Here is a 55956-nt window from a genome sequence, read left to right on the forward strand (position 1 = left end):
GGGCGGCGCGGCGGGCGGGCGGCGCGGCCGCGGCGGGGTAGCGGCGCGGCGGGCGGTGAGGGGCCGCCGGGATAGCGGCGCGGTGGTAGAACTTTTCCAGTGGGGCGTGCCGCGGGGCGGCTGCGGTGACGTGCACTGCAGCTGCGGCGGCCGCGGCCGCGTACCAACCCTCCACAACGCTCGTCATGTGGCGCGCATAGGGGTTGTTTTCCCCATTGTCGCCCACTACTGGTCTACGGCTTGGGGCCGGTTCATAGCCTGTGACCATGTTGGAAATGGAAGCGACACCCTCAGTGCGGCACCCGGCAACGTCCCGTCCGTTGCCGGGACGGTCTGCGATTGCGGCGGACCGGTTCCGCCACCCTGGCGGGGCGGACGGTTCCGCAACGGAAGGCCATCGTCTCCTCCGCGAGCACCCAAAGTACCTATCCCTCGGGTCCGGTCTGCTGGCCACAATAAGGGCGTGGCTGCAGAGCCTTCAGGACCCGGCCAGCTGGGAAGACCTTGCAGAGAACTCGCCCGACTATGAGCTGGTGGATTTGTTGCGGGTGCTGGAGGAACTGAAGTCATCGGCCGCGGCGGTGCAGGCCTGTGCTGCGGCCGTGCTCGACGCGTCCCAGCGCCGGGCCCAGTCCCGTGCCGGTGTCCCGGCAGCCCACCTGGGGCGTGGTGTCGGAGCGCAGATCGCCCTGGCCCGCAGGGATTCCCCGCACCGCGGCAGCCGGCACCTGGGACTCGGCAAAGCACTGGTCCACGAAATGCCCCACACCCTCGCCGCACTGGCATCCGGGGTGCTCAGTGAATGGCGGGCAACCCTGATTGTCCGGGAAACCGCCTGCCTGGACCTGGAAGACCGGCACCGGGTAGACGAACTGATCTGCAAGGACGCGGACTCCCTCGACGGGCTCGGCGACCGGAAACTGATCGCCCGGATCCGTTCCATCACCCAGGCCATCGATCCCGCCTCCCAGGTCCGGCGTCACGCGAAGGCCGTCTCCGACCGGTATGTTTCCTGCCGCCCGGCACCGGACACCATGTGTTTTGTCACCGGGCTGCTGCCAGTCGCGCAGGGAGTGGCCGTCTACGCCGCACTGTCCCGGGCTGCGGATTCGTTGCGTGCCTCAGGGGATGCGCGGGGCCGGGGCCAGATCATGGCCGATACCCTCGTTGAACGCGTGACCGGGCAGGCAGCAGCAGACCGGGTTCCGGTGGAAGTGCAGCTGGTCATCACCGACCGGACCCTGTTCACCGGCCGGACTCCGTTTCCCGACCGGACCCTGTTCACCGGCCGGCACGGGGAAACCGTACCCGGCGGGGACGCTTCGCCAGGAAGGACGGGAGCGCCGGTAGCGCCTGTAGCGCCTGGCAGGGACGCGCCCGCCTACTTCCCCGGGTACGGGATCGTCCCCGGAGCATGGGCCCGGGACCTGATCCGCTCCGCCCTCGGACTTGGGAACAACCAGCAACCTCGCCCGGCGGCGGCCGGCCGGCAGGAATCTCCACCAGGTGCAGGAGACGGCGCCGGTGCCGGTGCAGGTGCCGGCGCCCCAGCTTCATCTCCACCTGACGAACAGCGAACCCGGGTGACCCTGCGGCGCCTCTACCTGGACCCGGTATCCGGGGAACTGACAGCGATGGAGTCCAAGGCCCGGGCCTTCCCGGCCGGTCTGGCACGCATGATCCGCACCCGGGACCAAACCTGCCGGACACCCTGGTGCGACGCTCCGATCCGGCACATCGACCACATCGAACCCCATGCGGAAGGCGGACGCACCAGCTACACCAACGGACAAGGACTCTGCGAGGCCTGCAACCAGGCCAAGGAAGCACCAGGGTGGAGCGCAGTGACTGTCAGGACAACAGCGCCGGATTCTCCGGCGCGGATTGAGGCAGTGGAAACTGAGGCAGCGCGCCCGGCCACAGTCGGTCCCGCCGGTTCTCGGCGAGCAACACCCAAGCCGACAGGACCCCGAATGGCCGCAGCCCCGCCCGCACCACACGGCGCTTCACCCCGGCACACCGTCCGAACAACGACGCCCACCGGGCACACCTACATCTCGACCGCGCCACCCCTGCCGGGAAACCCGGCGGTGACCTGAACGCGGTCCCGGCCGATGTCATCCCGCCAGAGGATGATGACAACGGCCGGGAAGCCCGTGTCAGTCGCCGAAACGCAGAAGAACCTTGCTGCTGACCGACGCGTTCCTGGCAACCTCAAACGCTTCCAGCGCATCCTCCACGGCGAACTCGTGGGTGATCACCGGATCCGCCTGCAGGGTTCCGTCGGCCAGTGCCGCAATAACCTCATCGATTTCGTCGTTGAACCGGAAGGAGCCCACCAGTTCGAGCTCCCGCGTGATCGCCAGGGAAATCAGCGCCGGCTGCTCCCCCGACGGCAGCAAGCCGACCATCACAACGCGTCCGCCGCGGGTCGCACCCTGCACGGCAGACATCAGTCCGCGGTAACTGCCGGACGATTCGAAGCAAATGTCGGCATCCACCGCGGCAATACCCTCGGCATCAGTGGCCAGCAGACTGCGGTCAGCACCAACGGCACGCGCGGTTTCCAGCGGGAACTCGTGCATGTCCGTCGTGATGATCTCACCCGCGCCGCGTGCCCGAAGCACCGCAGTGATCAGCGCACCGATCGGGCCCGAGCCAGTGACCAGCACCCGCTTGCCCCGGACATCGCCGGCCCGCGAAACCGCGTGCCAGGCCACAGCCGCAGGCTCCACGAGCGCGGCCCGCCGCAGCGGCAGGGTCTCCGGAAGGACGCGGAGCATCCGCGCCGGCAGGTTCACGAACCGGGCAAAGGCACCCTCGGTATGCGGGAACCGGGCAGCACTGCCCAGATACGTGCAGCCCGGTGACAGGTTGGGCCGGTCCTCAGGGTACCGGGACCCGTCTCCGGGACCGGGCGTCGCCGGATGAACGGCCACGGCAGTACCTTCGGCCGGTCCGGTACCATCGGCAGCAGCGCGGGCAACCCGGCCCACCACCTCGTGGCCCAGCAGCATCGGCGCCTTCAGGATTGATTCCCCGGCAGCTCCGTGCTGCCAGTAGTGCAGGTCGGACCCGCACACCCCGCCGTAGACGATCTCGACAACAGCCTCATCGGCCGCCGGAGTTCCAGGCTCCACGGGTTCAACCCGCAGGTCACCGGCTCCGTGGGCTACTACTCCTAGAGTTTCCATGGTTTTCCTCCTCAGACCACAGTGGTCATGCCGCCGTCAATGAAGACGACCTGCCCGTTGACGAACTTAGATGCATCCGACGCCAGCCAAATTGCCGGACCGACGATGTCCTCCACGCTGCCCCACCGGTGCGCCGGGGTGCGCCCGAGGATCCAGGAGTTGAACGCCTCGTCATCGACCAGGTTCTGGGTCATCTCGGTGTGGATGTAGCCCGGAGCAATGGCATTGATCTGCAGGCCCTCGGCGGCCCACTCAGCCGTCATGGCGCGGGTCAGGTTGCGGATGCCGCCCTTGGACGCGGTGTACGGCGCGATCGTCGGCCGCGCCAGGTCCGTCTGCACGGAGGCAATGTTGATGATCTTGCCCCGGCCGCGGGGAATCATGTGCCGCGCCGCTTCACGGCCCACCAGGAAAGCACTGGTCAGGTTGGTGCGCAGCACGCGTTCCCAGTCCTCGACGTCGAGCTCCAGCATCGGCACCCGGTGCTGCACACCGGCGTTGTTCACCAGGATCTCCAGCGGACCGACTTCGCGCTCAACCCAGGCAACGCCGTCGGCCGCTTCAGCAGCGTCCGTGACGTCGAAGCGGCGGGCGAAGATGCGGTCCTCACCGAACTCGGCGGCCAGGGCGGCGCGAGCGTCCTCCAGCCGGTCCGCATCCAGGCCGTTCAGGACAACGACGGCGCCGGCAGCTGCCAGCCCGCGGGCAATCGCGTTGCCGATCCCCCGGCTGGAACCGGTGACCAGGGCAACCCGCCCGGAAATATCAAACATGTCTGCAGCCATCGCTGCCGCTCCTCTCCGGCACCCGGGAGTCCGGGTACCAAAACGGCCGGGAGCAAGGCTGCTCCCGGCCGGATGGATGTACTAGAACCCTGAGGCGACCAGGTAGATCGCGAGGGCCAGGATGAAGCCGACGACGCCGATCAGCGCCTGGCCAACGGTCCAGGTCTTTAGCGTGGTCTTGGTGTCCATCTGGAAGAACCGGCTGACCAGCCAGAAGCCGGAGTCGTTGACGTGGCCGGCGAAGACCGAGCCGGCCGCCAGCGCCAGCACAATCGCCACGGTCTGCACCGCGTTGAAGTCCGGGTTGTCCAGGACCACGGGCTGCACGAGGGCGGCGGCGGTCGTGAGGGCAACGGTGGCCGAACCCTGTGCGACACGCACGATTGCAGCGATCACGAAACCGGCCACGATGACCGGCAGGCCAATGGCGTCGAGTGAATCAGCAATGGCGTTGCCGATTCCGCTGGCACGCAGGACACCGCCGAACATTCCACCCGCACCGGTGATCAGGATGATGGAGCAGACCGGGCCGAGCGCGGAGTCCACGACGGTCTCGATCAGGGTGCCCTTCTTGCCCTGGCGGCGGCCGAGCAGCCACATGGCCAGGAAGACGGTGATCAGCAGGGCAACCGGCGTTTCGCCGAGCATGCGCAGGATCTGGACCCAGGTGTCTTCCTTGTTGACCAGTTCCGCAGTGGCGGCCATGTTCAGGCCGGTGTTGAGGAAGATCAGGACGAACGGGAGCAGCAGCAGCGTGATGATCGTGCCCAGGCTCGGTGCGGAACGAAATTCGGACTCGGCCGATCCCTTCGGGGCATCAAGGATGGAGGGCACAGGGATGTTGAACTTGCGGCCCAGGAAGTGGCCGAACAGGTAACCGGTCAGGTACCAGGTGGGGATGGCGACGAGCAGGCCGAAGATCAGGACCAGCCCGACGTCGGCGCCCAGCAGTCCGGTGGCGGCCACGGGGCCGGGGTGCGGCGGCACGAAGATGTGCATCGCGGAGAAGGCGGCGGCTGCCGGGAACGCGTAGGTCAGCAGCGAACCGCCCATGCGGCGGGCAACCGTGAAGATAATCGGCAGCATGACCACAAGGCCCGCGTCGAAGAAGATCGGGAACCCGAACAGCAGCGAGGCCACAGAGAGCGCAAGAGAGGCACGCTTCTGGCCGAACTTGTTGATCAGCGCGTTGGTGAGCACTTCGGCTCCGCCGGAGACCTCCAGCATGCGGCCCAGCATGGCACCCAGACCGACCAGCAGGGCCACGCTGCCAAGGGTGGTACCGAATCCGCTGAGCAGCGTCGGCACAATATCCACCGCCTGGATACCGGTCGCGACTGCGGTCAGCAGGCTGACCACGATCAGCGCCAGGAAGGCGTGGATACGGAATTTCATGATCATCACGAGCAGCAGGGCAATTGCTGCAACGGCGATCAGCAGGAGGCCGGGAGTACCCAGCGTCCAGTTGAGCTCAAGATCGGTCATCGTTGTCCTATCAGGATGGGATTCAGTGCCGGGATCAGGATCCGGCAGGGGTGAACGCAGCTGCAGTGGCCGCCGCGATTTCATCTAGGCTCAGCGTGATGCTCAGCCGGATCCCGGCCTCATCCTCGCCGAGGGGTTCAAGGGTGGCAAACTGCGAGTCCAGCAGGGTTGGCGGCATGTACTCGTGGTCGCGCCGGCTCAGCCGATCCGCAATCAGTTCGCGGGAGCCTTCCAGGTGGATGAACCGGGTGCCCGGCGCGTAGGAGCGGATCAGGTCACGGTACTGGCGCTTCAGCGACGAACAGGCCACCACGGTAGCGGTCCCGTTTTCGAGTCCGGCGGCCAGCTCACGGCCGATTGCGCGCAGCCAGGGCTCGCGGTCTTCGTCCGTCAGTGGATGCCCTGAGGCCATCTTTGCCTTGTTGCTGGCCGGGTGGAGGTCATCACCGTCCAGGAACGGAAGCCCCAGCCGGGCAGCTACTGCCTGTCCGGCGGTGGACTTGCCGCAGCCCTGTACACCCATCACCACAAGCGGGGGATATTGCTCGTTCGCCAACGACATGGCAAAACTCCTCAGACGCGCCATTACATCTGATTTGGTCGTGGCCATGCCAGTAATAAATCAGATTTATCAGGACCAAGATAGCACCAACCTCGACGGCGGCAAATCCTACGGACACCCGGATACCCCTAGAGGTATTTTGATTTATACCCCTGGGGGTATTACCGTTGAAGTACCCCGATCCCCCAAAGGAGTACCCATGCTTATCGAACGCATCTATGACGAGGACCTGGCGCAGGCCAGCTACTTCATCGGCTGCCAGCGCCTGGGCGAGGCGATCGTCGTCGACGCCCGCCGCGACGTCGCCCCCTACCTTGACCTCGCTGCTGCGAACGGCATGAAAATCACCGCGGTGACCGAGACCCACATCCACGCCGACTATCTCTCCGGCACCCGTGAACTGGCCGCCGCCACCGGTGCGCAGATCTACATTTCCGGGGAAGGCGGAGCGGACTGGCAGTACGGTTTCGAAGGCACCCGGATGTACGACGGCGATGCCATCACGATCGGCAACCTCACCGTCAAGGCCCTCCACACCCCGGGCCACACCCCCGAACACCTCTCCTACCTGGTGACCGACGGCGCCTTCACCGACCAGGCGGGCTACCTGCTCTCCGGCGACTTTGTCTTCGCCGGAGACCTCGGCCGCCCGGACCTGCTCGACGAAGCAGCCGGCGGCGTCGACACCCGCTTCGAGGGTGCCAGGCAGATGTTCGCCAGTCTGCGGGACAAGTTCCTCACCCTGCCCGACTACGTCCAGGTGCACCCCGGCCACGGTGCCGGCAGTGCCTGCGGCAAGGCGCTGGGCGCCATCCCCTCCTCCACGGTGGGCTACGAGCGCCTCTACGCGTGGTGGGGCAAGTACCTGGCCGCCAATGACGAGCAGGGCTTCATTCACGAACTCCTCGACGGCCAGCCCGAGGCCCACGCCTACTTCGCCCGCATGAAGAAGCAGAATAAGCAGGGCCCGGCAGTGATGGGTCCGCGGAAGCCGCTCGAGGAAATCCCGGCCGCCGACCTCGTCTCCCGGCTCGAATCCCGGGAAGCCACCTTCGTGGACACCCGCAGCGTCCCCGAGCTCCACGCGGGCACCGTCCCGGGCGCCCTGCACATTCCCGCGGCCGGCAAGACCGCCAGCTTCGGCGCCTGGGCCGTTGACCCGGAGTCAGAGCGCACCCGCCCGCTGGTCCTGCTCACCGCGAACCAGGACCAGGCCCACGCCGTCCGGGATTCCCTGGCGCGCGTTGGCATTGACGACGTCGCCGGTTTCGTCACCAGCCTGGAAGGCCTCCCGCAGGCCGCACCGGCCACCATTTCCGCCACAGAGCTGGATTCCTTCGACGCCGCCATGGTGCTGGACGTCCGTGCCCGCACCGAGCATGCGGGCGGCAACATCCCCGGATCACACCAGCTGCACGGCGGCCGTGCCTTGTGGAACCTGGACGAGCTGCCCTCTGCCGGCACGATCGTGGCGTACTGCGCGTCCGGCATGCGCAGCTCGATCGTCGGCAATGCCCTGCGCAACGCCGGGTACGACGTCGTCGAACTCGAAGGCGCCTACCCCGCCTGGGCAGCCGCCCACGCTTCCTAGCAGCAGCGAAAAACCCCGGCCCGCCTGTGCGGGCCGGGGTTCTCGCTGTCCGGGGGATTTTGCTGTCCGGGGTTTATGGTCGCTGGGTCCTGAGGCGCACCAGCCGCAGCACAACGCCCGCAGCGAAAACCGCCAGCCCGCCGAACACCGAGGACAGGGGCAGCGTCAGCGCCAGTACGGTGCAGGAAAACGCACCCAGAACCTGGAGGGCGCGGGGATAGCGGCGGTCGGACGCCGGCTGCGTCAGGGCCGCCAGATTGGCCACGAGGTAGTAGACCAGCACGCTGAAGGATGAAAAACCGATGGCTCCGCGCAGGTCGGCAGCAAGAATCACGCAGCAGACCACGACGGCGAGCGCCACTTCTGCGCGGTGCGGCACCTGGTACTTCGGATGGATTCCGGCCAGCCAGCCGGGCAGGTCTCCCCCGCGGGCCATGGCCAGGGTTGTGCGGCCAAGCCCTGCGATGAGCGCCAGCAAGGCCCCGAGGGACGCCGCGGCAGCACCGATCCGCACCACCGGCCCGGCCCAGGCCAGCGGACCGGATTCGACGGCGGCGGCCAGCGGCGCAGGCGTGGCGGCAACGCCGTCGGGCCCCAGGGCGGCCAGCAGTGTCACGGCGACCACCGCGTATACCGCCAGGGCCAGGCCGAGCGCCAGGGTGACGGCGCGCGGAATCGTACGCCGGGGGTCGCGGACCTCTTCTCCCATGGTGGCGATCCGGGCGTACCCGGCGAAGGCAAAAAAGAGCAGGCCGGCGGACTGCAGGATCCCGTACCATCCGCCGGCCAGGAGCCCGTCGGAGAGGAAAGTCCCCGCCCCGGGGCCGGTACCCGCCCAGGCGGCAACCACCCCCAGGACCAGTGCAGCGAGCACCACGGCAACAATGATCCGCGTCAGCAGGGCCGTGCGGGTGATGCCGCGGTAGTTGACGGCGGCCAGGAGGACGACGGCGGCCACCGCCACGGGCCGTTCCCAGCCGGCGGGTGCCGCATAGGCTGCGAAGGTCATGGCCATGGCCGCCGCACTGGCGGTCTTGCCGATAACGAAGCCCCAGCCGGCGAGGAAACCGGGCCAGGGCCCCAGGCGTTTCCGCCCGTACACGTAGGTCCCGCCGGAAGCGGGATAGGCCGCGGCCAGCTGGGCCGAGGAGGTGGCGTTGCAGAAGGCCACCAGTCCGGCCACGGCGAGCCCGATCAGCAGGCCGGATCCGGCGGCGGCTGCAGCGGGAGTAAAGGCGGCAAAAACCCCTGCTCCGACCATGGAGCCGAGGCCGATGAGTGTGGCGTCCGCCGTGCCGAGCCGGCGGGCCAGTGCCGGTGAACCGGAAGGTCCGGAAGGTCCGGAACTGACGATTGGCGGCCGGGGTTCGTTGCCCATACGGCAAGTATGCCCCGGCCGCCGCAGTGTTACATGCCCAGGATTTCCTGGACCAGCACGAACCCGCCCATGGCGAGCACGAACCAGCCGAAGGCCTTCCGCAGCGCCGCCTCCGGAATCCGGCCCACCAGCCTGGCCCCGATGAGCGAGCCGATGATCGCCAGGGCGGTGACGGCCAGCGTCATGCTCCAGTCGATCTGGACGGTGGTCAAATAGCCGGCCAGTCCGGCGAAGGACTTCATGGCGATGACCACGAGCGAGGTACCCACCGCCAGGGCCATGGGCATGCCGCCGAGCAGCGCCAGGGCAGGCACCACCAGGAACCCGCCGCCGGCGCCCACCAGGCCGGTCACGAGGCCAACCACGGCGCCGTCCGCCAGGATGCGCAGGAGCGGCAGGTCTGAATAGGCCTTGTCCGGATCAACGTTGCGCCGCCCGCGAAGCATGGCAATCGACGTCGCGATCATCATCAGGGCGAACGCGATCATCAGCACCACGGACGGAATCCGGCTGCCCAGCAGGCCGCCGCCAAACGCGCCGGCCATTCCGGCGGCGCCGAAGATGAGTCCGGTCTTCCAGCGCACGCGGCCGTTGCGGGCGTGGCCGATCACGCTGACCGCCGACGTCACACCGACCACGAACAGCGAGGAGGCGATGGCTTCCTTGGCACCGAACCCGGCCACGTAGACCAGGATCGGCACGGTCAGAATCGAGCCGCCGCCGCCCAGCAGGCCGAGCGACAGCCCGATCAGCAGGGACAGGCTGAGCACCAGCACAAGGGTGCCCGTCATGAGGCCGCGGGTCCATCCTGGCTGGGCCGGACCTTGGGCAGTGACTGGATCGCGGATTCACGGGTGGGCTCGGACGCCGTCTTGTTCCACGGCATTTTGGCCAGTGCCGCGCCCATGGCGCAGGAGTTGGTGGCTGCGGAGAAGGTCAGCCCGGCGCCGATGCCACCGGCCAGCATGCGCAGCTTCGGGGACACGAGGCGTCCGCCGGCAAGTCCCAGCACGACGGCGGAACCGGCCACCATGCGGACCTGGCGTTCAAGGTCCCAGCGCTTCTGGCCGCGGACGACGTCCCCGCCGGCCGACGCAAAGGCAGGGACGCCGCCGGTCAGGACGTGGGCTGATCCGATGCCTGCACCGCCGAGGCGGGTGCGGGCCTGCTCGGCACGGGTGCCGGACTGGCACACGAGGACAACCCGTTTGCCCAGCCGTTCGGCCAGCTCGTCGGTGTGCTCGGAGAGCAGTGGAAGCGGCACGTTGTAGGAGCCGCGGATGTGCATGGCTTCGAACTCGGCCGCGAATCGAACGTCGATGATGATCAGGTCATCCGGATCCTTCATCCAGGTCCGGAGGGTCTCGGCGTCGATGGAAGTTACGGCCGCCGGGGTATTGGCAGTCATGGAGGTCCTTTCGCAGGGAGGGGGAACCTCCACGATCCCATATACCCATGGGGGTATGCAAAACACCCCCGGGGGTATCTAGCTAAGGCCTCTGTTCCCCGCCGCTCCAATCTGCGAGGGTGGCCCCATGGAAACGGTGCTGCTCGGCCTGGCCGTGGGGCTGGCAGTGGGCGCTGTCGTCGGGTTGGTCGGAGCCGGCGGCGCGATCATCGCCGTGCCTGCACTGGTTTACGTGGTGGGGCTGGAACCCGATGAGGCTGTGCCAACCTCCCTGATCGTCGTCGGACTGGCGTCGGTGGCCGGCGCACTGCCGCGGCTACGCCGGGACGTAAGCTGGCCGCTGGTACCTTTCATTGCCATCCCGGGCATCCCCGCGTCCTGGGCCGGGACCGCCGTGGGAGAGCTGCTCGATCCGGACTGGCTCATGCTGTGCTTCGCCCTGGTCATGATCCTCGCCGGAGCGCGGATGCTGGCCAGCGCCGGGAACGGCAGGCCAGGTGCGCGGTCGGCGGAGCAGGGCGGCTGGGGCGGGCTGGCCCTGCGCGGCATTCCCGTGGGGCTGCTGGTCGGCTTCCTCACCGGCATGCTCGGGGTAGGCGGCGGTTTCCTCATCATTCCCGCACTGACCCTGCTGCTGCGGGTACCAATGCCCCGCGCCATCGGCACGTCGCTTGTGATCATCGCAGTGAACTCAGCGTCCGGTTTCGCCGCCCATCTGGACGGCCTGAGCATCGACTGGGCTCTGGCCCTGAGTTTCGCCGCTGTGGCGGTTGCCGCCTCACTGGCTGCCGCACGGCTGGCCCACCGACTCAATGAAGCGCTGGTGAGCCGGATCTTCGCGGCGGTTATCTTTACCGTCGCCGCGGGCGTCCTGGTGCAGACCGTGCCGCATCTGCTGCCCGGCCAGGCTGCCGCAGATCCGGCAGATCCTCCGGCGGCCGGCGCCAGCCTGGCATCGAGCCGGCTGAGTTTCGGCGAACGGAGCCTCAATGTGCTGGTGGAGAACCACACTTCGGAGGACCTGGTGATCAGCGCAGCCCAGCTGGAGAGCGGCGCATACTCCGGACCCGCACCGTGGACACCGGCCGACGGCGATGCCACCACCCTCCGGCCCGGCGGCAGGGTAGCCCTTCCCGTCAACCTGCCGGAGGCTGCCTGCGGGGACAGCGAAGCTGATTTCGACACACACGTCCGGCTGGCTATTGGGACCGGCAGGGAGCTGCTTCTTCCGGCGGAAGACCCCTACGGGACGATAGCCCAGGCACACGGGCAGGATTGCCTGCAGCAGGAGGTCGACGCCGTTGCATCCTTTGCCCTGGCGCCGGACCTGGAGGTCGCAGCGGACGGGCGAACCGCAGTCGTCCGCATTCGGGTGACGCCGAACGGCGGTTCCGGTTCGGTCAGGGTGCGGATCGACTCGACGACGCTGCTGAGCGAAGCCCCGGATCATCCCTGGCCGCGGGAAGTCGCGGCGGAAGCCGCAGACGAGGCGTCGGTGATCGAACTTCAGGCGGTGCCGGCACGCTGCGATGCGCATGGACTGGCCGAAGACAAGGCCGGAACGAGGTTTCCGCTGGAGGTGGAGGTTGCCGGCTCGCGAAGCGGCCAGCTGCGGCTGGAACCGCCGCCGGAATTCACGGCTGCGGTGTACGGTTTTGTCCGATCCGCCTGTTCCCTGCAGTAGTGCACGCAGATCACGCCGTTGTGATCTGCGTTACAGGTGATGCTACCAAGCGGCCGGAGCAAAAGGCCAAACGGCAGTGCCTCCCCCGCCGCGACCTGCAACGACGTCCGCGCGCGGGGAGTGTCGGGGGTGCGTGAGACGATAAAACCATGCCTGCAACCCTGCCCCTGATCGATGTCACGGACATCATCCGCGTGGTCGGCGGTTCCGCGTTCCAGCGGGGGCAGGGTTACGCGAAAGGCGGGGCCGTAGACTCCCTGGACTGGGACGCGGCGGGCGGCGTTTTGCGGGCCCGCGTGCACGGCCATTCCAGCACGCCGTACAACACCATGCTGGTCCTGGAAGCGAAGCGGCAGGGAGATTACCGCCTGGTGGACAACCACTGCAGCTGCCCCGTGGGGTTCGACTGCAAGCACGTTGCCGCCGTGGCACTGCACAGCAACACTGAACACCTCATTGGCCGGCAGGAACTGCGCAGCGCTTCCGCTACCCCGGCGGTGCCCGCCTGGCAGGCCTCGCTGCAGGATCTGCTGGCCGGATCGGCAAGCAGTGAACCACTCAAGGTCACGCCGCTGGGCCTGCAGTTCGAGCTGCGCCGGCGCGACGGCGGCGCATCCGGGGTGTGGGGGCCGCCGGCTGCCCGCCGGAGCGTCCGGGCACCAGCCTGGCGGCTTGGCGTGCGCCCCGTGGTCCGCAATGCCCGCGGCGCCTGGGTCAAGAACAACCTTGCCTGGACAAACCTTGCCTACCAGACGTACGGGCTGAAGCTGGACCCGGAACAGCACCGCTGGTTCTCCCAGTTCCCGGCACTGCACCGCTCCAACGGCGTCAGCTACTTTGGCCAGAACGACTCCTGGCTTTACCTGGATGACTTCGCCAATCCCCTGCTGTGGCAGCTCCTGTCCGAAGCCCGCCGCCTGGGTGTTGAATTCGTGGGGACCAAGAAGGACGTCAGCGTGCAGGTGGGCTCCGAAGCCGTCCTGGCCCTGGACGTGCGCTCGGCCCAGACCGAGGCAGCGGCTCCGTTGCAGCTGCTGCCCAGCCTGGAGATTGACGGGCAGTCCTACCCGCTGGATACCGCCGGCGTCATTGGCAGCCACGGGCTGTACGTGCAGGCGGCCGGCGGACTGATCCTGCTGGCGCCCAGCCCGCGGACGCTCACCGAACAGGACCGCACCCTCCTGGCCGGAAACGCGCCCGTTACCATCCCGGAATCGGACACTGCACTGTTCCTGGAGAAGTTCTACCCCAAGCTCCGGCAGGTCATTCCGGTCACCAGCAGCGACGAATCGGTCCGGTTCCCCGAGGTTGAGCCGCCCATCCTGGTGCTCACCGCCGGGTTCCAGCCGGAGGATGAGCTGGCGCTTGAATGGGAGTTCGAGTACCGGCAGGGCACCTCCTCCACCCGGATGCCGCTGGACAGCCGGCCCTCCCCTACGGACCCCGCGGCACGGGATGTTGGGGCCGAAACCGAGCTGCTGGAATCAGCACGCCAGATACTGGGCCGGGCCCCGCACAACACCGTGCTGCACGAGATCGAGACCGCCGAGTTCAGTGAGTACATCCTGCCGAAACTGCAAAAGGCCGACGGCGTCCGCGTGGACATCCTCGGCGAGCGGCCGGACTACCGTGAACTGACGTCGGCTCCGCAGCTGAAGATCACCACCGTTGAAACCGAACGCCGGGACTGGTTCGACCTCGCGGTGATGATCACCGTGGAAGGCCGGCAGGTGGCCTTTGCGGACGTCTTCAAGGCCATCGCCAAGGGCAAGACCAAGATCAAACTGGTGGACAACACCTACCTGTCCCTGGACCGGCCTGAGTTTGAACGGCTGCATGCCCTGATTGAGGAAGCCCAGGCACTGCAGGAATGGGACACCGGCGAGCTGGGGATCAGCCGGTACCAGGCCGGACTCTGGGCCGAGCTGGAGGAACTGGCCGAGGAAACCGAGCAGGCAGCGGCGTGGCGCAGCGCCGTCAGCGGACTGCTGGAACTTGAATCCGTGGAACCCGTCCCGCTGCCGGAAGGATTGAACGCCGAGCTCCGCCCCTACCAGGTGCAGGGCTACAACTGGCTGGCTTTCCTGTGGGAACACGGCCTGGGCGGAGTCCTGGCGGACGACATGGGCCTGGGCAAGACGCTGCAGACCCTGGCACTGATCGCCCGTGCCCGCGAACAGCAGGCGGCAGCTGGAGCAACCGGCCGCCCGTTCCTGGTTGTTGCCCCGACATCGGTGGTCCCCAACTGGATTTCCGAAGCCGCCCGGTTCACGCCGGGCCTGCGGACCGTATCCATTCCGGACACCAGCGCCAAGTCCCGGCGTCAGTTGGGCGACCTGATTTCCGGAGCGGACATTGTGGTGACGTCCTACGCGGTGTTCCGCCTGGACTTCGCTGCTTACCGCGCACAGGAGTGGGACGGACTCATCCTGGACGAGGCGCAGTTCGTGAAGAACCGTACGACGCGCGCCAACCAGTGTGCGCGGGACCTTCCGGCGCCGTTCAAGCTGGCCATCACCGGCACCCCCATGGAAAACAACCTCATGGAACTCTGGTCCATGTTCGCGATTGTGGCTCCGGGATTGTTCCCCTCCCCGCGGCGCTTCGCCGAGGAGTACCAGCGGCGGATCGAGAAGTCCCAGGACATGGCCCAGCTGGGCAAGCTCCGCCGACGGATCAAGCCCCTGATGCTGCGCCGCACCAAGGAAGCCGTCGCCTCGGACCTGCCTGCCAAGCAGGAACAGGTGCTGGAAGTGGACCTCACCCCCAAGCACCGCAAGATCTACGAGACCCATCTGCAGCGCGAGCGGCAGAAACTGATGGGCCTGATCCAGGACATGGACCGCAACCGGATGATCGTCTTCCGGTCGCTGACCCTGCTGCGCATGCTGAGCCTCGATGCGTCCCTGGTGGATCCGGAAAACTCCGGGGTGCCGTCCGCGAAACTCGATGCGCTGCTGGAGCAGCTCGAAGACGTGACCGCCGAGGGGCACCGCGCCCTGGTCTTCAGCCAGTTCACGTCCTTTTTGAAGCTGGCCGCCCAGCGGCTGGAAGACGCCGGAATTCCCTACGCCTATCTGGACGGATCCACCCGCAACCGCGCGGAAGTGATTTCCGCGTTCAAGGATGGCCAGGCTCCGGTCTTCCTGATCAGCCTGAAGGCCGGCGGGTTCGGGCTGAACCTGACCGAGGCAGACTATGTCTTCCTCCTTGACCCCTGGTGGAACCCGGCGACGGAAGCCCAGGCGGTGGACCGCACCCACCGGATCGGGCAGAAACGTTCCGTGATGGTCTACCGGATGGTGGCGCGGGGAACCATCGAGGAAAAGGTCATGGCGCTGAAGGAACAGAAAGCCGCCCTGTTCTCCTCGGTGATGGACGACGACGCCGTGTTCAGCTCCGCGCTCACTGCCGAGGACATCCGCGAACTGCTGCAGTAGCTCCGCTCGCTGCCGCCGGCGCCACAGCGGCCGGTGAATTCAGGCACAGCGCCCGGGCCTCAATCCGCCCCCGATCCGCGCGTTTGCAGGCTTTCCGGCCTTTTCCCGAAAATTCTACACATAGTAGAAATCGCTAACTTGGGATTCATGAGCCTGAAGGAAGCCGTCCGCCCCGTCGAGGCACCCCCGGCGGACAGCGATGAACTGGTGCACGTTTTCTGCACCCCCTGCAAGCGCCGGGCCCTGCAGCACGCCCGGCGGCCCAAGCCGTACTGCGGCAAGACCATGCCCAACCGCCCGCTTCGCAGCGACAACGCCCATCTGCCCATCTGCGTGGTGTGCGTTGAACTGGCGCGCTCCGGTCCCTGCCCTTCCTGCGGAACGCAGGCCCGCCTCTAGGCGGCCATTCCCAGCGCCGGTCACGGTTTGTACAGTGGGTGGATGGCTACCCAGGAACGTCCCATAGGCTTTTGGCTCAAACTGCTGGACCAGCTGGTCGATGAGCAGTTCGGCGCGAGTTTCGAAGAACACGGCGTCACCCGTCGGCAGTGGCAGATGATGAACCTGCTCACCAACGGGCCCGCCAGCGAGAAGGAACTCTCCGACCAGCTCAAACCTTTCTTTCCCGCTGTGGAAGCCGGCACCTCGGGAGAGCTCATTGAGGAACTCGCCGAAAGCGGCTGGGTTGCCGTGAGCGACGGCCAGTACTCGCTGACGGACCTCGGGACGCGCAGCCTGGAGAATCTCCGCGGCGCCGTCGAGCGCATCCGGGACCAGCTGACGGTCGATGTTTCCGAGGAAGAATACGCCGCCCTGGTTTCGGTGATGCAGCGGATGGCCGCCAACCTGGGCTGGAAGGACGGACCCGAAACCCAGGACACGCCCGGCATGTGATCGCCGGCCCCGGGGGCGGCACCGCCAGGAGGGGTAGTCTCCTGGCATGGGGAAACAGGTCTATGTGGAGATACCGGTCCGGGCACCGCTCGAGCGGTTGTGGGAGCTGACCCAGGACCCGCAGAACCATCCCCGGTGGGACCTGAGGTTTACCGCGATCATTCCCGCTCCCGGCACGGCCCCGCAGGAATTCCGCTACGAGTTCAGGCTGCCGCTGCACACTATCCACGGCACCGGAACATCCCTCGGCACCCGGGGGCAGGGCAAGGCCACCTCCGTCCTGAAGTTCACCACCCGGGACGTACTCTCGCCCATTGGACCGGGAGCCGGATACTGGCGCTATGTTCCCGGACCGGACGGGATCCGGTTCATCACCGGCTACCACTTTTCACCCGGCTGGGGTCCGCTGGGCCGCTGGCTGGATGCCCCGCTCATCCGCCCGGCACTCGGCTGGGCTACGGCGTGGAGCTTCGACCGGCTGCGCCTCTGGGCGGAAGACGGCATCCCGCCCGAACGCGCCCTCCGGGCCTGGCTGCTGGACACCGGCCTCCGTACCGCAGCGGTGGCCGGAACACTGTGCCTGCTGATCCGGCGCCCCGGGGCTGGCACCGCCCTTGCCGCTGCCGCAGCGGTGGCTGGCGCCGGGATGCTTCCGGCGGCCGGCAGCGTTCCACGGGCCGCGCGCTGCCTCCGGCACGCACCGGACAGGCAGTCCTCCCGCCCACCGGCCTCCCTCGCAGCGCTGCCGGAGCCGGCATGAACGCGCCCGGGAACGCCGGACAGTCCGTCTTCGCCCGGGCCATGGGGGATGATTTCCACCGGCTGCACCCCATGCTCCAGCGCCGGTTCTCGGTGGATCCGAAGGCCGGCTACGCCTGTGTGGGCCGCGGCGTTTTCTCGGAAGTCCGCCGGGGTGCATGGTGGACGGTGCCGTTCCTGAAATTCGGCGCCTTCCGCAACATCCTGTTCCCGGAGCGCGGCCGCAACGTGCCGTTCAGCATTGAAAACTACCCGTACGTGGACAGCTTTGGCCGCACCACCGTCACGTTCACCCGCACCCTTGAACTGCGCCCCGGGCGGCCGCGGCGGTTCGACGCCAGCATGGTCTACAGCGCGCGGCGTGGAACGGTGGTGGACTATCTGGGCACCCATCAGCACCTGGCCACGGACCTGGACCTGGGTGTCCGCGAAGACGGCTCGCTTCACCTGCGCACGGGGGCGCTGCGTTTCCACGAAGGCCCGGTGAGCTTCACCGTTCCGCGCTTCCTGACCGGCACGGCGGATCTCTACGAGGCGTACGACGACGAGCGGCAGGTCTACACGATCCAGCTGCAGGTACGCAACCCGGTTTTCGGCTTCCTGTTCGGTTACCGCGGTGAGTTCGCCTGCACTTTTCCGCCGGTTGCGGGAACCGGGGTGCCGGACCGGCTCCGGCCGGTGCGGGAGGAAATCCGGGACTAGCGCATCTCCACCCGGCCTCGGTCAGGCTCCGGCAGGCGCAAGACGGGACAGATGACGCATCAGTGCGCGGGCCGTGCCGTCGTCGAGCACCAGGTCCGTGATCACGCCGGCGCGCAGCGCCGCGATCAGCCCGGGCACTTTATGCTCCCCCGAGACAACGCAGAGCCGGCGGGGAATCCGCTTCAGCTCCTGCGGCGTGGGTCCGGACGCCCGGCGGTTCAGCCCGATGTCCGCGTAGCTGCCGTCCTCGCGCAGGAAGACCGTGCAGACATCGCCCACTACGCGGTGCGCGGCGAACTCGCGAAACGCGTCCTCGGTCAGATAGCCGCCGCTGTACACCTCTGACGGCGAGGGCCCTTCGAATGCCCCCACACTGAACACGGCAAGATCCGCTTCGGCACGCACCGCCAATACCCGCCGCACCGTGGATTCCTGCCACATCAGCTCCCTGGTCCGCTCATCGTCGAAGAAGGCAGGCGCCGGAAACTGGATCAGCGCGGCGTCAAAGGATGCCGCCATCTGCGGCAGCAGCCCGGGGGAAGCGTTCAACTGCGCAGACCGGGCACTCACCGCGCCGTTCATCTGCACCACCGTCGCGTCCCGGGTCAGCTTCGGCTGGAGTACAGCCGCTACCGCCGACGTCGTGGTGCCCCAGGCCACCGCCATGGTCATCCCGTCCTCGAACCAGTCGTGGATCAGCACCGCCGCATGCCGGGCCGCGGCATCCAGCCGCTTGGCAGTGTTTGCCGTGGCGGGGACCGCAGCCAGATAGGCAGTCACGCCGAAGGACTTCTGCAGGGTGCGCACCAGCTCGCTACCCGTGTCCACCGGGGCCGAAAGGGTGATGCGGACGATCCCCCGGTCCCGTGCAGCCTGCAGCATCCGCGAGACGGTGGACCGGGAGACATTGAACCGTTCAGCGACCGTTTCCATGGTCGCGCCCTGGACGTAGTACAGCTCGGCTGCACGGTACAGATCGGCATCTTCGTGCATGGCATCCCCTCCGAGTGCGCACATCCGTTCATCTGCTTTGATCGTACTCCCAACGGAGGCCTATCGTTCGACGAAGACTCCGGGCCCCTTCGCCCGGTCCGAAAGCGAAAGGCCACCCCATGTCACCTCGCCTGCCCTCAGCCGGAAACCGCGACGCCGTCCTCGACGAGCTCGCCGATGGTCCCGAACTCGACGTCCTCGTGGTGGGAGGCGGGGTGACCGGCGCAGGCATTGCCCTGGACGCCGTCTCCCGCGGTCTGCGCACTGCCATTGTCGAAGCCCAGGACTGGGCCGGCGGCACCTCCCAGTGGTCTTCCAAGCTGGTCCACGGCGGCCTGCGCTACCTGCAGCAGCTGGATTTCAAGCTGGTAGCCGAGGCCCTGCGGGAGCGTGAGCTGCTGCTCGATTCGCTGGCACCGCACCTGGTCAAGCCAGTGCCGTTCCTGTACCCCATCACCCACCGTGCCTGGGAACGCCCCTACGTCGCCGCCGGCATCGGCCTCTACGACACCCTCGCGCACGTCGGCGCCAAGAACGCCACCATGCCGATCCAGCGCCACCTCGGCATGAAGGGGGTCAAAGAGGCCTTCCCCGACGTCAAGGACGGAAGCATGGTCGGCGCCATCAAGTACTGGGACGGCAAGGTCGACGACGCCCGCCTGGTCCTGACCCTGGTCCGCACCGCCGCTCGCCTGGGCGCCACGGCCGTTCCCCGGGCCAAGGCCGTCTCCTTCCCGCAGGATGCCTCCGGCCGGGTATCTGGTGCCGTGATCCGCGACCTGGAGACCGGCCGCGACCGCACTGTCCGCGCCAAGTCCGTGATCACCGCCACCGGTGTGTGGACTGAGAAAACCCAGGACCTCGCCGGCGCCGACGGCGGCCTGAAAGTCCTTGCCTCGAAGGGCATCCACATCATCGTGCCGCGCGAGCGCATTTCCGGCGAGTCCGGCCTGATCCTGCAGACCGAGAAGTCCGTGCTGTTCGTGATTCCGTGGGAGCGCTACTGGATCATCGGGACCACTGACACTCCGTACCACCAGGAACTGTCCACACCCGTGGCCACGAGCGCGGACATCGACTACGTCATCGAGCACGCCAACGTGGTGCTGGACAAGCCCCTGACCCGCGACGACGTGATTGGGACGTACGCGGGCCTGCGACCGCTGCTGCAGCCGGGCACCAAGGGCGACGAGCAGTCCACCAAGATCTCCCGCGAGCACACCGTGACCGAGGTGCTGCCGGGGCTGGTAGCGATCGCCGGAGGCAAGCTCACCACCTACCGGGTTATGGCGGAGGACGCGGTGGACCTGGCGCTGGGCTCACGCGCCAAGGACCTTCCCTCGGTCACGGCCAAGACCCCGCTGCTCGGCGCAGACGGCTATTTGCCGCTGACCCGCCAGGCCGGTTCGCTGGGCGCGCCGTACGGCTGGACCGAACAGCAGGTCATGCGGATGCTGGACCGCTACGGCTCGGCCATCTCCGAGATCACTGAACTCGTGGACGAGCGGCCAGAACTGGCCGCTCCGCTGCAGGGCGCCCCGGCTTACCTGCGTGCTGAGATCGTGCATGGCTGCACCCATGAGGGCGCCCTGCATCTGGAAGATCTGTTCGACGTGCGCACCCGCCTCACCTGGGAAGCCCCGAACCACGGCTTGGACGCCGTCGAGGAGATTGCCGATCTGGCCGCCGAAGCGCTGGGCTGGGACCAGGCCCGCCGCGACGCTGAGGTGCGCTCTTACCGCGACCGCTGCGCGGCACAGGACGCCGCAGCCGCGATCGCAGACGAGCCCGCCGCCGCAGCCGTGCGGTCCGAGGTGCCGGATGTTGTCGAGGCCGTGGCACTGGCCGCGCGCTGAGCAGAGAGGTGCGGTTAGCGTCCCCGCTTTCCGGGCGGGGACGCCACGCCTACCTGCTCCGGCTAGTGTCCCTTGAACGCCTCCGCGAGCCACCAGGCACCGCCGTCGGAGGCAATCTTGGCGTCAATGACCAGGGGTACGGTCCGCGGACCTTCCAGCCAGCCGGTTACCGCGGCCAGGTCTGACGGAGCGCGGACCGTGATGCCGTCTGCTCCGTAGCCGCGGGCAATCGCCGCGATGTCCGTGTCCGGGAAGGTGACGGTTTCCATGTCCGTGCCCGCGGCGTCGTTCGCGGCACCAAAGTGGTGCACCTCGGCACCGTAGGCGGCATCGTTGTACACGATCACCACGAGCGGCAGGCCCAGGCGAACGGCAGTCTCAAGTTCCGAGATAGCCATCAGGAATCCGCCGTCCCCGGTGCCCAGGACAGGCAGCCGGTCCGGGCGGGCCAGCGCAGCACCGATGGCGGTGCCCAGGCCCAGGCCAATGGACTGGAAGGCCTGGGTGAAACAGAAACCGAACTCGTCCGGCACGGACAAGTGGGTGGCGGGGTAGCCCATGAAATTGCCCGAATCCACGGAGACCAGGCGCTCGGCGGGCAGCAGCGCATCAAGTTCCAGGGTCAGCGCCCTAGGGTCGATCCGCTCGGACGTTGACAGGTCCTCTACCGGCACGTTCTGCCAGCGTGCGCCCGCGTCAATGCGGGCTGCCGTTTCGGGAGTGCGGTACTTCGCGGGCGGCTCCGCCTGGCTGGCCTGCAGCTCGGCCAGGACGTCGGCGGCCGTAGCGGCACAGTCACCAATCACGCCGAGGTGAATCTCCCGATTGGCACCCAGCGCCGAATCGTCCAGGTCCACCTGCACCACCACCGCGTCCGGGTTGATCAGCGAACCGTGGCGCATGGTCCACATGTTCAGGGTGCAGCCCCAGCCGATGAGCGCGTCCGCGTCACGGATCAGCGCGGCCGTCTCCGGAGTTGAAAATCCGCCGGAGATGCCGAGGTTGAATTCCTCCCCTTCGAACAGTCCGTTCGCAACGGCCGAGGTGGCCAGCAGCGCGCCGGACTGGGCGGCGAGGGCCTTGAGTTCTTCGGCAGCGTACCGCGCACCGCGGCCGGCCACGAACACCGGCCGTTTCGCGGTGCTGAGCACGTCCGCCAGGCCGCGCACCAGGCTGGCGTTGGGCCGGACGAAACCGGTAGGCGCCACCGGTGGCACCCGGCGGGGCGTACCGGCGGGAACGGGCTGTGCCTGGACGTCCAACGGAACGCTGAGCACTACGGTGCGGCGTTCATTCTGCGCGGTTCGGAACGCCCGGACTGTGTCTGCGACGGCGCTCTGGGCTGAGTGCACACGTTCCGGCACGGCCCCCAGGCTGCGGGCCAGCCCGTCCTGGTCAATCCGGAAGTTTGACCGCACGGCTGAGCCGGCGGCGTCGGCGGTCAGGACGATCATCGGTGTCCGGGACTTGGCGGCTTCCCCGATGCCGGTGGCCGCATTGGTGAGGCCGCAACCCTGGTGGGTGGTCAGGATCGAAACCAGTCCTGACATGCGCGCATAGGCATCGGCCATCGTTGCCGCGCCGCCCTCGTGCCGCGCGGCGGTGAAGGGCACACCGTTCTCCCGCAGTGCATTGGTCAGGTGGAAGTTGCCGCTGCCCACCACTCCGAAGGCGTGGGCGGCGCCCAGCTGGGCCAAGGTGCGGCCTACCAGCCCGGCAATGTTCATCTGGTCCAACGTCTGACTCCTGTGATGGCGCGGGCGAGGTCTACCAGAATCCTAGGACCGCGCGGCTGCCGGGGCACAAATGGCCGTGCGTCATGTTGCGACCCAGTCGGGCTGTCCGGCGGGGTTCCCCGGTATTCTCAGGCAAACGATTTTCGACCTTGGACAGGAACCGAACATGTCTCTTCCCAGCACTGAACCCGGGTTGATCCAGAACCTGATTGGGGCGCTCGACGGCGGCGCCCTGGAGGTCGTGGACCTCACGGCTCCGCTGTCCGCGGGTATTCCCACGCTGAAGCTGCCGGACCCGTTCGTGAACCTGATCGACTTCAGCCTGGAGCAGGTCAGCGCCTTCGATGAGCCGGGTCCGTTCTGGAAGCACAACAACATCCACACCGGTGAGCACATCGGCACGCACGTGGATGCGCCGTCGCACTGGATCACCGGGCGGGACGGGGACGATGTTTCCCAGATCCCGGTCCGCCGGCTGGTGGGACCCGCAGTCGTGATGGATTTCAGTGCCGAGGCAGCCACGGACCCGGATTTCCTGGTGGAGCCGGAGCACATCCAGGCCTGGGAAGCGGAACACGGGGCATTGCCCGACGGCGCGTGGCTGCTGCTGCGCACCGGCTGGGACAAATACATAGACGACGCCGATGCGTTTCTGAACTTCGACGACACCGGTTCGCACACCCCCGGAATCTCCGCGGCGTGCGCCAAGTGGCTGGCCGAGGAGACCCCGATTGCAGGCCTGGGCGTTGAGACAGTGGGGATCGACGCCGGCAACGCCGGTGCCTTCGATCCGCCGTTCCCGGCGCACTACTACCTGCTGGGCAACAACAAGTACGGGGTCACGCTGCTGCAGAACCTGGCGGCGCTTCCGGCCACCGGCGCCATGGTGGTGGTCTCCCCGCTGAAGATCGTGGGCGGTACGGCCAGCCCGGCCCGTGTCCTGGCGTTCGTGGAACGCTAGTACCCCTTTTCGCGGTCCACGAGTCCCTCGGGCGGCCTCCGGTTAGCCTCGGGGCTGGATCTGTGCCAGCAGCTGCTCGAATGGCAGCGACTCACCCGTGCTGCGGGAAGGCCGGTCAACCGGGGCGTCACCAAGCAGGGCCACGAGCTCCGCTGCGGCACGCCGGACGCGGTCATCGAGTGCGGAAACCCCGTCGCTGCCGGCGCCCCAGTCATCCGGAGCGGCGTAGACGGCGGTGGGAGCCACCCGCGCCCGCAGGTAGGCAAAGAGCGGACGCAGCGCGAAGTCCAGCACCATGGAGTGCCGTGCGCTTCCTCCGGTGGCTCCGGCCAGGACGGGCTTTCCATCCAGGGCGTCCTTGTCCATGACGTCGAAGAAGGACTTGAAGAGGCCGCTCATGGAGGCACTGAAGACCGGTGACACCGCAATCAGCGCGTCGGCGTCCGCGACTTCGTTGAACAGGGTTTCAAGCTTCGGCGCCGCGTAACCGGAAACCATGGCATTGGCGATGTCAACGGCGTACTCGCGCAGTTCGTACGTAGTGACGACGGCGTCGTGCCCCAGCTCCCGGAGGCGGTCCTGGGCCGCCGCACCCAGCTGGTCCGCCAGCATTCGGCTGGAGGACGGCACTCCCAGTCCGGCGGTTACTGCAACAATCCTGCGTTCGGCCACAACGGCACCTTCCTTACATCCAATAGATACATGTTATTGCATCTATCTCGGCAACGGTGCATGCCCCGTAATAATTCCCTTCCCTACCTAGGATGAATCCATGCATGCGAATCCGTTGTCCATCCCCGTGGTGCTCGAGGGCAGCACTGTCCGGCTGGAGCCCCTGTCCCCCGAGCACATCCCGGAGCTGACCGACGCCGTTCGAGACGGGGAACTGTGGAACCTCTGGTACACCCGCATTCCCGCCCCGGACGCAATGGCAGCGGAAGTGGAGTCCCGGCTGCAGCAGCAGGCCGCCGGCAGCATGGCCCCGTGGGCGATCCGCCGCCTGGACACCGGTGCACTGTGCGGCATGACTACCTACATGAACATCAAGGCGGAACACCGCCGGGTGGAGATTGGCTCAACCTGGCTGGCGGCCAGCGCCCAGCGGACGTCGATCAACGCAGAGGCGAAGTACCTGCTGCTCTCCCGCGCCTTCGAGGACCTGGACTGCATCGCCGTCGAATTCCGCACCCACTGGCATAACCACGCGTCCCGGGCGGCGATCGCCCGTCTCGGCGCCAAGCAGGATGGCGTCCTGCGCTCGAACGAACTGTGGCTGGACGGCTCCCGCCGCGACGTGGTGGTGTTCTCGATCCTGGAAGGCGAATGGTCATCGGTCCGGCTGGGCCTCAGGCACCGGCTCCGCCGCGAACTCGGCTAGGACGCGGCCAGGGCTCAGCCGCGCATCGCAGCGTACACAACGTAGTTGTCATCGAACGTTCCCGTCGCCGGGTCGAAACCGTCGCAGGTGATCAGCCGCAGTTCCGGGCCGGCGGTATTGCCGTACACCTCCAGGGTGGGAAAACTGTCCTTCCCATACTGTTCGGCACGCTCAACCGTGAACTCCACGGTAGAGCCATCCTGCCGTCCCACTTCCACAACGTCCCCGGGCACCAGGGCGCGCAGGTCCGCGAAAACGCCCGGCCCGCCACCGGTTGCGTTCACATGCCCGAGCAGTACCGCCGGGCCCGGCTGACCGGGTGCCGGAGAACCTGAATACCAGCTGGCCGGAGCGCCCGGGCCTTCCGGCGGAACCTCCAGCGAGCCGTCCTCTCGGAGCCCCAGATGCAGCAGGTCGCCCTGTGTTCCGGTGGCCGGGATCGCAAGGCTCTGCGGAAGCGAAACCGGTGCGGGAGTCTCCGTGCCGGGGCCGGAGGGTGCCGGTGCCGGAACGGCTGCCGCGGACGACGGCGCAGCGGAGGAGGCTGCAGCGGAGGACGGCGCATCCGGTGCCGGTGCCGCTGAGCAGGCACCCAGCACCAGCAGCAGGGACGCCGCGCAGGAGATCAATCCTGCGCGGCGTCCGCTGTGGATCGCTGAGTCCTTAGCCACGGGCGCGGCGGCGGGCCAGCACGGCTCCGGCCAGGGCCAGTACTCCGGCACCCGCACCGGCTGCTGCCAGGGTGGTTCCGTCTACTGCGCCGGCGGTTTCGACGCCGGTGTCAGCGCCGCCTTCGGGCATGGCGCCCATCTGGGAAACGGCCAGGGTTCCGCAGGCTGCCGGCAGGGTTGCCGCGGCAGGCAGGGACGGGTCCAGGTCCGACATCTTCGCGGCTGCTGCCTCCGGCATCTTGGACGGATCAACGCCGTGGACCACCACAACTGCCGTGCCGTTTTCCAGTGACTGGGCGGTCTCCGGGTTTACTTCGAAGGTCCGCTCGTAGTTGTACGCCGATCCGCCGGGGAATCGCTCGACGGCAAGGCCCGAGTCCGCACTGGTATCACCCTCGGTGGTCAGCGAGGTGCCGATGTGACCGTAGAAGGGATGCCCCTCGGTGGTGTTGACGACGCCGTCGCCGTCGGTATCCGCGTCCGGGCCGGGGCAGACGCCCTGTGCGGCAATGTGGATGTGCTGGGCGTGCGGGAAGGGGCCGTCCATGAAGGTCTCCGCCGCGCCGGTAACGTTGACGGTCACTTTGGCTTCAGTCCCGTGCACCTCCACCATCGCCTGGCCGGTGGTGCCCGAGTTGTTCATGCTGTTGAGGGTTGCCTGGCCGGACCATGAATCCGGTCCGTGGGCGAACGACGGCGTTGCGGAAAGAGCAAGGGCACCAAGTGCAAGGGTGGGAACGGCGAGCAGCCGCAGCTTCGTATTCATGATCGGTTTCCTTCATCTGCTGAGTCGGTAAATCGGTGTGAATGCACAAGGAGTTCGGAGCCGGACGGCATCCGGATGGGTCCGGATCAGGAATTTTTTTCCCGGCTGAGGGGAAAGCGGATCCGGCTGGCACACGGGCCTCCCGGTATGGCAGAGTTCACCACCTGAGTGTGTCCGCGGACCTCAGCCGTGGACGCCGCCGCTGAAAGGGATGAGCAGTGCAAGCCGATGACTGAGCCGGGTACAGCGCCGGGCGACCAGTTCGGCGTTCCCGTGCTGGGCCGGACGGTTCCGGACCTGGCCGATCTGGTGCGCCGCAGTGCGGGCGGAGATGAGGCCGCCTTTGCGGACCTGTACGATGCCACGTCCGCCAGGGTTTACGGTTTAGCAGTACGGGTAACCCGTTCTCCCGAAATTGCTGCCGAGGTGGTGCAGGAGGTCTATCTCATGGCCTGGGAACAATCAGGGCGTTTCGCTCCGTCCCGGGGATCAGTCCTGGGCTGGCTCTGCACCCTGGCCCACCGCAGGGCCGTGGACCGGGTTCGCCAGGTGGCGAGCGAACGGAACCGTGAGCAAACGTATGAGGATCAGCGCCCGACGACGGCGGCAGACCAGACCTGGGAGCAGGTGGAGCAGTCCATGGCAGTCCAGGAAGTGCGGGACGGGCTTGGAACGCTCAGCCCGCTCCAGCGTGAGGCGGTTGCCCTAGCATATTACGAAGGCTGCACCCACCAGGAGGTTGCCCGCGCGCTGAACATTCCGCTCGGGACGGCAAAGGCCCGGATACGGGACGGCTTGAACAACCTGAGATCTGCCCTGGGGGGACGGCGATGAACAACCAGCATTCCGGCAGCGGGCTGCACGAACTTGCACCGCTTTTCGCCATCGACGCCCTCGAGCCGGCGGAGCGGGCCGCATTCGAAGAACACCTTGCCGGCTGCGCCCGCTGCCGGTCCGAGGTCGCCGACTTCGCTGACGTGTCCGCCCATCTGGCCGCCGCTACCGAGCAGGAGCCTCCCGCGGAGCTGCGTTCATCAGTCCTCGCATCGATTCACGGAACCCGCCAGGCGCAAGTGACCCGCATCCGGCCGGCAGCGCCAACCCGGGCTCCCCTCCACCGCCGGCGCCGCCGCGTACTGCTGGCCGCCGCAGCCTCAGCCCTGCTGCTCCCGGCCGCGGGCCTGGCCGGCTGGGCGCTGGGTGTGCAGTCCGAGCAGCGCCAGCAGCAGGCGCAGCAGCAGCAGGACCGCGAGGACCGTCTCCTGGCCGCGCCGGATCTTGCCGTCCAGAACCTTGAGGTGGACGGGCAGCCGACGACGCTGCTCCTTTCAGAACAAGAAGACGCTGCCCTGTTCCTGGCCGGAAACCTCCCTGATCCGGGTGCGGACCGCGAGTACCAGCTGTGGCTGCTCGAAGACGGCACCCCCATCCCTGACGTGCATTTCGGCGGAGGCGACGTCCGGGTGTGGCTCAACGGGGAGGTCTCCCGTGCCGGGACCGTGGCACTGACGATCGAGCCGTCCGGCGGTTCGACGACGCCAACCTTCCCGCTGGTGGCTGCGGCGGAAATCTGAGCCCAGCCGGTTTCTTAGTCCTTGCGGTGCAGTGCGCTCCGGAAACCACACCGACAATTTCAGCCTTATTGGGGAGGACGGAACGGCATCCTCCGGCTAGGCTGGCTTGGTCATGCGCCGGCGGACCCTGCAGCCGCCGGCACAAAACCGCATCGCAGACACTTATGAGGGGAACTATGTCCGAGCAGCAGCCTCCGGCAAACAACTACAGCTACAACGCCTACGCCGGCAACCAGCCCGCGGCAGCGCCGGCAGCACCGGTGCGTCCCAAGCAGGTTGACCTTGGCTTCTGGCTGCTGATCGCAGCGGCCGTTGTCTCAGCAATCAGCATCCCGGTAACACTCTCCTGGATGAACTCCGACGACTTCCGGAACTCGCTCGTGGAGACGAGCGCCGTTGCCATTAGCGCTTCCGAGCTCGACGCGGTTATCGCGTTCAGTACCGCACTGTCGATTTTCTTCGCTGTCGTCAGCATCGCCGTCGCCGTGCTGGTCGCGCTGTTCGTCCGTAAGGGCTACAACTGGGCACGCATCGTCGCCACCGTCTTCGCCGTCCTGGGCCTGTTCGGCCTGGCCAACCTCACCACCGCCGGCTCGCTGATGGCCGTGCTCACGGTTCTCGGCATCGTGCTGCCGGTGGCTGCGGTCATCATGCTGTGGATGAAGCCGTCCACCGAGTACTTCAACGGCTCCAAGGCCTACCGCCAGTTCAAGAAATACAACCCGGGAGCCTAGCCTCCACGAACAGCGAAGGGGCCGGTACCGAGAGGTGCCGGCCCCTTCGCTGTCTCCCGGAAGCGTCAGCGGGCGGCCGCCCGTCCGGCTGCGCGGCCGCTGAAGAGGCAGCCTCCCAGGAAGGTTCCCTCCAGCGACCGGTACCCGTGCATCCCGCCACCGCCGAACCCGGCGGCTTCCCCGGCCGCAAACAGGCCCGGGACGGGGATGCCGTCGGCTCCCAGCACCCGCGAGTCCAGATCGGTTTCGAGCCCGCCCAGGGTCTTGCGGGTCAGCACGGACAGCCGCACCGCGATCAACGGTCCGTCCTTGGGATCCAGGATGGGCCGCGGGGCGGCCGTACGGATCAGCCGGTCCCCCAGATAGGTCCGCGCCCCGCGAATGGCCGTAATCTGAGCATCCTTGCTAAAGGGGTTGGCGATCTCCCGGTCACGGGCCTGAAGCTCCGCAAGGACTGACTCCGCCGAGAGCACCGGCGCCTTCCCGTCCGTCGAGGACTTGGCCAGCTCGTTCATGGCCGCCACCAGTTCCGGAACGCTGCCGGCCGCGAGGAAGTCCTCTCCGTGGTCGAGGAACTTCTGCACCGGCCCCGGTACATCCGCGGTGGCCCGGCCCAGCACTCCGCGCAGGGATTTGCCGGTCAGGTCCGGATTCTGTTCCGAGCCCGAAAGCGCGAATTCCTTCCGGATGATCGCCTTGTTCAGGACGAACCAGCTGTAGTCGTACCCCGTGCCGCGCAGGTGCTGGAGCGTCCCGAGAGTGTCGAACCCAGGAAAGAGCGGGCCCGGCAGCCGCTTCCCGGTGGCGTCGAGCCACAGCGAGGACGGCCCGGGAAGAATCCGGATGCCGTGATTCGGCCACACCGGGTTCCAGTTCTTAATTCCCTCCACGTAATGCCACATCCGGTCCGGGTTGATCACCCGTCCCCCGGCATCCTGCGACGCCCTGATCCCGCGTCCGTCCACATGTCCCGGAACCCCGCTCAGCATCGCCGTGGGCGGTGCGCCGAGCCGCTGGGGCCAGGCGGCGCGCACCAGGTCATGGTCGCCGCCAATACCACCGGTTGTCACGACGACGGCGCCGGCAGAGAATTCGAATTCACCCACCGTGGCGCGCTCCGCAGCCCGGCCGCGCGGCGTCGTCGTCCGCTCCAGGACTGTCCCGCGCACTCCGGTTACGGTGCCCGCAGTGCTGACCAGTGATTCCATCCGGTGATTGCACGCCAGCCGCACCAGGCCGCTCTCGACGCCGGAGCGCACCTTGGCCACAAACGGTGCGGTAATACCGGGCCCGGTTCCCCAGGTGATGTGGAAGCGGGGCACGGAGTTGCCGGGACCGCTGGCGCCGTAGCCGCCGCGTTCCGCCCAGCCAACCACGGGGAAGACGCGGTGTCCCAGCTGATGCAGCCAGGCCCGTTTCTCGCCCGCCGCAAAATTGACGTAAGCCTCCGCCCAGCGGCGCGGCCAGTAATCCTCCTCGCGGTCAAAGCCAGCCGTCCCCTGCCAGTCCTGCCAGGCAAGCTCCACTGAATCCCTGACTCGGAGGCGGCGCTGCTCCGGGGAATCCACGAAGAAGAGGCCGCCAAAGGACCACCAGGCTTGGCCTCCCAGCCCTTGCTCCCCCTCCTGCTCCAGCAGGATCACCGACCGGCCGGCGTCCACCAGCTCGGCAGCGGCTACCAGGCCGGCAAGGCCGGCACCCACCACAATGACATCCGCGTCTCTTGGCTGCATCCGGCAAACGCTACCGGCAGATGCATCCGCTGCCTAGGGATGTTCCCGGCCCCGCAGACCCTGTTGGGAGCGCAGGCAGGTTCCTAGACTGGAAAGGCAGTTGCCGTAAACCAGCCATGGAGGCACTCATGAGCACTACCCCGAATGACGAAAACCGGACTCACAACGAGGAACCCTCGGAAGGCGAAGAGACGTCCCACGCTGACTCTTCGAGGGACCATGCCCAGAACGCTGCGGAAGGCGACGAGGGCCAGTCATAGGAGAGGCCTTTCGTTCCCGGTGCTAAGGGAGCCGGGAACGAAAGGCCTCTTCCGGAAAGACCTCGGGCAGGGTTGGGTCAGGATGCTTTGGCCCTGCCTGTATTGCGTTTGGCGTCTGCCACGACATCGGCATCCTTGCTGTGGTCCACGACCGGCCCGGTCCCGGCGATCTCCCTCAGTTGCTCAATGCCCGCAGCCGCAGCTTCCTTGGTGGGGAACATCGCGGACACTGCCATGAGCGCTCCGTCGCCGGAAATGAGCTTGATTCGGAAAGCGCCGTCGTGGGCGTCAACCAGCTTGAAGTAGCCCGACATCTCTTACCTCCTTGTAAGGGGTACCTTCAGTGCGGTTAATACTAAGCCGACTTAGTGATTTTGGGACCCCCTCCGCAGCAACTGTGGACTGCCGATGCAGGATCGAGACCTTGGAGGCCGGGGGCTAGCGGCTGCGCGATGTTCCGGTGGTCAGGGCCTGGAGGATTTCCTCCTGGGTGGCCGGCAGGGACGTCAGCAGGGCGGCCAGCATCCTGGCCTGCACCGGCGCAAGATCCCCTCCCGGAATGGCACCGGCGCGGACCAGGTCCAAGCCGCCGCCGGCGCCGTACGCAGGAACCACCGGGCCGGCAGGCACCCGGGTGCACAGGACCACCGGGCAGCCTCCGTGCACCGCGTCCTGCACCGCTTCCGCAAACCCCTCGCCGGCGTTGCCCATTCCCGTTCCGGCCAGGACAATAGCGCTGGCTCCGGTGTGGACGGCGTGGTTGAAAAGCTCCGGACCCGTGCCGAGGGCGCAGACGATGATTTCCACGCGGGCGTTGTCGAAGTCCTCGCCCGGCATGGGAAGCGGCGCGGGGCGGACGGGAATGGCCGTGACATGCAGCGTCCCGGCGACGAAGTGAGCCACCTCCACTCCCCCGGCGAACGGGTTGGCGGCCACGGTGTGGACTTTCCTGGCTCCGCGCGCTGACTGGACCTGGCCGGCGAAGGAAATCAGCACGCCTGCGTTACGCAGTCCGGCCGCCGCAGCGGCAGTTACGGCTTCTTCCAGATTGGCCGGGCCGTCAGCGACGGGGCTGTCCGCCGGGCGCTGCGCACCGGTGAAGACCACCGGTTTGGGGGAATCGTGCACCAGGTCCAGCGCAAAGGCCGTCTCCTCCATGGTGTCGGTGCCGTGGGTGACCACAACGCCGTCGACGGCGTCATCCGCCACGGCAGCACGGACCGCTTCCGCAATGATCCGCACGTCCGCCAAACGCAGCCGGAAACTGTTGGCGTTGGTTATGTCCTGGACGGAATAGCTGTGCCGCCCGGACAGGGAGGCCGCGATGTCTTCGGCGCGTCCAGCCGACGCTGCACCGTCCCGGCCGGTACGTGACGCAATGGTCCCTCCGGTCGCCAAGATTTTGATGTGGGCCATGGAACAACAGTCCTCTCGCCGGTCACCACAGCCAACATATGCCTGCCCCGCACCGGTTGGCTAGGAGACCTCCGCTTCCGGCGGCACCGGCGGGCAAACCAGTGAAGGGACCTAGACTGACGGCATGGCAGATACGGTTTCCGCGGAACAGCGCAGCCGCAACATGTCCCGGATCCGTTCCAAGAACACCAAGCCCGAGCTCAAGGTCCGCCGCCTCCTGCACCGTTCCGGTTACCGCTTCCGCCTGCACGGAGCGGCCGCCGGCGGCTCCCTGCCCGGCAAGCCGGATCTGGTGTTCGCTGGCCGGCGCAAGGTCATCTTCGTCAACGGCTGTTTTTGGCACACGCACTCCTGCCCCGCAGGCACCCACGCACCGGCTACCAACCCCGAGTTCTGGGCGGCCAAGCGGGCCCGCACGGTGGAGCGGGACGCGGCAGCGCTCCGGGCGCTGGCGTCCGCCGGCTGGGAGGCGCTGGTGGTGTGGGAGTGCGAGCTCCGCGACCCCTCCGCCCTGGAAACAGAGCTGGCCGCTTTCCTCGGACCGCCCGGCCAACCAGCCTCGGTAGACTCAGCAGACACACTGCACCCAACCCAAGGGATATCTGATGACTAAGGACTCACGCTCGCTGCGCGGCGTGCTCTTTGACGTGGACGGCACCCTGGTGGACTCCAACTACCTGCATACCGTGGCGTGGTGGCAGGCGTTCCGCCGCCTGGACTATGACATTCCCATGGCCAACATCCACCGGGCGATCGGCATGGGCGGAGACAAGCTCATTGGCCATCTGCTGGGCGGTGATCCCGAACCCGAGGTCGAGGAAAAGCTCGATTCAAGCCACGGAGCAATCTTCTCCACCTCCTGGCCTGCGCTGCGGGCGTTCGACGGCGCCGCTGACCTGCTGCGTGCCTGCGCGTCCCGGGACCTCGCCGTCGTTCTGGCTTCCTCCGCTTCGGAACCGGAACTGCAGGCTCTCCGCCAGGCGATCGACGCCGACGACGCGATCACCTCTGCCACCAGTTCCTCCGATGCCGAAGAGAGCAAACCCGCTCCGGACATCCTCCAGGCGGCACTGGATTCGGCAGAGCTGGAAGCCGGCGCCACCGTCTTCGTGGGCGACTCGGTATGGGACGTGAAATCTGCCGCTGCCCTGGGGATCCCCACTATCGGCCTGACCTGCGGAGGGACCAGCGAAGCCGAGCTGCGCGACGCCGGAGCCGAACAGGTCTTCGAGTCCCCGCGGGACCTGCTGGAGAACCTGCAGGACAGCCTGCTCGGCCCTGCCCAGAGGGCCTAGGCCCGCATCCAGGCAACGACGAAAGGACACGCTATGACTACAGAACCCACCGGACCGGCCAACGACGCCGAGGATCCCCTGGGCCCAAGCGCCCCGCAGCCGGAGCCCACCGGTTCACCCCGGACGCCGGGCAGCAGCGACGAATCGGCCGGAAACATCCGTGAAGAACAGGGCACCCATGCGGCAGGTACCGTGCCCCCTACCGGCGAGGAAGACATCCCCTCCGCGGACTGAACGGCTGCAGGTCCCGGGGCTAGGCCAGGCCGGCCCGGCGCAGCGCATCTGCCATGGCGCTGTCCGGTCCCGCCTGGGGCCGGCGCGGCGCGTTGCCCGCCGTGCCGCCCCGGGGCTTTGCACCGCCCTGCGCGTTCCGCCCGCCCTGGCCGCTTGGCTGCGGCCGTTTGCCCTGGGGCCGGGAACCACGGGCGCTGCCCTGCCCGGCGGCGGCACCCGGTGCCGGGGCGTCGTCATCCAGGCGGAGGCTGAGCGAGATCCGCTTCCGTTCCGGATCTGCTTCCATCACCTTGACCTTGACCACCTGGCCCGACTTCACGACGTCGTGCGGGTCGGAAACGAAGGATGAGGACATCGCGGAGATGTGGACCAGCCCGTCCTGGTGGACTCCGATGTCCACGAACGCACCGAAGGCCGCCACATTGGTGACCACGCCGTCGAGCACCATGCCCGGACGCAGGTCCGCGATCTTCTCGATGCCTTCGGAGAAGGTGGCGGTCTTGAACGCCGGCCGCGGGTCACGGCCGGGTTTGCGCAGCTCTGAGAGGATGTCCAGGACGGTGGGCAGGCCGGTGGACTCATCCACGAATTCGGCCGGGTCCAGGCCCGTGAGCTCCGCACCGGAAGGCGTCATGTCGGCCTTGGCCGCAGCCAGGATCCGGCGGGCGATTCCATAGGATTCAGGGTGCACGCTGGACGCGTCCAGCGGCTCGCTGCCCCCGGTGATCCGCAGGAAGCCGGCGCACTGCTCGAAGGCCTTGGACCCCAGCCGGGGCACCTTCAGGAGGTCCTTTCGGCGGGCGAACGGTCCATTGGCGTTACGGTGGGCCACAATGTTTTCGCTCAGCAGGGGCCCGACGCCGGCAACACGGCTCAGCAGCGCCGGAGACGCGGTGTTCACGTCCACGCCCACGGCGTTGACGCAGTCTTCAACGACGGCATCCAGGGACCGGTCCAGCTTCGCTGCCGTGACGTCATGCTGGTACTGGCCCACGCCGATGGACTTGGGATCAATCTTCACCAGTTCGGCCAGCGGATCCTGCAGCCTGCGGGCAATCGAGACCGCACCGCGCAGGGAGACGTCCATGCCCGGCAGTTCGGCGGCCGCCAGGGCCGACGCGGAGTAGACCGACGCACCGGCTTCGGAAACCACCAGCTTCTCCAGTTTGGCGTCCGGCAGCAGGCGGATCAGTTCGGTGGCCAGCTTGTCAGTTTCCCGGGAGGCCGTGCCGTTGCCGATGGCCACGAGCTCCACCCGGTGCTTCTTCACCAGGTCCGCGAGGCGCACCAGGGCCCCGTCCCACTTGCGGGCCGGCGCATGCGGATAGACGGTGTCCGTGGCCGTGACCTTGCCGGTCCCGTCCACCACGGCCACTTTGACACCGGTGCGCAGGCCGGGATCCAGGCCAAGGGTGGCCCGGTTCCCGGCGGGCGCGGCCAGCAGCACATCGCGCAGGTTCGCCGCGAACACCCGAACTGCCTCCGCTTCGGCGTCCTGGAACAGGCGGACCCGCAGGTCTACTGAAAGTTTGGCGAGGATGCGGCGCCACGCCAGCTGGACAGTCTGCTGCAGCCACGCGCCGGCAGGTCCCCCGGCAGCGGCAGCACCCAGCCGGAAGGCAACGGAGTTCTCGAAGCGCTGCCGGGCAGCAGCCAGGGCCTCGGCGTCCGCCGGATCAGCCTCGGCCAGTCCCAGTTCCAGGATGCCTTCCTTCTCGGCGCGGAGCAGTGCCAGCACGCGGTGGGACGGCATTCCGGACGGAGACTGGGAGAAGTCGAAGTAGTCGGAGTACTTCTGCCCCTCGGCTTCCCTTCCGGCCCTGACCTGCGAGCGCAGCCGGCCCTGCTTCCAGAGCTTCTCACGCGCTTCGGTCAGCAGGTCGGCGTCCTGCCCGGCACGTTCAACCAGGATGGCGCGGGCACCGGCCAGGGCTTCTGCGGCGTCGGGAACCGCTTCGTTCACGTACCGGCCGGCTTCGGCTTCGGGGTCCAGCGCCGGGTTGGCCAGCAGCGCATCGGCCAGCGGCTCCAGCCCGGCTTCGCGGGCAATCTGGGCCTTGGTACGCCGTTTGGTCTTGTACGGAAGGTAGATGTCCTCCAGCCGGGACTTCGTCTCCGCCGATTCAACGGCCGCACGAAGCTCAGCGGTGAGCTTGCCCTGGGCTTCGATCGCCTCCAGGACGGCGCGGCGGCGTTCGGAAAGTTCACGCAGGTACCGCAGCCGCTCGTCGAGTTCGCGCAGCTGCGTGTCATCCAGGGTTCCGGTTGCTTCCTTGCGGTAGCGGGCAATGAACGGAACGGTGGAACCACTGTCCAGGAGCTCGACGGCGGCACGCACCTGCCAGGGAGCCACCCCCAGTTCGGCGGCGATCTGGGCGTAGATCCGGGCTGCGGCATCGGCACCGGCGGACATGTCAGCGGACTGGCGGGCGGGCTGCGGGGCGTTGGCGGGACTCACCTGCCCAATTCTTCCCCATGACCGGACCAGGCGGCCAACCCCGAACCCGGACGGCGTGCCTGGCGGCAGGACCCCTTCTGACACATTGGCACATGATCTGCGGAACGGAAGCACCCATGGGGTAGAACATAGGGATGCCGGACGCCCCGAGGATGGACGGCAGTTCAACGTTTCAATGACGAAAGGTCGAAGATGACTCAGCCTGCACCGCTCGCCCCTCCCGCTGCCCGAGAGCCGGAGGTGAAGAGCGCCGGCCATGTCATTGTCGATTCCCTCATTGCCCACGGCGTCAAGCGCACCTATGTTGTGCCCGGAGAGAGCTTCCTCGACGTCCTGGACGGCCTGCACAACAGTCCCATCGAAACCGTGGTCTGCCGGCACGAGGGCGGTGCCGCCTACATGGCGGAAGCGGACGGCAAGATGAACCAGCTTCCCGGCGTCGCGATGGTGACCCGCGGGCCGGGTGCGGCGAACGCGCACGTGGGGCTGCACACTGCCTGGCAGGATTCCACGCCCATGGTGCTCTTCGTGGGGCTGATTCCCTTCGAGCACCGGGACCGGGAGGCGTTCCAGGAGTTCGACATCAAGGCCTGGTTCAGCACCGGAGCCAAGCGCGTCATGGTGCTGGACCATCCGGAGCGCGCGTCCGAGATCGTGGCCGAAGCGTTCTTCGCCGCCATGAGCGGGCGTCCCGGCCCCGTCGTCGTCGGCCTGCCCGAAGACATCATCCGCAAGGAAGTCTCCGCATCCCTCCATCCGCCGATTCCGGTAGCGCCCGGCGGCATGACCGTCACCGATTGGAAGGCGCTGCAGTCCGCTCTCAAGGAAGCGGACAAGCCACTGTTCGTCACCGGCGGCAACGACTGGACGCAGGAGGGAGCCGATACCCTGACCCGCTGGCTGGAAGAGCACCATCTGCCGGCCGCGGCGGAATGGCGCTGCGAAGGAACCATCTCCTTCGACTCCCCGTCCTACGTGGGTCCCATCGGCTACGGGCGGCCCAAGCCCACCTATGACCTGCTGGAAGAAACCGACCTGCTGGTCTTCGTCGGCACTGTTCCCGGAGACGTGATCACGGACGGCTTTGTGGTTCGCCAGGACTGGGAGAAGAAGAACTTCCTCGTCACCATCGATCCTTCGCTGCGCGGGCGCTCCGGCCCCGTGTCCTACCAGATTGTGGCCAAGCCGGACGTGTTTGTGCGGGACCTGGTGATGATGGACCTTCCGGTGAAGGAAGAGTGGAAGGCGTGGACGTCCCGGATGCGCGGTGAGCAGGAGAAGTTCGCGGCGCTTCCGCCCGCGGAACCGGCAACCGGCCAGGCCCGCATGGACACCCTGATGGCGAACCTGGTGCCAACCCTGCCCGAGGACGCCATGATTACCCTCGGCGCCGGCGAGCACACCAACTGGGCACACCGCTACTTCCCCACCCGCCGCTACGCCTCAATGCTCAGCGCCCGCAACGGGTCAATGGGCTACTCGGTGCCCTCCGCCATCGCCGCGTCCCTGGCACATCCGGGACGGCGGGTGGTCACGATCGCCGGCGACGGCGAGTTCATGATGAATGGCCAGGAGCTTGCCACGGCGGCACAGTACGGGGCCACCCCGCTGGTGGTGGTGATGGACAACCAGGAATACGGCACCATCCGCACCCACCAGGAGCGGCATTACCCGGAGCGGATCTCCGGCACCCAGCTGAAGAACCCGGACTTCGCGCTGATGGCGCAGGCGTTCGGCGGGTTCGGCGTGCGGGTGGAGAACGACGCCGATGTCCCCGCCGCAGTTGAGGCGGCACTGAAAGCCATCGACGAAGAGGGCAAGTTCGCGCTGATCCACCTGATCGTGGAGCAGCGGGTCAAGGCCTACTAGGCCGGGTGTTCCCCCGGGCCCCGCTGGGCCCGGGGGACCGACGCCGGCTAGCTGCTGCTGTCCCGCAGCGCGCTTGCAATCCTTTCGGTCTCAGCCTCAAACCGGGTGAGCAGGCGAACCAGCTCCGCCCGGTCCCGTGGACTCCAACCCTGGAGAAGCAGGTCAACCAGGGTACTCCCGGAACGCCGCAGCGCTTGTCCTGCCTGAGCGCCGGCCTCTGTGAGGTCTATCAGCGAGGCCCGCGAATCAACCGGATCCGGCATCCGCCGGACTAGGCCGGCTTCTTCCAGGCGAGCCGTGATCTTGGAAATGTTGGAGGCACCGGTGACCATGCGTTCGCTCAGCGCCGACGGCCGCTGGGCGCCTGAATTGTTGAGGATCGACAGCAGCGTCAGCGCGGCAGAGTCCAGCACCACGCCCTCGCGGGCTGCCACGGCCGTGGTGAAGCCGGGGGCCGTCCACTGTGCCAGCAGCCGGTTCAGGAGTTCAATCAGTACTGCATTCTGCTCGGTTGCCATAGCTACGCTTCGGTGCCTCCGTCTACCGGCAGCACAACACCGGTGATGAAGGATGCCTGGTCTGAGAGCAGGAATGCCGCGGCGTCGGCGATGTCTTCCGGCTGTCCCAGCCGCTTCATGGGGATCTCTGCGGCGTAGCCGGCCTTGGCATCCTCCGGCAGCGATGCCAGGGCAGCGGTTTCAATGGCGCCCGGCGCCACGGCGTTGACCCGGATACCCAACTCAGCGCATTCCTTGGCGACGCTACGGGTCAGGGAGACCACGCCGTGCTTGGCTGCACCGTACGGGGTCAGGTTTGGCGTGGCACTGATCCCTGCCAGCGAGGCAATGTTGACGATTGCTCCGCGGCCCTGGCCGGTGAAGTGCGCCATCTGGCCCTGGAGCGCGAGGAAGGTCCCCCGAAGAGTCACATTGATGGTCCGGTCCCAGTCCGCGGCGCTGATCTCCTGTACCGGTTTTGGCATGGTGCCCACCCCGGCATTGTTCACGGCCAGGTCCAACCGGCCAAAGGTTTCCAGGGCAAAGGGAACGAGCGTACCCACTTCGTCCGGGCTGGACACGTCTGCGTGCACATAGGCCGCAGCGCCGCCCGCGGCTTCGATGAGCGCTACGGTTTCAGCGCCGGCCTCGTCATTGACGTCGGATACGACGACGGCGGCTCCTTCGGCGGCCAGCCGCAGGGCGATGGCCCGGCCAATGCCGGCTCCTGCCGCGGTGACGAGTGCTGCCTGGTTCTCGAAAAGCATGCCCACTTCTTTCTGGGGGTCCAATTTACTGTCGTCCGGACAGCATATACCCGGGTGCACCGCTTCGGGCGACCGCCCTTCCCACGTTCTGTGACACGAGTTCACCCGTGGGGTCCCAACAGCCCACACCGGCATCACGCGATGGGAACGCCGGTGCGCCAGCACGTCACACCTGGGTTCGGGTCCGCGGCGGCGGGCGCAGGATCACGAAGAGCGGAAGCGCCATCCCCACGGCAAACAGGATGTCCCCGCCTCCCCATGTATCAGTGAACGCAGAACGGGCCAGGGCGAAGCCAAGCATCAGCAGGACCGAGAGCGCTGCATAGAACCCCGTGCGCCGGCGCCGGTTCCACCAGCGGGCCACTGCGCTCCGGCGGTGCGGATCGCCTCTTGGAACAACCACCCCCGGTCCTCCGAGACCGCGCTGCGCGGCCACGGACAGCACCACCAGCAGTCCAATCATGAGGCTCACGGGAAACAACGCTCCGGTAATGAGAACCACAAGCCCTGCCGCCATCGGCAGCACAGCGAAGGTGACCACCTGTCCGCGCCGCGTCCTCAAGTCCATGCCTCTCCCCCACCGTCTCCAGCTACTCGTCTTCGCTGCTCAGCACTCGTCGGCGGGTGCTGAGCAGCTGCACTTCAGGACGGTAGGCAACCAGCCGCTCTGCGTTGTCCAGCACCTCCACCACGTGCGCGCGGTCAGCTGAGACAATCCCGATACCAATCTCCGCCCTGCGGTGCAGATCCAGCTGGCCTGTCTCGGCAGCGGAGACGGCAAACCTGCGTGCCAGTTCCGCCACGAGCGGCCGCACCACGGAGCGCTTCTGCTTGAGGGAATGTACGTCATCCAGCAGCAGGTCGAACTCAAGGGTTCCCGTCCACATGGCATTCATCCTTGCCGTGGATGGGGATCTGTCAATGGCCGGTTGCGCCCGGAGGGTTCAACCGGGCCCTGCTGCGGTGCTACGTTCGGACACATGACGCCGCCCCAGACAGCGCGTTCCATCCCAGCTCCCGCCTCCGTCGCTCCGGGCCGGCCGCATGCATAACCACGGTGATTTCCCGGCAGAGTCCCTCTTCCTCATTCCGGCAGTCGCTGCGGTTGCCGCTTACTGGGCCGGAGCACGATCCCCGAGAGCCGGCACCTGGCCATACCGGCGGCTCGTGTCCTTCCTGGCCGGGGTTCTTACCGTCCTGCTGACAGTGCTGGAGCCGCTGGCGGGTTGGGCACACACCGATTTTGGAGCGCTGGCACTTTCGCATGTCCTGGCCGGGATGGCCGGCCCCTTGCTGCTGGTCCTCTCCCACCCCGTGGAGCTGGCGCTGAGGACACTCGACACGGTCCCGGCAGCGCGGCTACGCCGAAGCGTCCATTCTCCAGCCGCCCGTTTCCTGACCCACCCGGGAACCACCATGGTGCTCGTAGCGGCCGGCATGTGGGCCATGTTCCACACCCCGGTGTTGACTGCCATGCAGCAGTCCATGCCGGTGCACTGGCTGGTCACCGCGTACCTCACGGCCACCGGATGCCTGTTCACCGCTGCCGTCCTCAACTGCGGTCCGTCGCCGCACGGACTCCGCCTGCGGGCGGCGGCGCTCGCGGCCACCGCAGCCCTGCACGCGGGTTCGGCAGTCTGGCTGCTGGCCTTCCCGCCCGCGGGCACCGGCAGCACTTCTGCCGGTGCGCTGGTTCTGCTGGTGTCCGGAGTGGCGGTGCAGACCGTCCTGGCACTGCTCCTGCTGGGGCAGCAGCGGGGCACTGCCCGGCTGCTGCCCCAGGTGCGCGGTGCCTGAGTTCCCTGCCTAGAGAACCTGCGGGAATCCCAGGTCGATTTCCGACGTCGCCGGGTCCGGCCAGCGGGTGGTAACCACCTTGCCGCGGGTGTAGAAACGGATCGAATCCGGGCCGTACATGTGCGTATCGCCGAAGAGCGAATCCTTCCACCCGCCAAAGGAGAAGGAACCCACCGGCACCGGAATGGGGACGTTGACGCCCACCATTCCGGCCTCGACGTCGAACTCGAATGCCCGGGCGGCCCCGCCGTCGCGCGTGAAGATCGCCGTGCCGTTGCCGTACTGGTTTTCGTTGACCAGCCGCACCGCATCCGCGTAGGTCTCCACGCGGACCACGGAGAGGACGGGACCGAAGATCTCATCGTCGTAGGCCTTCATGCCCGGCTTCACGTGGTCCAGCAGGCTGACGCCCAGGAAGAACCCGTCGCCGTCGAACGCCGTGTCCCGGCCGTCCACCACCACGGTGGCGCCCTCATCCGCGGCACCGGCCACATAGGAAGCCACCTTGTCCCGGTGCTCGGCAGTAATCAGCGGACCCATCTGGGAGGAGGGATCAGTGCCCGGGCCAATCTTGAGGTCCGCCATCCGCGAGCGCACGGCTTCCACCAGATCATCGGCAATGTTTCCCACGGCCACCAGCACGCTGACGGCCATGCAGCGCTCCCCCGCGGACCCGTAGGCTGCGGAAACCGCCGCGTCTGCCGCCATGTCCAGGTCTGCGTCCGGCAGCACCACCATGTGGTTCTTGGCCCCGCCCAGGGCCTGGACCCGTTTGCCGTGTTCGGCGGCCCGGCGGTAGATGGTGCGGGCAATCGGCGTTGATCCCACAAAACTGACGGCCTTCACAACCGGATGCTCCAGCAGCACATCAACCGCTTCCTTATCCCCGTGCACCACGTTCAGCACACCGTCCGGAAGCCCGGCTTCGGCGAACAGCTCAGCGATGAACACGGCTGCGGACGGATCCTTTTCGCTCGGCTTCAGCAGCACGGTATTGCCGCACGCCAAGGCGCTGCCGATCATCCACAGCGGCACCATGGCCGGAAAGTTGAACGGGGTAATGCACGCCACCACGCCTACCGGCTGGCGGATTGAATGGACGTCGACGCCGGTGGCCACCTGCTCCGACCGCTCGCCCTTCAGGCCCAGGGCGAGCGCGGACGCGAATTCAATGTTCTCCAGCCCCCGGGTGATCTCACCCTCGGCGTCGGAAAGCACCTTGCCGTGTTCGCTCGTGAGGATCGCGGCGAGTTCTGCCTTACGTTCGGTCAGCAGCTCACGGACCTTGAAGAAGATCGCCGTGCGCCGCGCCAGGGACGTGGCCCGCCACGCCGGAAGAGCTTCCTGGGCGGCCTGGATTGCCTCTTCCACGCGGGCGGCGGACGCCAGCGCCACTTCTTTTTCCTGGGCGCCGGTGGCCGGGTTGAAGACCGGACCGTACCGCTCGGCCTCGGAGACCTGCCTGCCGTTGATGATGTGGGGAATGCGCTGCATGAAGAGCTCTCTTCGGTAGGGGCGCCGCTACGGCGCAGGGACCTGGTCGGGGGTGGCAGCGAGCGAGCCGTCCACCAGTTTCACGATCATGGAGCAGTCCTTCCCGGACTGCCCGGCGTCGATGAGCCGCGCGAACAGCTGCTGGACGTGTTCGCCGATTTCGAGCGGCGTGCCTGTATCCCTCGCGGCCGCGATGGCCAGGTTGATGTCCTTATTCGCCAGCTCGGTGGTGAAAGTAGGTTCGAAGTTATTGTTCGACGCCGCCGTGGAGACGACCCCGGGCACCGGATACCAGGTGCGCAGCGCCCAGCTGTCCCCGGAGGAAACGGAGGCGATGTCCCAGAAAACCTGCTTGTCCAGTCCCAGCCTCTCGGCCAGCACTGCGCCCTCAGCGGTCGCTGCCAGGTTGATGAAGAGCATGAGGTTGTTGCAGATCTTCGCGGCCTGGCCGGTGGTGGCCCCTCCGGTGGGAATCACGTTCCCCGCCATCGGCGCTATGAAGCCGGAGGCATCGGCCACCGCGTCCGGGGCGCCGCCCACCATGAAGGTGAGCGTTCCGGCCTGTGCTCCGCTCATTCCGCCGGAGACCGGGGCGTCTACGAAGCGGAAGCCGGCGGCAGCAGCGGCGTCGTGCAGTGCCTGAGCCGATTCGACGTCGATCGTGGAGGAATCGACCAGCAGCGTCTCCGTGGACGCATGGGCCAGGACTCCGTCCGGCTCCAGGTAGACCGCCCGGGAATGCTCGCCCTTGGGGAGCATTGTGAACACCACGTCTGCTCCCGCAACCGCTTCCGCGATGCTGCCCACCGCCCGGATTCCTGCTGCCTCGGCAGCCGCCACGGCCCGCGGGCTGAGGTCGAATCCGCGCACGGTGTGACCGGCCTTCACCAGGTTCCCTGCCATGGGTGCCCCCATGTTTCCCAGTCCGATCCATCCAACTTCCGCCATCGCTAAGCTCCTTTGCCTAGTTGTGCTGCCTGAGTTGTGCTGAGCCTGCGCCGCCCGCTTGGTGCTGCGCAGCTGCCGCGCGTCCGCCGCGGAACCAGCGTGGCACCTGCGCTAGAGTGCGTTCAAGACCAGAATCCACAGACCCCCTGTGCACCCGTGCACACCGTGGAGAGGAGGAACGGCCCTGGATACCGCCAGCCGGCTGCCAAGCCCGGATGACCTGCTGATCCTGCTCACCGTGGCGCGGCTGGGACGTTTCACCGCCGTCGCCGAGACCCTGGGGACCACCCACACCACCATTTCGCGGCGGATCATTGCGCTGGAGAAACAACTCGGCGGCCGGACGCTGTCCCGGACACCGCGCGGCTGGGAACTGACGGCGCTGGGGGCGCAGGCGGTCCGGGCCGCCGAATCCATTGAAGAGAGCCTTGGCGCGCTGCGCTGTGCATTGGCGGACAATGCCGATCCCCTCGCCGGCGTGGTGCGGATCAGCACCGTGGACGGTTTCGGTTCCGAATTCGTCACCCCTGCCTTGGTGAAGCTGCAGGCCTCGCACCCGAACATCAGCGTTGAAATGTTCTCCGCCACCCGCAAGGTCAGCCAGAACCGTTCCGGCGTGGACCTGGAGGTGGTGGTGGGGCATACGGACGTCCGCACCGCCCATGCGATCCTGCTGGGCCATTACGTGCTGCGGCTCTACGCAGCCGAAGGGTATCTGCGCCGCCACGGCACCCCGCAGGTTCCGGCTGACCTGGCCAGGCACTGCTTTGTCTCCTACGTGGAGTCCGCACTGCTGGTCGAGGAACTGGGACACCGGTCCACCGGGCTGCCGGATCCGAGGTCCAGTTTCCAGGCCACCAGCATTTTCGCGCAGGTGGAGGCGGTGCGCCGGGAGGCCGGGGTTGGCCTGCTGCCCAACTTCATGGTCGCCGGACGGGACGGCTTCGTGCCGGTACTGGCGGACTCCTTCGAACGGCGACTCCCGATTTGGGCGGTGGCCCGCCCGGAAGCCCTGCGCTCGGCGCGGGTCCAGGCGGTCATCGAGGCCATCCACGCAGAAGCCGCTGCCCGCCAGGAGCACCTTGACTTCTGACCGGCAGCGGCGTTCGGCAACGGGTGGTGCCTAGTCCGCGGCAGCGGCGGTCCGCTTCTCCTCGGCTGCCTTGGACGCGGCCAGCAGGTCCGCGGTGCCCTGTGCGTCGGCGGCATCCACGTCGTGCAGGGAAATGCCGTTGGTTTCCCGCAGCAGCAGCACCGAGATAGCCGTGATGACGCAGGCACCCAGCAGGTACAGCGCCACCGGAGTGGATGAATCGAACTCCGCCAGCAGCGACGTAGCGATAATTGGAGCCAGCGAACCGGCCACGATCGACGTCACCTGGTAGCCCAGGGAGACACCGGAGTACCGCATCCGGGTGGGGAACATTTCCGCCATGATGGACGGCTGGCCGGCGTACATCAAGGCATGGAACAGCAGGCCAATGGTCACCGCAGCCAGGATCATCAGGTCATTGGCCGTGTCCATCATGGGGAAGGCAAAGAAGCCCCAGGTGGCCCCCAGCACTGCGCCTGCCATGTACACGGGCCGGCGGCCCAGTGAATCGGACAGCTTTCCGGCGAGGGGAACCGCGCAGAAGTGGATAAAGTGCGCAACGAGCAGCAGCAGCAGGATCCGTGAGGTATCGGTGTCCACCACGATCCGCAGGTAGGTGATGGAGAACGTGACCACCAGGTAGTACAGGATGTTCTCCGCGAAGCGCAGGCCCATGGCGGTGAATACGCCGCGCGGGTACCGGCGGAACACCTCCATCACGCCGTAGCCCTTGGCCTCCTGCTCCACTTCCTTCTGTGCTTCCAGGAAGATGGGGGCATCCGAGACCTTGGTGCGGATGTAGTAGCCCACCAGCACGATCACCGCGGAGAGCCAGAACGCCACCCGCCAGCCCCAGCCCAGGAACGCGGCTTCGCTGAGGGTCGCTGAGAGGACGAACAGGACGCCGGTCGCCAGGAGGTTGCCCATCGGAACAGCGGACTGCGGCCAGCTGGACCAGAAGCCGCGGGATTTGTTCGGGCTGTGCTCGGCAACGAGCAGCACGGCACCTCCCCATTCCCCGCCGACGGCGAAGCCCTGGATAAAGCGCAGCGCCACCAGCATTGCCGGAGCCCAGTAGCCGATCGAATCGAACCCTGGCAGGCAGCCCATCAGGAAGGTGGATACACCCACCAGGATGATGCTCAGCTGCAGCAGCTTCTTGCGGCCGAACTTGTCCCCGAAATGTCCAAAGACGATTCCGCCCACGGGCCGTGCCACGAACCCGACGGCGTAGGTCACGAATGCGGCAATGATGCCGTCCAGCTCGGTGTTGGCGTTGGGAAAGAACAGACGGCTGAAAACGAGGGTCGACGCCGCGGCGTAGAGGAAGAATTCGTACCACTCCACGACCGTTCCGGCCATGGACGCCACAACAACCTTGCGCAGGCCTTCCGGCACCGGTGCCTTCTGCCGCCTGCCCTGCCTGGGAATATCAGTGCTCATCCACTCTCTCCTTTGGTGTCTTCGTTGACACTGCAGCACCGCGCAGGGCGCGGGACGCCCGTGCGGAGTAACCAAGAGTATGGTGCGCTGCGGGCCGCCCGCTCAACCGCCAAAACCGCATGGCGTATCTGCACAAATGCACAGCCCCTTCAGGTACGGCGGACCCGGTGCGCCCGGTTCGCCGCGCCGCGCCATTGTGCCCCGAAGGTAGTTCACCTAACAATGGAGGATGACAGTTACGCTCAGATCACTGGAAACTGCTGTCCCTTCTACCGTCCTGGTGCAGGACCAGGTCCGCGACGTTTTCGCCGCCCAGCCCGGGCTCACCCGCCTGGGTACCCGCCTTGTGAACACCTGCTTCAACGGCGCGGACATCGACACCCGCCGCACCGCCCTCGAGGAGCTGACCCTGGCTTCCACGGTGGAAAACCCCCAGTTCTTCGATCCGCAGACCGGACTGCTGCTGATGCCCTCCACCAAGACCCGCAACGACATTTTCGCCGCCGAGGCCACCAAGCTGTTCATCGAAGCCGGCCGGAAGGCCGTGGACAACTGCCCCGGAATCGGTCCGGAAGACATCACCCACGTCATCACCGTCTCCTGCACCGGGTTCTTCAACCCCGGCCCGGACTACAAACTGGTGCGTGCCCTGGGCCTGAACCCGTCGGTGCAGCGCTATCACCTGGGCTTCATGGGCTGCTATGCCGCGTTCCCGGCGATGCGGGCCGCCAAATCCTTCTGCGACGCAGACCCCGACGCCGTTGTGCTGGTGGTCAGCGCCGAACTCTGCTCCCTGCATGTCCGGTCCTCCAATGACCCGGACATCATCATGGGGTCCTCGCTCTTTGCGGACGGCGCCGCGGCTGCCGTCATCACTGCGCGGGACCTCCCCGGGGACAGCCCCGCGATTGTGCTTGACCACTTCGAGACAACCCTCACCCCGGTGGGCGAGGAATCCATGGCCTGGAACATTGGCGACCACGGTTTTGAAATGGTGCTCGGCACCTACGTACCGCACATCATTGACGACCACATTGTCGGCGCCCTCGAACCGCTGCTGGCCAAGGACCCGTCCCTCGCTCCGCTCGCATACAACGAGATTGGGCACTGGGCCATCCACCCCGGCGGCCGCAGCATCCTGGACAAGGTGGAAGCGAAGCTGGAGCTTTCGGAGGAACAGCTGGTTCCGGCCCGGGAAACCCTGCGCAACTTCGGCAACATGAGTTCGGCCACCGTGATGTTCGTGCTGAAGCACATCCTGGACCAGCCCTTCACGGGCGGCAACGAACGGATCTGCTCCATGGCGTTCGGGCCCGGGCTGACCGTTGAGACCGGGCTGTTCACCCGGGTTCCCGGAAGCGGTGCGGCGGCAGCGGCGGACGCGCTCGCGGCGGAGCCGGTTCCTGCCGCCGTCGGCTAGCGCGGTGGGCCTGCTGAATACGGAAGATCCCCCGTTCCTGCCGCCGGACCTCAGCCGGCGCGCGGTGCACGCGGTGGAAGAAATGGACCGCCCGGATTGTGATCCCGTTCGCCTGGAACGGACCTACGCGCAGTTCCCGCTGATCAACGCGGTGGTTTCCGGGTGGCGGCGGAACTACCTCCGGTACGTCCGGCCCGTGCTGGCAGCGCAGGGCGGAGGGACGGTGCTGGACATCGGAGCCGGCGGCGGAGACCTGGCCCGCGCTCTGGCCCGCTGGGCCCGGCGCGACGGCCTGGCTGTGCAGGTCACCGGCATCGATCCCGACCCGCGGGCCCATGCCTATGCCGCCGGCCGCCCGGCTCCCGCGGGATGCAGTTTCCGCGCAGCGCTGAGCTCGGATCTGGTGGCCGAGGGAGCGGTGTTCGACGTCGTTGTTTCCAACCATGTGCTGCACCATCTGGACGACGCCGCGTTCCAGGGCATCTGCGCCGACTCGGAGAAGCTGGCCGGATTCCTTGCCCTGCACAGCGACATTGAGCGGAGCCCCTGGGCGTACGGCCTGTTTTCCGCCGGGACACTGCCGTTCTTCCACGGCTCCTTCATCCGCCGGGACGGACTGACCTCAATCCGGCGCAGCTACACGGCCGAAGAGTTCCGGGCTGCGGCCCCGGCCGGGTGGGAGGCCCTGCAGGCGCGCCCATGGCAGAACCTGCTGCTGTACCGGGCAACCGGCGGCACCGGGAGCAGGCAGTGAACCGCCCGGAAGTCGACGTCGTGATTGTGGGCGGAGGCCCGGTGGGACTGTTCCTGGCCATCCTGGCCCTGCAGGACGGCCTGCGGGTACGGATCTATGAGGCACGGACCACCCGAAGCTCCCACTCCCGGGCGATCGGCATCCACCCGCCGGGGATGGCTGCGCTGGAAGCCACCGGCGTCAGTGCCCAGCTCGCGGCCGAGGGCGTGCAGATCCGCACCGGATCGGCGCGCATGCGGGACACCGAGCTGGTCTCCCTCAGCTTCGCGAAGACCTCCACTGCCTACCCGTATGTACTGGCGCTTCCGCAGGAACGAACCGAGTCCGTGCTGCAGGCGCGCCTGGAGGAACTCGATCCGCAGGCGCTCCGGCGCGGGCACCGGGTCACGGCCCTGCATGACGATGGCTCCGGTGTGTCCGTTGCCGGCACGAACGCTGCCGGCGGTTTCACCGTGCAGGCCTCCTGGGTAGTGGCGGCCGACGGCGCCCGGTCTTCCGTGCGCGGATTGCTGGGGATACAGGCCTCCGGGAAACTCCTGCGTGATTCATACCTGATGGGCGACTTCCCCGACAACACGGGAGACGGACCCGTGGGAGTGCTGTACCTGGAGCCGGAGGGCATCGTGGAGTCCTTCCCGCTGCCCGGCGGCAAGCGCCGCTGGGTGGCCCTTACCCGGACGCTGCAGTCCGACGCCGATGCCAAGGACCTGGCGCGGCTTGTCGCGGAGCGCACCGGCCGGGCCCCGGACGCTGCAGCCAGCACCATGTTCAGTGCCTTCCCGGTCCGCACCACCGCCCTGAAGCGGCTCGTCCACGGGCGCACCGTGCTGATTGGCGACGCGGCCCATGAAGTCAGTCCAATCGGCGGACAGGGAATGACGCTGGGCTGGGTGGACGCCGCGGAGCTGGCACCACTGCTGACCGCCGCAGTGCGGGGCGCTGATGTTGGGCTCGCGGCCTTCGACCGCCGGCGCCGCCGTGCCGCCGCTGTTGCCTCAGCCCAGGCGCGGCTCAACATGGCGCTGGGACGCCCGCTGCCGGCGCCGCTCATGCGGGCACGGAACAGGGTGCTCGCCGGACTTTTCCGCTCCCGTACGCTCAGCGACGCCGTGGCCCGCCGGTTCACCATGCAGTAGCCCGCCGGTTCCCGGCGCTGCAGTGCCCTAGTGCCCGCTGCGGTCCAGGGTTACCGTGCGCAGGTCCAGGCGGCGCAGCACCCGGTCCACGGCTTCCGGGTCCATGCCGGACTGCCGCCGTGCGGCCAGGACTTCCTGCCGCGCCGCAGCCAGGGCCTCCCGCTGCACCGCGTCCATCACTTCCAGCGTGGCCTTCATCTGCAGCATCTTCTGCGGGTCCGCTTCCGAGTCCCGTTCAAGGATCGAGTGTAGGGAAGACATCCGCCGGGCCAGTGCCGCCCGGCGTTCCGCCGGCAGCTTGTCCGCGGCCCGGGAGCGCTTCATGGTTTCCAGGGCCACGCGCTCGGCACGCCGGGCCAGTTCGCGTTCCTGCTTGGCGACGGCGCCGTGGTCGCTGGGCAGTTTGAGCCGGCGCATCAGCCACGGCAGGGTCAGCCCGGGCAGCACCAGGGTGACCAGCAGCACTGCTCCTGCACACACGATCATGAAGTTCCGGCCGGGGAGCGGTTCTCCGGCCAGCGTGGTGGCGGGCATGGCGAGGGCCAGGGCCAGGGTGGCGAGGCCGCGCATGCCGCACCAGGTCAGGACGAGGACTTCCTTCAGGGAGCCGGGCACGCGGTTGAGCCGCGCCGTGCCGCCGAACCGGTACAACCCGTACATCCAGGCAAAGCGCACTAGGACCACTGCCGCACAGACCGCGGCGACGCCGGGAATGAACGCGAAGATCTCCCGGCCTTCGTCTTCAATGACATACCGCATTTCGATTCCCACCAGGCCAAAGGCGACGCCGGTGGTCAGGAGCTCCACGACTTCCCAGAACGCGGTGCGGGTCAGGCGTTCCTCGGAGTCCTGCGGCCGTGCCCGGCGCCCAAGCTCCAGGGCCGTCACCACGACGGCGACAACACCGGAGAAGTGCACCTCTTCCGCGAGGATGTACACCGCGTAGGGCGCCACGAGGGTGACCGCAGAGCGGGCCACCAGGTTGGGGACGAAGCGGTTCAGGGCACCCACCAGCCAGCCCATGGCCAGGCCCAGCACCACTGCACCGGCGGCGCCAATCAGGAAACTCGGCACGATCGACCAGCCCACCTCCCCGCCGCTGATGGAAGCCGTCACGGCAGCCTGGAAGATCACAATGGCAATCGCGTCGTTGAACAGTCCTTCGGTCTGCAGGACGGTGATGAGCCGGCGCGGCATGCTGACCTTGCCGGCCACCGCTTCCACCGCCACGGGATCCGGCGGAGCCACAATGGCACCCAGCGCGATGGCTGCAGGCAGCCCCAGTGCGGGAACCATTGCCCACGCCACACCGGCCGCGACTCCAACGGTTACGGCAACCAGCGCCACCGCGAGCAGCACCAGGGAGCGCCACCGGAGGCGGAAAACAGACCACGAGCTGCGCTGGGCAGCGGCGTAAAGCAGCGGCGGCAGGAAGAGCGGCAGGATCAGTTCGGGATCAATGTGGATCTCCGGGATCATCGGCAGGAAGGCGAACAGCGCCGAGAACACCAGCATGAGCACCGGATACGGCAGCCGGACCCGTTCGCCTATGCCCACCACCAGCACCGTGCCGAACAGCAGGCCTATGAGCAGGATCAGGAAATCCATCAGCAGCGCCCCGTTCCCGCGGCGCCGGTGCGTTCACTTGCCTTGACCACCGTCAACCTCCTCTAGTTGCCTAAGGTAACTTTACCGCCGGCAACTTGAAGGTTCCTGCGGCTAGCTGCCGAGGTGTGTGGGAGCGAAAAGCCTCAGCAGCGTTTGGACCACCACGACGTTCGGTCCTTCCTGGGCGAAGGATTCCTCCAGTGCCTGCCGGACGCCGGCTGGATCAGTGCGCCGTGCCGGAACTCCGAAGGATTCTGCGAGCTTCACGAAGTCCGGCCCGGCCAGTTCGGTGGCCGTTGCCTTGCCAAAGGCGTCCACCATGTACTCCCGCAGGACGCCGTAGCCACCATCGTCCACGATCAGCCAGGTGACGGGAAGATCATGCTGCCGGGCGGTGGCCAGTTCGGCGATGGAGTACATCGCGGATCCGTCACCGGAGACCGCCAGCACACGTTCCCGGGTTCCCACGGCTGCCCCGAGGGCACCGGGGTAGCCGTAGCCCAGCCCGCCGGCTCCCTGCGCGGAGTGGAACTGGCCGGACCTGGCATCCCAGCAGCTCCACGCCCAGTAGGCGGCAATGGTCATGTCCCAGTACGTCTGCATCGCGTCCGGAACCGCAGCCCGGATGTCCGCCATGAACTTCCGCTCAAGGTTGAGGTCCTGGGCGTCCAGCCGGGCGCTCACCTTGGCGAGGGTGTCTGCGGTGACCTCTTCCGCCGTCCTGCCGTGCCAGTCCGGAGCCGTGGCCGGAGCCTGCAGTGCGGCGTCGAGCGTGGCCATGGCCTGTCCGGCGTCGGCACGGATGCCCAGCGCGGGACCATTGGATTCAAGGACCCGCGGCTCGGCGTCGATCTGGATGATGCGGCCGCGCGGAGCGAAGGTGAAGTAGTTGGACGTGACTTCGCCCAGTGAGGAACCGATGACCAGCAGGACGTCCGCGTCCTCCAGGAGGTCCGTCGTGTGGCGGTCTTCCACCCATGACTGCAGGGACAGCGGATGGTTCCAGGGGAAGGCGCCGTTGCCGCCGGGTGTGCAGACCACCGGGGCATGGAGCTTCTCCGCCACCGAAAGCAGCGACTCTTCGGCCCGGCCCCGGCGGGTGCCGCCGCCGGCGATGACAGCAGGCCGTTTCGCCGCGGACAGCCACTTCACGGCTTCGGTGACGAGTTCGCTGCGCGGCGGGTTGTCGAACGGCTCCGCCAGGGCGTCTTCGACGGCGGGAACCATCACGGGGGCCAGCAGTACGTTCTGCGGGACTTCCACCCAGACCGGCCCCATGGGTGCGGAGATGGCTTCGGTCCAGGCGTCCTGGATGGCCGAGGGAATGCCGGAGGCATGCTGGATCAGCCGCTGGCTCTTCGTGACGTTCGCTGCCGACGCCTTTTGGTCATCGAGCTGGTGCAGCATGCCGCGCCGGCGGGCTCCGAGGCCCTCGATGGGAATCTGGCTGGCAACAACCACCATGGGCACGCCCGTGGCGTAGGCCTCCTGCAGTCCGGCCAGGGAGGTGAGGGCACCGGGACCGGTGGAGAGGAACAGGACGCCCACCTGGCCGGTGGCACGGCTGAACCCGTCAGCGGCGAAGGCAGCATTGTTCTCGACCCGGGAGGAGACGAACTCCAGCGTGGAGCGGGAGAGCGCGTCGAACAGGCCCAGGGCGTGCTGGCCCGGGATGCCGAAGACCGTGGTTGCTCCGAGCGCTTCCAGGGTTTCGACCACCAGGTCCCCGCCGTTGCGCACTGCGGTTCCGGGATCGGTGCTCATGACTCGAGTCCCATGAGCGTGATGAGGTCATAGGCAACGTGTGAGGCGGCCACGGCGGTGATGTCCGCATGGTCATAGGCCGGAGCCACTTCCACGACGTCGGCCCCAATGAGGTTCATCCCCCGCATGCCGCGCAGGATCTCCAGCAGCTCCCGGCTGGTGATGCCGCCCGCCTCGGGGGTGCCGGTGCCGGGGGCGTGGGCCGGGTCCAGGACGTCAATGTCCACCGAGATATAGAGCGGCCGGTTCCCAATCCGGGCACGCAGCTTCGCTACGACTTCGTCAACGCCCTGCCGGAACACATCGGAGCTGGTGACGATGCCGAACCCGAAGCGGCGGTCTTCGTCAAGATCTTTCTTGCCGTACAGCGGTCCGCGGGTGCCCACGTGGGAGATCGCCTCGGTGTCCAGGATCCCTTCCTCCACCGCCCGGCGGAACGGCGTGCCGTGGGTGTACTCGGCACCGAAGTAGGTATCCCAGGTGTCAAGGTGGGCGTCGAAGTGCAGCATGGCTACCGGCTGGCCGGCACGCTCTGCCGCTGCACGCAGCAGCGGAAGGGCGATCGTGTGGTCCCCGCCCAGGGTCAGCAGCCGGGTCCCGCCCTCGGTCAGGTCCAGGGCCCCGGCCTGGATGGTTTCAATCGCCTCGTTGATGTTGAACGGGTTGACCGCCAGGTCACCGGCATCAGCAACCTGCAGGTTCGCGAACGGGGAGGTGTCCTGCGCCGGGTTGTAGGGACGCAGCAGGCGGGACGCCTCACGGATGTGGTTGCCGCCAAAGCGGGCGCCGGGGCGGTAGGAGACACCGGTGTCGAACGGGACACCCACAACGGCGACGTCGGCGTGTCCAACTTCGTCCAGGCGCGGAAGACGCGCGTACGTCCCGGCGCCCGCATAACGCGGAACCTGGGCTGCGTCGATGGGGCCTACCTTGCCGTTGGAGTTAATGCGCGGCTGGTTCTGGGACATGTCCACTGTTGTGTTTCTCCGGTTTCGCTAAGGGTCTGGCGCCTGGATTCCGAGCCTACCCGGCAGGGCGGCAAAAGTTATCAAATAGGCATCAAATGTTTATCGGAAGGCTAAAGTGGAACAGCCGTCGGCGTCAAGACTAGGCTGTGACTATGGCGGACCGGGTTTCCTATGCGAACAATGATGGAATGAACTACGACGTCGATGTCCTGATCGTGGGTGCCGGACCCACCGGGCTGGCCCTCGCGGCCCAGCTCGCCGGTTATGGAACGAGCTTCAGGATCATCGACCGCAGGCAGGGTCCCTCGACCCAGTCCCGGGCGCTGGCCGTGCAGCCGCGCACGCTGGAGGCGCTGCGGCCCTTCGGGATCAGCGCGGAGATGGCGCGGGGCGGAACCCCGGCACACCAGCTGCACCTCCACCTGCCGGACGAAACGGTCCAGATTGGCCTCTTCGACATCGGAATCGAAGACTCGGCCCACCAGCAGCTGCTCTTCCTGCCCCAGTCTGAGACCGAGCGGATCCTCCTGAACTACCTCGGTGCCCGCGGCATCCGCGTTGAGCGCGGAGCCGAGCTCCTGGGACTCGAACGCCTGGACCCGGAGGACCCCTTCGCCGGCATGGAAGCCCGCGTCCAGCGGCAGGACCGCGGCATTGACCGGATCCGTGCGCGCTACGTGGTGGGTGCCGACGGCGCCGAAAGCACCGTGCGCCGCCGCGCCGGCATGGATTTCCGCGGTTCCGGCTACGCAGACACGTTTGTCCTGGCAGACCTCGAGGTCGACGGCGTGGCTCCCGGCGCAGTGCACGCCTATCCCACCGATGACGGTTTCATGGTGCTCTTCCCGCTGGGCAACCCGGCGACCTGGCGGATGATCAGCCTCAAGGAACGCGGGGACAAGAGCGCCGTCACCCTTGAGTACCTTCAGGGCATCGCGGACAAGTTCTCCGGCGGCGGGCTCACCCTGCATGACCCGAAGTGGATCAGCTCCTTCCGGCTTTCCCACCAGATGGCCGAGTTCTTCCAGTCCGGCTCGGTGTTCCTAGCCGGCGACGCCGCGCACGTCCACTCCCCCGTGGGCGGACAGGGCATGAACACCGGCATCCAGGATGCACTGAACCTTGGCTGGAAACTTGCCCTGGGCGCTCGCGGCCTGGCGGCCGACGAACTGATCGACAGCTATGACGCCGAACGCCGGCCCGTGGCTCGCGGAATCGTCAGCTTCACCGACCGTCTCTTCAAGCTCGCAACCAGCCGCAGCGCCCTGGCAAAGCTGCCCCGCACCAAGCTCCTGCCCGCACTGGCCCCGTCCCTGGCATCCAGCGAGCGCCTGCGCGCCCGCGCGTTCCGCACGATGTCCCAGCTGGGCATCCATTACCGCGGCAGCACCATGACCGCGGCCGGAGCCAACCGCCTGCCTGCCGTACTCGCCTCGGGACCGCGGCCGGGAGACCGGCTGCCGGACGCCGTCGTGCACTACCAGCAGAAGGAACGGCGGCTGCAGGACCTGGTGTCCGCTCCGGGTTTCCATATCCTCCTCACCGGTCCGGGCTGGCCGGAGGACACCCCGCATCAGCTGCATGCGGCGCTGGCCGGCCTCGGCCCGCTGCTGAGCGTGCAGCGCCTGGTGGTGGGCAGCACGCTCACGGCCTCCGGCCCGGGCATCATCGAGGACGTCAGCGGGCTGGCGTTCGAGCGCCTTGGCCTGTCCGCCCGGCGGCCCGAGGTTCTGGTGATCCGCCCGGACGGATACATCGGTTACCGGTCCAACGGAACGGATGTCAACGGTGCCGTGGCCTATCTTGAACGGCTTACCGGCTCAGGCGCACGGTCTTCACTTCAAACGGCCTAAACGCCAGCTCCCACCGGCCGTCCTCCCGCCTGGGCAGCTGCGCGTCCGCTGCCTCCGGGCGTTCCAGCAGGTCCGTCAGGACGGCAGCGCGCGCCGGGAAACCGGCAGTCAGCACGGCGCCGGTGTGCCCTCCGAGGGACTCGTAGAGCCGCAGCACCACGTCCCCGGAACGGTCATCCGCGAGCTTGACCGTCTCCACCAGCACGCTCCCGGGCGCCAGGACGGCCAGCGGAGCCACGCTTCCGGCACCGGCCTCGTGGACCGAGCGCAGGGGAAAGTTCAGCCGGTACCCTTCCAGCACCGCTTCGGCCACGGTGGCGTCCGGCCGCAGCGAAAACCGGAGGCGGTGCACTCCCTGGTCCGCCCCCGGATCCGGAAACAGCGGCGCCCGCAGCAGTGAGGCCCGCAGCAGGGTTCCGGTGCCCGCGTCCCGGGAACCGGTCCGGGTGATGTCGTAGCCGTGCGTTGAATCGTTGGCCAGGGCCACTCCCCTGCCGTGCTCCCCGGCGTGCACCCAGCGGTGGGCCGGCACCTCGAAGCGCGCATGGTCCCAGGACGTGTTCTCGTGGGTAGGCCGCTGGATGTGCCCAAACTGGAT

53 protein-coding genes (1 of these 53 only partly in view) are annotated in these 55956 nt (G+C 67.5%); 25 read left to right on the forward strand and 28 right to left on the reverse strand.

Annotated elements, in window-relative coordinates; translation table 11 throughout:
* Positions 1–187 (reverse strand): hypothetical protein (locus GD628_RS16785; RefSeq protein ID WP_226802585.1); only part of this gene is annotated, 187 nt, incomplete at its 3' end.
* 79 nt (positions 188–266) lie between these two features.
* Between GD628_RS16785 and GD628_RS16790 the strand changes: the two genes are divergently transcribed.
* A complete protein-coding gene (locus GD628_RS16790) occupies positions 267–2099 on the forward strand; it encodes an HNH endonuclease (protein ID WP_226802586.1) in 1833 nt (610 codons plus the stop codon).
* Between the two features lie 60 nt (positions 2100–2159).
* Here the strand turns inward: GD628_RS16790 and GD628_RS15060 are convergent, their stop codons facing one another.
* From GD628_RS15060 to GD628_RS15075, 4 genes are all read right to left on the reverse strand, one after another.
* On the reverse strand, positions 2160–3194 hold the full coding sequence (locus tag GD628_RS15060) for an L-idonate 5-dehydrogenase (RefSeq protein WP_152275277.1): 1035 nt from the start codon (positions 3192–3194) through the stop codon (positions 2160–2162).
* Between the two features lie 11 nt (positions 3195–3205).
* A complete protein-coding gene (locus tag GD628_RS15065; RefSeq protein WP_152275278.1) occupies positions 3206–3979 on the reverse strand; it encodes an SDR family oxidoreductase in 774 nt (257 codons plus the stop codon).
* 81 nt (positions 3980–4060) lie between these two features.
* The gene (locus GD628_RS15070; RefSeq protein ID WP_152275279.1) at positions 4061–5464 is read right to left on the reverse strand and encodes a GntP family permease; all 1404 of its coding nucleotides are present in this window, start codon (positions 5462–5464) and stop codon (positions 4061–4063) included.
* Between the two features lie 34 nt (positions 5465–5498).
* Positions 5499–6026: a gluconokinase gene (locus tag GD628_RS15075; protein WP_226802587.1), complete on the reverse strand. Its 528-nt coding sequence runs from the start codon at positions 6024–6026 to the stop codon at positions 5499–5501.
* A gap of 199 nt (positions 6027–6225) precedes the next feature.
* Between GD628_RS15075 and GD628_RS15080 the strand changes: the two genes are divergently transcribed.
* Positions 6226–7617 (forward strand): MBL fold metallo-hydrolase, encoded by a 1392-nt coding sequence (locus GD628_RS15080; RefSeq protein WP_152275280.1) that lies wholly within the window; start codon positions 6226–6228, stop codon positions 7615–7617.
* Positions 7618–7690: 73 nt separating this feature from the next.
* Here the strand turns inward: GD628_RS15080 and GD628_RS15085 are convergent, their stop codons facing one another.
* From GD628_RS15085 to GD628_RS15095, 3 genes are read right to left on the reverse strand one after another with little or no spacing between them, the layout of a single operon-like run.
* Positions 7691–8995 (reverse strand): APC family permease, encoded by a 1305-nt coding sequence (locus tag GD628_RS15085; protein ID WP_152275281.1) that lies wholly within the window; start codon positions 8993–8995, stop codon positions 7691–7693.
* Positions 8996–9024: 29 nt separating this feature from the next.
* Positions 9025–9786 (reverse strand): sulfite exporter TauE/SafE family protein, encoded by a 762-nt coding sequence (locus GD628_RS15090; RefSeq protein ID WP_152275282.1) that lies wholly within the window; start codon positions 9784–9786, stop codon positions 9025–9027.
* Entirely contained in the window at positions 9783–10403 is a 621-nt protein-coding gene (locus tag GD628_RS15095) for a rhodanese-like domain-containing protein (RefSeq protein ID WP_152275283.1), read from the reverse strand. The genes GD628_RS15090 and GD628_RS15095 overlap by 4 nt, the downstream gene beginning before the upstream one ends.
* 127 nt (positions 10404–10530) lie before the next feature.
* Here GD628_RS15095 and GD628_RS15100 point away from each other — a divergent pair, with 127 nt between their 5' ends.
* From GD628_RS15100 to GD628_RS15125, 6 genes are all read left to right on the forward strand, one after another.
* Positions 10531–12087 (forward strand): sulfite exporter TauE/SafE family protein, encoded by a 1557-nt coding sequence (locus GD628_RS15100; RefSeq protein WP_193313292.1) that lies wholly within the window; start codon positions 10531–10533, stop codon positions 12085–12087.
* Between the two features lie 149 nt (positions 12088–12236).
* A complete protein-coding gene (locus tag GD628_RS15105; RefSeq protein WP_152275284.1) occupies positions 12237–15527 on the forward strand; it encodes a DEAD/DEAH box helicase in 3291 nt (1096 codons plus the stop codon).
* Between the two features lie 147 nt (positions 15528–15674).
* Positions 15675–15926, forward strand: coding sequence for a hypothetical protein (locus GD628_RS15110; protein WP_091607613.1), 252 nt, complete (start codon positions 15675–15677; stop codon positions 15924–15926).
* 42 nt (positions 15927–15968) lie between these two features.
* Positions 15969–16421, forward strand: coding sequence for a MarR family winged helix-turn-helix transcriptional regulator (locus GD628_RS15115; protein WP_091607616.1), 453 nt, complete (start codon positions 15969–15971; stop codon positions 16419–16421).
* A gap of 46 nt (positions 16422–16467) precedes the next feature.
* Positions 16468–17181: an SRPBCC family protein gene (locus GD628_RS15120; RefSeq protein ID WP_152275285.1), complete on the forward strand. Its 714-nt coding sequence runs from the start codon at positions 16468–16470 to the stop codon at positions 17179–17181.
* Positions 17178–17882, forward strand: a complete 705-nt coding sequence (locus GD628_RS15125; RefSeq protein ID WP_152275286.1) for a DUF4166 domain-containing protein — start codon at positions 17178–17180, stop codon at positions 17880–17882. Before GD628_RS15120 ends, GD628_RS15125 begins: the two co-directional genes overlap by 4 nt.
* A gap of 21 nt (positions 17883–17903) precedes the next feature.
* Here GD628_RS15125 and GD628_RS15130 read toward each other — a convergent pair whose 3' ends face one another.
* Entirely contained in the window at positions 17904–18875 is a 972-nt protein-coding gene (locus tag GD628_RS15130) for a sugar-binding transcriptional regulator (protein ID WP_091607623.1), read from the reverse strand.
* Between the two features lie 119 nt (positions 18876–18994).
* Between GD628_RS15130 and GD628_RS15135 the strand changes: the two genes are divergently transcribed.
* Positions 18995–20731, forward strand: a complete 1737-nt coding sequence (locus GD628_RS15135; protein ID WP_152275287.1) for a glycerol-3-phosphate dehydrogenase/oxidase — start codon at positions 18995–18997, stop codon at positions 20729–20731.
* Between the two features lie 62 nt (positions 20732–20793).
* On the opposite strand, the gene GD628_RS15140 is transcribed toward GD628_RS15135, so the two are convergent.
* On the reverse strand, positions 20794–22458 hold the full coding sequence (locus tag GD628_RS15140; RefSeq protein WP_152275346.1) for a thiamine pyrophosphate-binding protein: 1665 nt from the start codon (positions 22456–22458) through the stop codon (positions 20794–20796).
* A 175-nt stretch (positions 22459–22633) separates the two neighbouring features.
* Here GD628_RS15140 and GD628_RS15145 point away from each other — a divergent pair, with 175 nt between their 5' ends.
* Positions 22634–23428: a cyclase family protein gene (locus GD628_RS15145; protein ID WP_091607628.1), complete on the forward strand. Its 795-nt coding sequence runs from the start codon at positions 22634–22636 to the stop codon at positions 23426–23428.
* A gap of 42 nt (positions 23429–23470) precedes the next feature.
* Here the strand turns inward: GD628_RS15145 and GD628_RS15150 are convergent, their stop codons facing one another.
* Entirely contained in the window at positions 23471–24100 is a 630-nt protein-coding gene (locus tag GD628_RS15150) for an FMN reductase (protein ID WP_091607631.1), read from the reverse strand.
* Between the two features lie 100 nt (positions 24101–24200).
* On the opposite strand from GD628_RS15150, the gene GD628_RS15155 reads away from it, so the two are divergent.
* Positions 24201–24806 carry a GNAT family N-acetyltransferase gene (locus tag GD628_RS15155; RefSeq protein ID WP_091607633.1) on the forward strand — a complete coding sequence of 202 codons (606 nt, stop codon included), beginning with the start codon at positions 24201–24203 and terminating at the stop codon, positions 24804–24806.
* Positions 24807–24820: 14 nt separating this feature from the next.
* On the opposite strand, the gene GD628_RS15160 is transcribed toward GD628_RS15155, so the two are convergent.
* Entirely contained in the window at positions 24821–25477 is a 657-nt protein-coding gene (locus tag GD628_RS15160; RefSeq protein ID WP_226802588.1) for a class F sortase, read from the reverse strand.
* A complete protein-coding gene (locus GD628_RS15165; protein ID WP_091607636.1) occupies positions 25470–26243 on the reverse strand; it encodes a hypothetical protein in 774 nt (257 codons plus the stop codon). Before GD628_RS15165 ends, GD628_RS15160 begins: the two co-directional genes overlap by 8 nt.
* Positions 26244–26471: 228 nt before the next feature.
* On the opposite strand from GD628_RS15165, the gene GD628_RS15170 reads away from it, so the two are divergent.
* The 3 genes from GD628_RS15170 (at position 26472) to GD628_RS15180 (ending at position 28551) form a co-directional block, all read left to right on the forward strand.
* Positions 26472–27077: a sigma-70 family RNA polymerase sigma factor gene (locus GD628_RS15170; protein WP_176697646.1), complete on the forward strand. Its 606-nt coding sequence runs from the start codon at positions 26472–26474 to the stop codon at positions 27075–27077.
* Positions 27074–27817, forward strand: coding sequence for an anti-sigma factor (locus GD628_RS15175; protein WP_091607639.1), 744 nt, complete (start codon positions 27074–27076; stop codon positions 27815–27817). The genes GD628_RS15170 and GD628_RS15175 overlap by 4 nt, the downstream gene beginning before the upstream one ends.
* 176 nt (positions 27818–27993) lie before the next feature.
* Complete coding sequence (locus GD628_RS15180; RefSeq protein WP_091607642.1) at positions 27994–28551, forward strand: hypothetical protein; 558 nt, start codon at positions 27994–27996, stop codon at positions 28549–28551.
* 65 nt (positions 28552–28616) lie between these two features.
* On the opposite strand, the gene GD628_RS15185 is transcribed toward GD628_RS15180, so the two are convergent.
* Positions 28617–30284: an FAD-binding dehydrogenase gene (locus GD628_RS15185; protein ID WP_091607644.1), complete on the reverse strand. Its 1668-nt coding sequence runs from the start codon at positions 30282–30284 to the stop codon at positions 28617–28619.
* Positions 30285–30412: 128 nt separating this feature from the next.
* Between GD628_RS15185 and GD628_RS16870 the strand changes: the two genes are divergently transcribed.
* The gene (locus GD628_RS16870; protein WP_255300596.1) at positions 30413–30544 is read left to right on the forward strand and encodes a hypothetical protein; all 132 of its coding nucleotides are present in this window, start codon (positions 30413–30415) and stop codon (positions 30542–30544) included.
* A gap of 77 nt (positions 30545–30621) precedes the next feature.
* On the opposite strand, the gene GD628_RS15190 is transcribed toward GD628_RS16870, so the two are convergent.
* Both GD628_RS15190 and GD628_RS15195 read right to left on the reverse strand, forming a co-directional pair.
* A complete protein-coding gene (locus tag GD628_RS15190; protein ID WP_091607647.1) occupies positions 30622–30858 on the reverse strand; it encodes a YegP family protein in 237 nt (78 codons plus the stop codon).
* Between the two features lie 124 nt (positions 30859–30982).
* Positions 30983–31960 (reverse strand): asparaginase, encoded by a 978-nt coding sequence (locus GD628_RS15195; protein ID WP_091607650.1) that lies wholly within the window; start codon positions 31958–31960, stop codon positions 30983–30985.
* A 124-nt stretch (positions 31961–32084) separates the two neighbouring features.
* Here GD628_RS15195 and GD628_RS15200 point away from each other — a divergent pair, with 124 nt between their 5' ends.
* From GD628_RS15200 to GD628_RS15210, 3 genes are read left to right on the forward strand one after another with little or no spacing between them, the layout of a single operon-like run.
* Entirely contained in the window at positions 32085–32573 is a 489-nt protein-coding gene (locus GD628_RS15200) for a very short patch repair endonuclease (RefSeq protein WP_091607653.1), read from the forward strand.
* Entirely contained in the window at positions 32566–33255 is a 690-nt protein-coding gene (locus GD628_RS15205) for an HAD family hydrolase (protein WP_091607656.1), read from the forward strand. The genes GD628_RS15200 and GD628_RS15205 overlap by 8 nt, the downstream gene beginning before the upstream one ends.
* Before the next feature lie 33 nt (positions 33256–33288).
* Positions 33289–33489, forward strand: coding sequence for a hypothetical protein (locus GD628_RS15210; RefSeq protein WP_152275288.1), 201 nt, complete (start codon positions 33289–33291; stop codon positions 33487–33489).
* A 19-nt stretch (positions 33490–33508) separates the two neighbouring features.
* Here GD628_RS15210 and GD628_RS15215 read toward each other — a convergent pair whose 3' ends face one another.
* The gene (locus GD628_RS15215; RefSeq protein ID WP_152275347.1) at positions 33509–35902 is read right to left on the reverse strand and encodes a Tex family protein; all 2394 of its coding nucleotides are present in this window, start codon (positions 35900–35902) and stop codon (positions 33509–33511) included.
* A gap of 237 nt (positions 35903–36139) precedes the next feature.
* On the opposite strand from GD628_RS15215, the gene GD628_RS15220 reads away from it, so the two are divergent.
* Positions 36140–37816 carry a thiamine pyrophosphate-dependent enzyme gene (locus tag GD628_RS15220; protein ID WP_152275289.1) on the forward strand — a complete coding sequence of 559 codons (1677 nt, stop codon included), beginning with the start codon at positions 36140–36142 and terminating at the stop codon, positions 37814–37816.
* Between the two features lie 47 nt (positions 37817–37863).
* Here GD628_RS15220 and GD628_RS15225 read toward each other — a convergent pair whose 3' ends face one another.
* From GD628_RS15225 to GD628_RS15240, 4 genes are all read right to left on the reverse strand, one after another.
* Positions 37864–38334, reverse strand: a complete 471-nt coding sequence (locus GD628_RS15225) for a MarR family winged helix-turn-helix transcriptional regulator (protein WP_152275290.1) — start codon at positions 38332–38334, stop codon at positions 37864–37866.
* Positions 38335–38336: 2 nt separating this feature from the next.
* Entirely contained in the window at positions 38337–39080 is a 744-nt protein-coding gene (locus GD628_RS15230; RefSeq protein ID WP_152275291.1) for an SDR family NAD(P)-dependent oxidoreductase, read from the reverse strand.
* 166 nt (positions 39081–39246) lie between these two features.
* On the reverse strand, positions 39247–39648 hold the full coding sequence (locus GD628_RS15235) for a hypothetical protein (protein ID WP_152275292.1): 402 nt from the start codon (positions 39646–39648) through the stop codon (positions 39247–39249).
* Between the two features lie 22 nt (positions 39649–39670).
* Positions 39671–39967, reverse strand: a complete 297-nt coding sequence (locus GD628_RS15240; protein WP_152275293.1) for a DUF503 domain-containing protein — start codon at positions 39965–39967, stop codon at positions 39671–39673.
* A gap of 157 nt (positions 39968–40124) precedes the next feature.
* Between GD628_RS15240 and GD628_RS15245 the strand changes: the two genes are divergently transcribed.
* Positions 40125–40877 carry a cytochrome c oxidase assembly protein gene (locus tag GD628_RS15245; protein ID WP_152275294.1) on the forward strand — a complete coding sequence of 251 codons (753 nt, stop codon included), beginning with the start codon at positions 40125–40127 and terminating at the stop codon, positions 40875–40877.
* Between the two features lie 9 nt (positions 40878–40886).
* On the opposite strand, the gene GD628_RS15250 is transcribed toward GD628_RS15245, so the two are convergent.
* Positions 40887–42371, reverse strand: coding sequence for a CoA-acylating methylmalonate-semialdehyde dehydrogenase (locus GD628_RS15250; protein WP_152275295.1), 1485 nt, complete (start codon positions 42369–42371; stop codon positions 40887–40889).
* A gap of 27 nt (positions 42372–42398) precedes the next feature.
* Complete coding sequence (gene mmsB / locus GD628_RS15255; RefSeq protein WP_091607679.1) at positions 42399–43391, reverse strand: 3-hydroxyisobutyrate dehydrogenase; 993 nt, start codon at positions 43389–43391, stop codon at positions 42399–42401.
* A 76-nt stretch (positions 43392–43467) separates the two neighbouring features.
* On the opposite strand from mmsB, the gene GD628_RS15260 reads away from it, so the two are divergent.
* Positions 43468–44412, forward strand: coding sequence for a LysR family transcriptional regulator (locus GD628_RS15260; RefSeq protein WP_226802589.1), 945 nt, complete (start codon positions 43468–43470; stop codon positions 44410–44412).
* A 30-nt stretch (positions 44413–44442) separates the two neighbouring features.
* On the opposite strand, the gene GD628_RS15265 is transcribed toward GD628_RS15260, so the two are convergent.
* Positions 44443–45855, reverse strand: coding sequence for an MFS transporter (locus GD628_RS15265; protein ID WP_091607681.1), 1413 nt, complete (start codon positions 45853–45855; stop codon positions 44443–44445).
* A 229-nt stretch (positions 45856–46084) separates the two neighbouring features.
* Between GD628_RS15265 and GD628_RS15270 the strand changes: the two genes are divergently transcribed.
* From GD628_RS15270 to GD628_RS15280, 3 genes are read left to right on the forward strand one after another with little or no spacing between them, the layout of a single operon-like run.
* On the forward strand, positions 46085–47275 hold the full coding sequence (locus GD628_RS15270; RefSeq protein ID WP_152275296.1) for a type III polyketide synthase: 1191 nt from the start codon (positions 46085–46087) through the stop codon (positions 47273–47275).
* Positions 47276–47279: 4 nt separating this feature from the next.
* A complete protein-coding gene (locus GD628_RS15275; protein ID WP_226802590.1) occupies positions 47280–48029 on the forward strand; it encodes a class I SAM-dependent methyltransferase in 750 nt (249 codons plus the stop codon).
* A complete protein-coding gene (locus GD628_RS15280; protein ID WP_152275297.1) occupies positions 47975–49165 on the forward strand; it encodes an FAD-dependent oxidoreductase in 1191 nt (396 codons plus the stop codon). Before GD628_RS15275 ends, GD628_RS15280 begins: the two co-directional genes overlap by 55 nt.
* Positions 49166–49192: 27 nt before the next feature.
* Here the strand turns inward: GD628_RS15280 and GD628_RS15285 are convergent, their stop codons facing one another.
* From GD628_RS15285 to speB, 3 genes are all read right to left on the reverse strand, one after another.
* Positions 49193–50773 carry a Na+/H+ antiporter gene (locus tag GD628_RS15285; protein WP_091607690.1) on the reverse strand — a complete coding sequence of 527 codons (1581 nt, stop codon included), beginning with the start codon at positions 50771–50773 and terminating at the stop codon, positions 49193–49195.
* A gap of 111 nt (positions 50774–50884) precedes the next feature.
* On the reverse strand, positions 50885–52537 hold the full coding sequence (locus tag GD628_RS15290) for a thiamine pyrophosphate-binding protein (protein ID WP_091607693.1): 1653 nt from the start codon (positions 52535–52537) through the stop codon (positions 50885–50887).
* Positions 52534–53505 (reverse strand): agmatinase, encoded by a 972-nt coding sequence (gene speB, locus GD628_RS15295; protein ID WP_091607972.1) that lies wholly within the window; start codon positions 53503–53505, stop codon positions 52534–52536. Before speB ends, GD628_RS15290 begins: the two co-directional genes overlap by 4 nt.
* Before the next feature lie 152 nt (positions 53506–53657).
* On the opposite strand from speB, the gene GD628_RS15300 reads away from it, so the two are divergent.
* Positions 53658–55358 (forward strand): FAD-dependent monooxygenase, encoded by a 1701-nt coding sequence (locus tag GD628_RS15300; RefSeq protein ID WP_218054947.1) that lies wholly within the window; start codon positions 53658–53660, stop codon positions 55356–55358.
* On the opposite strand, the gene GD628_RS15305 is transcribed toward GD628_RS15300, so the two are convergent.
* Positions 55318–55956, reverse strand: the 3' end of a protein-coding gene (locus tag GD628_RS15305) for an alpha-mannosidase (protein WP_152275298.1). Its footprint extends 2361 nt past the window's final position; the window shows 639 of its 3000 coding nt (coding positions 2362–3000); the start codon falls outside the window, past its right edge — the gene reads right to left on this strand; its stop codon occupies positions 55318–55320. The two genes, GD628_RS15300 and GD628_RS15305, sit on opposite strands and share 41 nt — an antisense overlap.

It is taken from the genome of Arthrobacter koreensis (assembly GCF_009193255.1).
Lineage (GTDB): Bacteria > Actinomycetota > Actinomycetes > Actinomycetales > Micrococcaceae > Arthrobacter_B > Arthrobacter_B koreensis.

Bases quoted from the DNA above. Each gene is read 5' to 3' on its own strand.
- GD628_RS15110 (WP_091607613.1), top strand. From the start codon at position 15,675: ATGAGCCTGAAGGAAGCCGTCCGCCCCGTCGAGGCACCCCCGGCGGAC.
- GD628_RS15140 (WP_152275346.1), bottom strand. From the start codon at position 22,458: ATGAACATTGCCGGGCTGGTAGGCCGCACCTTGGCCCAGCTGGGCGCC.
- GD628_RS15070 (WP_152275279.1), bottom strand. From the start codon at position 5,464: ATGACCGATCTTGAGCTCAACTGGACGCTGGGTACTCCCGGCCTCCTG.
- GD628_RS15200 (WP_091607653.1), top strand. From the start codon at position 32,085: ATGGCAGATACGGTTTCCGCGGAACAGCGCAGCCGCAACATGTCCCGG.
- GD628_RS15225 (WP_152275290.1), bottom strand. From the start codon at position 38,334: ATGGCAACCGAGCAGAATGCAGTACTGATTGAACTCCTGAACCGGCTG.
- GD628_RS15190 (WP_091607647.1), bottom strand. From the start codon at position 30,858: ATGTCGGGCTACTTCAAGCTGGTTGACGCCCACGACGGCGCTTTCCGA.
- GD628_RS15185 (WP_091607644.1), bottom strand. From the start codon at position 30,284: ATGCAGCCAAGAGACGCGGATGTCATTGTGGTGGGTGCCGGCCTTGCC.
- GD628_RS15290 (WP_091607693.1), bottom strand. From the start codon at position 52,537: ATGAGCACCGATCCCGGAACCGCAGTGCGCAACGGCGGGGACCTGGTG.
- GD628_RS15270 (WP_152275296.1), top strand. From the start codon at position 46,085: ATGACAGTTACGCTCAGATCACTGGAAACTGCTGTCCCTTCTACCGTC.
- GD628_RS15100 (WP_193313292.1), top strand. From the start codon at position 10,531: ATGGAAACGGTGCTGCTCGGCCTGGCCGTGGGGCTGGCAGTGGGCGCT.
- GD628_RS16870 (WP_255300596.1), top strand. From the start codon at position 30,413: ATGAGCACTACCCCGAATGACGAAAACCGGACTCACAACGAGGAACCC.
- GD628_RS15120 (WP_152275285.1), top strand. From the start codon at position 16,468: ATGGGGAAACAGGTCTATGTGGAGATACCGGTCCGGGCACCGCTCGAG.
- GD628_RS15075 (WP_226802587.1), bottom strand. From the start codon at position 6,026: ATGTCGTTGGCGAACGAGCAATATCCCCCGCTTGTGGTGATGGGTGTA.
- GD628_RS15230 (WP_152275291.1), bottom strand. From the start codon at position 39,080: ATGCTTTTCGAGAACCAGGCAGCACTCGTCACCGCGGCAGGAGCCGGC.
- GD628_RS15145 (WP_091607628.1), top strand. From the start codon at position 22,634: ATGTCTCTTCCCAGCACTGAACCCGGGTTGATCCAGAACCTGATTGGG.
- GD628_RS15155 (WP_091607633.1), top strand. From the start codon at position 24,201: ATGCATGCGAATCCGTTGTCCATCCCCGTGGTGCTCGAGGGCAGCACT.
- GD628_RS15130 (WP_091607623.1), bottom strand. From the start codon at position 18,875: ATGCACGAAGATGCCGATCTGTACCGTGCAGCCGAGCTGTACTACGTC.
- GD628_RS15170 (WP_176697646.1), top strand. From the start codon at position 26,472: ATGACTGAGCCGGGTACAGCGCCGGGCGACCAGTTCGGCGTTCCCGTG.
- GD628_RS15215 (WP_152275347.1), bottom strand. From the start codon at position 35,902: ATGTCCGCCGGTGCCGATGCCGCAGCCCGGATCTACGCCCAGATCGCC.
- GD628_RS15300 (WP_218054947.1), top strand. From the start codon at position 53,658: ATGGCGGACCGGGTTTCCTATGCGAACAATGATGGAATGAACTACGAC.
- GD628_RS15080 (WP_152275280.1), top strand. From the start codon at position 6,226: ATGCTTATCGAACGCATCTATGACGAGGACCTGGCGCAGGCCAGCTAC.
- GD628_RS15180 (WP_091607642.1), top strand. From the start codon at position 27,994: ATGTCCGAGCAGCAGCCTCCGGCAAACAACTACAGCTACAACGCCTAC.
- GD628_RS15135 (WP_152275287.1), top strand. From the start codon at position 18,995: ATGTCACCTCGCCTGCCCTCAGCCGGAAACCGCGACGCCGTCCTCGAC.
- GD628_RS15235 (WP_152275292.1), bottom strand. From the start codon at position 39,648: ATGGACTTGAGGACGCGGCGCGGACAGGTGGTCACCTTCGCTGTGCTG.
- GD628_RS15265 (WP_091607681.1), bottom strand. From the start codon at position 45,855: ATGAGCACTGATATTCCCAGGCAGGGCAGGCGGCAGAAGGCACCGGTG.
- GD628_RS15095 (WP_152275283.1), bottom strand. From the start codon at position 10,403: ATGACTGCCAATACCCCGGCGGCCGTAACTTCCATCGACGCCGAGACC.
- GD628_RS15085 (WP_152275281.1), bottom strand. From the start codon at position 8,995: ATGGGCAACGAACCCCGGCCGCCAATCGTCAGTTCCGGACCTTCCGGA.
- GD628_RS15250 (WP_152275295.1), bottom strand. From the start codon at position 42,371: ATGCAGCGCATTCCCCACATCATCAACGGCAGGCAGGTCTCCGAGGCC.
- GD628_RS15115 (WP_091607616.1), top strand. From the start codon at position 15,969: ATGGCTACCCAGGAACGTCCCATAGGCTTTTGGCTCAAACTGCTGGAC.
- GD628_RS15280 (WP_152275297.1), top strand. From the start codon at position 47,975: ATGGCAGAACCTGCTGCTGTACCGGGCAACCGGCGGCACCGGGAGCAG.
- GD628_RS15105 (WP_152275284.1), top strand. From the start codon at position 12,237: ATGCCTGCAACCCTGCCCCTGATCGATGTCACGGACATCATCCGCGTG.
- GD628_RS16790 (WP_226802586.1), top strand. From the start codon at position 267: ATGTTGGAAATGGAAGCGACACCCTCAGTGCGGCACCCGGCAACGTCC.
- GD628_RS15240 (WP_152275293.1), bottom strand. From the start codon at position 39,967: ATGTGGACGGGAACCCTTGAGTTCGACCTGCTGCTGGATGACGTACAT.
- GD628_RS15195 (WP_091607650.1), bottom strand. From the start codon at position 31,960: ATGGCCCACATCAAAATCTTGGCGACCGGAGGGACCATTGCGTCACGT.
- GD628_RS15090 (WP_152275282.1), bottom strand. From the start codon at position 9,786: ATGACGGGCACCCTTGTGCTGGTGCTCAGCCTGTCCCTGCTGATCGGG.
- GD628_RS15175 (WP_091607639.1), top strand. From the start codon at position 27,074: ATGAACAACCAGCATTCCGGCAGCGGGCTGCACGAACTTGCACCGCTT.
- GD628_RS15165 (WP_091607636.1), bottom strand. From the start codon at position 26,243: ATGAATACGAAGCTGCGGCTGCTCGCCGTTCCCACCCTTGCACTTGGT.
- GD628_RS15220 (WP_152275289.1), top strand. From the start codon at position 36,140: ATGACTCAGCCTGCACCGCTCGCCCCTCCCGCTGCCCGAGAGCCGGAG.
- GD628_RS15065 (WP_152275278.1), bottom strand. From the start codon at position 3,979: ATGGCTGCAGACATGTTTGATATTTCCGGGCGGGTTGCCCTGGTCACC.
- GD628_RS15245 (WP_152275294.1), top strand. From the start codon at position 40,125: ATGCATAACCACGGTGATTTCCCGGCAGAGTCCCTCTTCCTCATTCCG.
- GD628_RS15125 (WP_152275286.1), top strand. From the start codon at position 17,178: ATGAACGCGCCCGGGAACGCCGGACAGTCCGTCTTCGCCCGGGCCATG.
- GD628_RS15285 (WP_091607690.1), bottom strand. From the start codon at position 50,773: ATGGATTTCCTGATCCTGCTCATAGGCCTGCTGTTCGGCACGGTGCTG.
- speB (WP_091607972.1), bottom strand. From the start codon at position 53,505: ATGTCCCAGAACCAGCCGCGCATTAACTCCAACGGCAAGGTAGGCCCC.
- GD628_RS15060 (WP_152275277.1), bottom strand. From the start codon at position 3,194: ATGGAAACTCTAGGAGTAGTAGCCCACGGAGCCGGTGACCTGCGGGTT.
- GD628_RS15205 (WP_091607656.1), top strand. From the start codon at position 32,566: ATGACTAAGGACTCACGCTCGCTGCGCGGCGTGCTCTTTGACGTGGAC.
- GD628_RS15210 (WP_152275288.1), top strand. From the start codon at position 33,289: ATGACTACAGAACCCACCGGACCGGCCAACGACGCCGAGGATCCCCTG.